The 52,160-nt window shown below is 73.5% G+C and carries 45 protein-coding genes and 2 riboswitches (1 of these 47 cut by a window edge); of the genes, 18 read left to right on the top strand and 27 right to left on the bottom strand.

What is annotated here, in order from left to right; translation table 11 throughout:
- Positions 1–113: 113 nt before the first annotated feature.
- Positions 114–476 (bottom strand): hypothetical protein, encoded by a 363-nt coding sequence (locus tag AB0J24_RS09060; RefSeq protein ID WP_358677795.1) that lies wholly within the window; start codon positions 474–476, stop codon positions 114–116.
- Positions 477–774: 298 nt separating this feature from the next.
- Positions 775–979: riboswitch (cobalamin riboswitch) on the top strand.
- 112 nt (positions 980–1,091) lie between these two features.
- Here AB0J24_RS09060 and AB0J24_RS09055 point away from each other — a divergent pair.
- From AB0J24_RS09055 to AB0J24_RS09045, 3 genes are all read left to right on the top strand, one after another.
- Positions 1,092–4,067, top strand: a complete 2,976-nt coding sequence (locus AB0J24_RS09055; RefSeq protein WP_358677792.1) for a ribonucleoside-diphosphate reductase subunit alpha — start codon at positions 1,092–1,094, stop codon at positions 4,065–4,067.
- Entirely contained in the window at positions 4,064–5,158 is a 1,095-nt protein-coding gene (locus AB0J24_RS09050) for a ribonucleotide-diphosphate reductase subunit beta (protein ID WP_358677790.1), read from the top strand. The genes AB0J24_RS09055 and AB0J24_RS09050 overlap by 4 nt, the downstream gene beginning before the upstream one ends.
- A 170-nt stretch (positions 5,159–5,328) precedes the next feature.
- Positions 5,329–6,303, top strand: a complete 975-nt coding sequence (locus tag AB0J24_RS09045) for an ABC transporter substrate-binding protein (RefSeq protein ID WP_358677787.1) — start codon at positions 5,329–5,331, stop codon at positions 6,301–6,303.
- Here the strand turns inward: AB0J24_RS09045 and AB0J24_RS09040 are convergent.
- From AB0J24_RS09040 to AB0J24_RS09005, 8 genes are all read right to left on the bottom strand, one after another.
- Entirely contained in the window at positions 6,293–6,814 is a 522-nt protein-coding gene (locus tag AB0J24_RS09040) for a hypothetical protein (RefSeq protein ID WP_358677784.1), read from the bottom strand. The genes AB0J24_RS09045 and AB0J24_RS09040 overlap by 11 nt on opposite strands.
- Before the next feature lie 490 nt (positions 6,815–7,304).
- Positions 7,305–8,087 carry an ABC transporter ATP-binding protein gene (locus AB0J24_RS09035; protein ID WP_358677781.1) on the bottom strand — a complete coding sequence of 261 codons (783 nt, stop codon included), beginning with the start codon at positions 8,085–8,087 and terminating at the stop codon, positions 7,305–7,307.
- Positions 8,084–9,181 (bottom strand): iron chelate uptake ABC transporter family permease subunit, encoded by a 1,098-nt coding sequence (locus tag AB0J24_RS09030; protein ID WP_358677778.1) that lies wholly within the window; start codon positions 9,179–9,181, stop codon positions 8,084–8,086. The genes AB0J24_RS09035 and AB0J24_RS09030 overlap by 4 nt, the downstream gene beginning before the upstream one ends.
- Positions 9,178–10,212 carry an iron ABC transporter permease gene (locus tag AB0J24_RS09025; RefSeq protein ID WP_358677775.1) on the bottom strand — a complete coding sequence of 345 codons (1,035 nt, stop codon included), beginning with the start codon at positions 10,210–10,212 and terminating at the stop codon, positions 9,178–9,180. The genes AB0J24_RS09030 and AB0J24_RS09025 overlap by 4 nt, the downstream gene beginning before the upstream one ends.
- On the bottom strand, positions 10,209–11,249 hold the full coding sequence (locus AB0J24_RS09020) for an ABC transporter substrate-binding protein (RefSeq protein ID WP_358677772.1): 1,041 nt from the start codon (positions 11,247–11,249) through the stop codon (positions 10,209–10,211). The genes AB0J24_RS09025 and AB0J24_RS09020 overlap by 4 nt, the downstream gene beginning before the upstream one ends.
- Positions 11,250–11,361: 112 nt before the next feature.
- Positions 11,362–12,222 carry a siderophore-interacting protein gene (locus tag AB0J24_RS09015; RefSeq protein ID WP_358677769.1) on the bottom strand — a complete coding sequence of 287 codons (861 nt, stop codon included), beginning with the start codon at positions 12,220–12,222 and terminating at the stop codon, positions 11,362–11,364.
- Positions 12,219–13,976, bottom strand: a complete 1,758-nt coding sequence (locus AB0J24_RS09010; RefSeq protein ID WP_358677767.1) for an ABC transporter ATP-binding protein — start codon at positions 13,974–13,976, stop codon at positions 12,219–12,221. The genes AB0J24_RS09015 and AB0J24_RS09010 overlap by 4 nt, the downstream gene beginning before the upstream one ends.
- Positions 13,973–15,781 (bottom strand): ABC transporter ATP-binding protein, encoded by a 1,809-nt coding sequence (locus AB0J24_RS09005; RefSeq protein WP_358677764.1) that lies wholly within the window; start codon positions 15,779–15,781, stop codon positions 13,973–13,975. The genes AB0J24_RS09010 and AB0J24_RS09005 overlap by 4 nt, the downstream gene beginning before the upstream one ends.
- Positions 15,782–15,969: 188 nt before the next feature.
- On the opposite strand from AB0J24_RS09005, the gene AB0J24_RS09000 reads away from it, so the two are divergent.
- Positions 15,970–16,644, top strand: a complete 675-nt coding sequence (locus AB0J24_RS09000; protein ID WP_358677762.1) for a TetR family transcriptional regulator — start codon at positions 15,970–15,972, stop codon at positions 16,642–16,644.
- On the opposite strand, the gene AB0J24_RS08995 is transcribed toward AB0J24_RS09000, so the two are convergent.
- Positions 16,637–17,629 carry a hypothetical protein gene (locus AB0J24_RS08995; protein WP_358677760.1) on the bottom strand — a complete coding sequence of 331 codons (993 nt, stop codon included), beginning with the start codon at positions 17,627–17,629 and terminating at the stop codon, positions 16,637–16,639. The genes AB0J24_RS09000 and AB0J24_RS08995 overlap by 8 nt on opposite strands.
- Before the next feature lie 181 nt (positions 17,630–17,810).
- Positions 17,811–20,102: a 5-methyltetrahydropteroyltriglutamate--homocysteine S-methyltransferase gene (gene metE, locus AB0J24_RS08990; RefSeq protein ID WP_358677758.1), complete on the bottom strand. Its 2,292-nt coding sequence runs from the start codon at positions 20,100–20,102 to the stop codon at positions 17,811–17,813.
- A gap of 172 nt (positions 20,103–20,274) precedes the next feature.
- Positions 20,275–20,483: riboswitch (cobalamin riboswitch) on the bottom strand.
- Positions 20,484–20,708: 225 nt separating this feature from the next.
- On the opposite strand from metE, the gene mdo reads away from it, so the two are divergent.
- The 4 genes from mdo (at position 20,709) to AB0J24_RS08970 (ending at position 25,665) form a co-directional block, all read left to right on the top strand.
- Positions 20,709–22,001: an NDMA-dependent methanol dehydrogenase gene (mdo, locus tag AB0J24_RS08985; RefSeq protein ID WP_358677756.1), complete on the top strand. Its 1,293-nt coding sequence runs from the start codon at positions 20,709–20,711 to the stop codon at positions 21,999–22,001.
- Positions 22,002–22,135: 134 nt separating this feature from the next.
- Positions 22,136–23,401: a MoxR family ATPase gene (locus AB0J24_RS08980; protein WP_358677754.1), complete on the top strand. Its 1,266-nt coding sequence runs from the start codon at positions 22,136–22,138 to the stop codon at positions 23,399–23,401.
- Positions 23,402–23,411: 10 nt separating this feature from the next.
- Positions 23,412–24,953, top strand: coding sequence for a VWA domain-containing protein (locus AB0J24_RS08975; protein ID WP_358677751.1), 1,542 nt, complete (start codon positions 23,412–23,414; stop codon positions 24,951–24,953).
- Between the two features lie 106 nt (positions 24,954–25,059).
- Entirely contained in the window at positions 25,060–25,665 is a 606-nt protein-coding gene (locus AB0J24_RS08970) for a hypothetical protein (protein WP_358677748.1), read from the top strand.
- A 245-nt stretch (positions 25,666–25,910) separates the two neighbouring features.
- Here the strand turns inward: AB0J24_RS08970 and AB0J24_RS08965 are convergent, their stop codons facing one another.
- Positions 25,911–26,231: an ABC transporter permease subunit gene (locus tag AB0J24_RS08965; RefSeq protein ID WP_358678046.1), complete on the bottom strand. Its 321-nt coding sequence runs from the start codon at positions 26,229–26,231 to the stop codon at positions 25,911–25,913.
- A gap of 24 nt (positions 26,232–26,255) precedes the next feature.
- On the opposite strand from AB0J24_RS08965, the gene AB0J24_RS08960 reads away from it, so the two are divergent.
- The gene (locus AB0J24_RS08960; RefSeq protein WP_358677745.1) at positions 26,256–26,711 is read left to right on the top strand and encodes a hypothetical protein; all 456 of its coding nucleotides are present in this window, start codon (positions 26,256–26,258) and stop codon (positions 26,709–26,711) included.
- Positions 26,712–26,812: 101 nt separating this feature from the next.
- Positions 26,813–27,568, top strand: a complete 756-nt coding sequence (gene mftM / locus AB0J24_RS08955; RefSeq protein WP_358677742.1) for a mycofactocin oligosaccharide methyltransferase MftM — start codon at positions 26,813–26,815, stop codon at positions 27,566–27,568.
- Here the strand turns inward: mftM and AB0J24_RS08950 are convergent.
- On the bottom strand, positions 27,510–28,649 hold the full coding sequence (locus tag AB0J24_RS08950; RefSeq protein WP_358677740.1) for a DUF418 domain-containing protein: 1,140 nt from the start codon (positions 28,647–28,649) through the stop codon (positions 27,510–27,512). The two genes, mftM and AB0J24_RS08950, sit on opposite strands and share 59 nt — an antisense overlap.
- Complete coding sequence (locus AB0J24_RS08945; protein ID WP_358677737.1) at positions 28,642–29,256, bottom strand: hypothetical protein; 615 nt, start codon at positions 29,254–29,256, stop codon at positions 28,642–28,644. The genes AB0J24_RS08950 and AB0J24_RS08945 overlap by 8 nt, the downstream gene beginning before the upstream one ends.
- Before the next feature lie 111 nt (positions 29,257–29,367).
- Between AB0J24_RS08945 and AB0J24_RS08940 the strand changes: the two genes are divergently transcribed.
- Positions 29,368–30,567 carry a histidine kinase gene (locus AB0J24_RS08940; RefSeq protein WP_358677735.1) on the top strand — a complete coding sequence of 400 codons (1,200 nt, stop codon included), beginning with the start codon at positions 29,368–29,370 and terminating at the stop codon, positions 30,565–30,567.
- Entirely contained in the window at positions 30,564–31,202 is a 639-nt protein-coding gene (locus AB0J24_RS08935; protein ID WP_358677733.1) for a response regulator transcription factor, read from the top strand. Before AB0J24_RS08940 ends, AB0J24_RS08935 begins: the two co-directional genes overlap by 4 nt.
- A gap of 124 nt (positions 31,203–31,326) precedes the next feature.
- Here AB0J24_RS08935 and AB0J24_RS08930 read toward each other — a convergent pair whose 3' ends face one another.
- The 4 genes from AB0J24_RS08930 to thiD all read right to left on the bottom strand — a co-directional run bounded on the left by AB0J24_RS08930 (position 31,327) and on the right by thiD (position 36,134).
- Positions 31,327–32,151: a xanthine dehydrogenase family protein subunit M gene (locus tag AB0J24_RS08930; RefSeq protein ID WP_358677730.1), complete on the bottom strand. Its 825-nt coding sequence runs from the start codon at positions 32,149–32,151 to the stop codon at positions 31,327–31,329.
- Positions 32,148–32,714: a (2Fe-2S)-binding protein gene (locus AB0J24_RS08925; RefSeq protein ID WP_358677727.1), complete on the bottom strand. Its 567-nt coding sequence runs from the start codon at positions 32,712–32,714 to the stop codon at positions 32,148–32,150. The genes AB0J24_RS08930 and AB0J24_RS08925 overlap by 4 nt, the downstream gene beginning before the upstream one ends.
- Positions 32,711–34,969, bottom strand: a complete 2,259-nt coding sequence (locus AB0J24_RS08920) for a xanthine dehydrogenase family protein molybdopterin-binding subunit (RefSeq protein ID WP_358677725.1) — start codon at positions 34,967–34,969, stop codon at positions 32,711–32,713. The genes AB0J24_RS08925 and AB0J24_RS08920 overlap by 4 nt, the downstream gene beginning before the upstream one ends.
- Positions 34,970–35,255: 286 nt before the next feature.
- On the bottom strand, positions 35,256–36,134 hold the full coding sequence (gene thiD, locus AB0J24_RS08915) for a bifunctional hydroxymethylpyrimidine kinase/phosphomethylpyrimidine kinase (protein ID WP_358677722.1): 879 nt from the start codon (positions 36,132–36,134) through the stop codon (positions 35,256–35,258).
- A 193-nt stretch (positions 36,135–36,327) separates the two neighbouring features.
- Between thiD and AB0J24_RS08910 the strand changes: the two genes are divergently transcribed.
- A complete protein-coding gene (locus AB0J24_RS08910; protein ID WP_358677719.1) occupies positions 36,328–36,966 on the top strand; it encodes a Uma2 family endonuclease in 639 nt (212 codons plus the stop codon).
- Positions 36,967–37,019: 53 nt separating this feature from the next.
- On the opposite strand, the gene thiC is transcribed toward AB0J24_RS08910, so the two are convergent.
- Positions 37,020–38,657 (bottom strand): phosphomethylpyrimidine synthase ThiC, encoded by a 1,638-nt coding sequence (gene thiC, locus AB0J24_RS08905; protein WP_358677717.1) that lies wholly within the window; start codon positions 38,655–38,657, stop codon positions 37,020–37,022.
- A 209-nt stretch (positions 38,658–38,866) separates the two neighbouring features.
- On the opposite strand from thiC, the gene AB0J24_RS08900 reads away from it, so the two are divergent.
- Complete coding sequence (locus AB0J24_RS08900) at positions 38,867–39,298, top strand: nitroreductase family deazaflavin-dependent oxidoreductase (protein WP_358677714.1); 432 nt, start codon at positions 38,867–38,869, stop codon at positions 39,296–39,298.
- 64 nt (positions 39,299–39,362) lie between these two features.
- Here AB0J24_RS08900 and AB0J24_RS08895 read toward each other — a convergent pair whose 3' ends face one another.
- On the bottom strand, positions 39,363–41,504 hold the full coding sequence (locus AB0J24_RS08895) for an FtsX-like permease family protein (protein ID WP_358677711.1): 2,142 nt from the start codon (positions 41,502–41,504) through the stop codon (positions 39,363–39,365).
- A complete protein-coding gene (locus AB0J24_RS08890) occupies positions 41,501–42,271 on the bottom strand; it encodes an ABC transporter ATP-binding protein (RefSeq protein WP_358677708.1) in 771 nt (256 codons plus the stop codon). The genes AB0J24_RS08895 and AB0J24_RS08890 overlap by 4 nt, the downstream gene beginning before the upstream one ends.
- Before the next feature lie 188 nt (positions 42,272–42,459).
- Between AB0J24_RS08890 and AB0J24_RS08885 the strand changes: the two genes are divergently transcribed.
- Together AB0J24_RS08885 and AB0J24_RS08880 are read left to right on the top strand one after the other, a co-directional pair.
- Positions 42,460–43,656 carry a histidine kinase gene (locus tag AB0J24_RS08885; protein WP_358677705.1) on the top strand — a complete coding sequence of 399 codons (1,197 nt, stop codon included), beginning with the start codon at positions 42,460–42,462 and terminating at the stop codon, positions 43,654–43,656.
- Positions 43,653–44,294 (top strand): response regulator transcription factor, encoded by a 642-nt coding sequence (locus tag AB0J24_RS08880; RefSeq protein WP_358677703.1) that lies wholly within the window; start codon positions 43,653–43,655, stop codon positions 44,292–44,294. Before AB0J24_RS08885 ends, AB0J24_RS08880 begins: the two co-directional genes overlap by 4 nt.
- A 16-nt stretch (positions 44,295–44,310) precedes the next feature.
- Here the strand turns inward: AB0J24_RS08880 and AB0J24_RS08875 are convergent, their stop codons facing one another.
- On the bottom strand, positions 44,311–44,571 hold the full coding sequence (locus AB0J24_RS08875) for a hypothetical protein (protein WP_358677700.1): 261 nt from the start codon (positions 44,569–44,571) through the stop codon (positions 44,311–44,313).
- A 101-nt stretch (positions 44,572–44,672) separates the two neighbouring features.
- A complete protein-coding gene (locus AB0J24_RS08870; protein ID WP_358677697.1) occupies positions 44,673–45,269 on the bottom strand; it encodes a peptide deformylase in 597 nt (198 codons plus the stop codon).
- A 215-nt stretch (positions 45,270–45,484) separates the two neighbouring features.
- Between AB0J24_RS08870 and AB0J24_RS08865 the strand changes: the two genes are divergently transcribed.
- Positions 45,485–45,799: a DUF3263 domain-containing protein gene (locus AB0J24_RS08865; protein WP_358677694.1), complete on the top strand. Its 315-nt coding sequence runs from the start codon at positions 45,485–45,487 to the stop codon at positions 45,797–45,799.
- Positions 45,800–45,857: 58 nt separating this feature from the next.
- A complete protein-coding gene (locus AB0J24_RS08860; RefSeq protein WP_358677691.1) occupies positions 45,858–46,583 on the top strand; it encodes a LytR C-terminal domain-containing protein in 726 nt (241 codons plus the stop codon).
- A gap of 87 nt (positions 46,584–46,670) precedes the next feature.
- Here AB0J24_RS08860 and AB0J24_RS08855 read toward each other — a convergent pair whose 3' ends face one another.
- The 4 genes from AB0J24_RS08855 to glp form a co-directional block, all read right to left on the bottom strand.
- Entirely contained in the window at positions 46,671–49,013 is a 2,343-nt protein-coding gene (locus AB0J24_RS08855; RefSeq protein WP_358677688.1) for an AAA family ATPase, read from the bottom strand.
- Between the two features lie 17 nt (positions 49,014–49,030).
- On the bottom strand, positions 49,031–50,041 hold the full coding sequence (gene pssA, locus AB0J24_RS08850; RefSeq protein ID WP_358677686.1) for a CDP-diacylglycerol--serine O-phosphatidyltransferase: 1,011 nt from the start codon (positions 50,039–50,041) through the stop codon (positions 49,031–49,033).
- A gap of 4 nt (positions 50,042–50,045) precedes the next feature.
- Positions 50,046–50,759: a phosphatidylserine decarboxylase gene (locus tag AB0J24_RS08845; protein ID WP_358677683.1), complete on the bottom strand. Its 714-nt coding sequence runs from the start codon at positions 50,757–50,759 to the stop codon at positions 50,046–50,048.
- 526 nt (positions 50,760–51,285) lie between these two features.
- A protein-coding gene (gene glp, locus AB0J24_RS08840) for a gephyrin-like molybdotransferase Glp (RefSeq protein ID WP_358677680.1) crosses the window boundary here: on the bottom strand, positions 51,286–52,160 show its 3' portion. The gene runs 385 nt beyond the window's last position; only the last 875 of its 1,260 coding nucleotides appear in the window; its start codon lies beyond the right edge, outside the window; its stop codon occupies positions 51,286–51,288.

The raw sequence follows: 52,160 nt of genomic DNA, 5'->3' as shown, positions 1-52,160 counted from the left end.
CCGCGGAACGCGCCGGGACCGGCGCCGGTGGGCGTTCCGCGGAACGCGCCGGCCACCCTGGACCGACCCGGTCCGCACCGGGTGGCCCCGGTGCTCACGGACCGGTCGCGTGCTCAGCCACCTGCCTGGGCCCGCAGCACCTCGGCGGCCTCCCTGGTGATCTCGGAGTGGCGCCGGCAGTGCTCGTGGTGGTCGGCGTGCGCGCCGCAGGCCGCCGAGCTGGCCTCGCAGGCGAGCATCGCGGCGTCCACCGCGGCCCGGACGACGGCCTCGTCCCCGTGCCGCCGTCCCAGCACCCGTGCGGCGGCCGAACACAGGTCCGCACAGTCCAGCGCGAGCAGGATCTCGCGTTCCATGCCACCGGCGGCGACCATCGCCGACGCGCACGCCGTGCTCGCCCGTTCGGCGTCGTGCAGTGTCTCGAGGACGGCAGGCGGGGTCGTGACGCCCGCTGCCTCCAGCACGTCATGGCTCATGTCCACTCCTTTCGACGGTGACCGTCACCACGGCCGAGCGTGGCAGACCCCGCACCATTGCGCCCGGCAACTCATCCGTACGGGGTGCCGGACCGGCGGATAGCCGTGCCGCGGCAGCCGGACAGCCTCCGTCGCGTCCGGTTCGTCCCGGCGCAAGTCGGGCCGTGCACCCGTCGGAGTGACGTGTGCGACGGGTTCGGCCACCGGCACGCCTGGGAACAGCGACGTTCACAGCGAGTCATGAAGAGGCCGCAATCCGGACCCCTAGGGGTATCGAATGGACTCCAACCCAAGATGTAGTGTCCGCAGCACTGGTGGTTCACCGGCCCGCTCGGGTCGGTGAGGCAAGAGGGAACCCGGTGCGATTCCGGGACTGCCCCGCAGCGGTGAACGGGAACGACCGCCGTCAACAAGCACTGGGAGCGATCCCGGGAAGCGACGGCCAGTAGGGACGAGCAGGACGCCCGTGAGTCCGAAGACCTGCCACCGGGGTGCACGCCGCCGGTGTGCACAGCTCCGGGGCCTCGCGGGAGGGCGCCAGGGCGCGGCGGGCCGGGTCCGTCGTCGCCTCCTCGCGCGGGCCACGGGCCGACGGCGACTCGCGAGGAGAGACCCGTGACCGCAAGCACCGCTCCCCCTGCATCGACGCACGACGCCGCTCCGCCCGGTCTGCGGGTGATCCGGCGTGACGGTACCGAGACGGAGTTCGACCCGAGCAAGATCTCGGTGGCGATGGCGAAGGCGTTCCTCGCCGTCGAGGGCCCGTCCACGGCCGCGTCGTCGCGGGTGCATCATCTCGTCGCCGAGCTGACCGAGCAGGTCGTCGGCGCGTTGCACCGGCACCCTGCCCCGGCCGTGCACGTCGAGCAGATCCAGGACCAGGTCGAGCTGGCTCTGATGCGCGGTGAGCACCACAAAATCGCCCGTGCGTACGTGCTCTACCGGGAACAGCAGGCGCAGGCCCGCAGCACCGGACCCGCCGCCCCACCGGCACCGACCGTGCATGTCGTCGGGCCGGACGGCAGCCGGGTCCCGCTCGACCGCGACCGCGTCGAGACCGTGCTCGCCGAGGCGTGCGACGGCATCGAGGACGTGTCGCAGGAGCCGGTACTCGCCGAGCTGGACCGCACCGTCTACGACGGCATCACCGCCGACGAGCTGTCCCAGGCGCTGGTGATGGCCGCCCGCACCCTCGTCGAGCAGGAGCCGAACTACTCGCTGGTGGCGTCGCGGCTGCTGCTCGACCGGCTGCGCGCCGAGGCCGTGTCGCACCTGTCCGGGACCCGGGAGACGCCCGACCAGGCCACGATGGCGCAGCGCTACGCCTCCTACACCAGGGACTACCTGCGCCGTGCGATCGACATCGGGCTCGTCGACCCGGAGCTCGCCACGTTCGACCTGGACCGGGTCACCGCGGCGATCCGGCCGGAGCGGGACACCGAGATCGGCTTCCTCGGCCTGCAGACCCTGTACGACCGCTACTTCCTGCACGAGCGCGGCGTCCGCTTCGAGCTGCCGCAGGCGTTCTTCCTGCGGGTCGCGATGGGCCTGGCGATCCGGGAGGTCGACCGTGAGGCGCGGGCCGTCGAGTTCTACGAGCTGCTGTCGAGCTTCGACTTCATGGCCTCCACGCCCACCCTGTTCAACTCGGGCACGACCAGGCCGCAGCTGTCGTCGTGCTTCCTGACCACCGTCGACGACGACCTGGACTCGATCTTCGGCGGTTACCGCAACAACGCGCTGCTCGCCAAGTACTCCGGTGGCCTGGGCAACGACTGGACGCCGGTGCGCGGGCTCGGCGCGCACATCCGCGGCACCAACGGTGTCTCGCAGGGTGTCGTGCCGTTCCTCAAGATCGCCGGTGACACCGCGGTCGCGGTCAACCAGGGCGGTAAGCGCAAGGGCGCCGCCTGCGCGTACCTGGAGACCTGGCACGTCGACGTCGAGGAGTTCCTCGACCTGCGCAAGAACACCGGTGACGACCGGCGGCGCACGCACGACATGAACACCGCGAACTGGGTGCCGGACGAGTTCCTGCGCCGGGTGCAGGCGGACGCGGAGTGGACCCTGTTCTCCCCGGACGAGGTCCCCGACCTGCACGACCTCTACGGCACCGCGTTCACGCAGCGGTACCGCGAGTACGAGGCGGCGGCCCGACGGGGTGAGATCCGGGTGTACCGGACCGTGCGCGCGGTCGACCTGTGGCGGCGGATGCTGACCATGCTGTTCGAGACCGGGCATCCGTGGATCACCTTCAAGGACCCGTGCAACCTGCGCAGCCCGCAGCAGCACTCAGGGGTGGTGCACTCGTCGAACCTGTGCACCGAGATCACGCTGAACACGAAGGCCGGCCCGGACGGTGAGGTCGCGGTCTGCAATCTCGGCTCGGTGAACCTGGCCGCGCACATCGTCGGGACGGGGAACGATGCCGCACTCGACACCGACAAGCTCCGCCGCACGGTGACCACGGCCGTCCGGATGCTGGACAACGTCGTGGACATCAACTTCTACACGATCCCGGAGGCCCGCCGGTCGAACCTGCGGCACCGCCCGATCGGCCTGGGGATGATGGGTTTCGCCGACGCGCTGTTCCTGCAGCGGATCGCGCCGGGCAGCGACGCCGCGGTCGAGTTCGCCGACCGCAGCGCGGAGGCGCTGAGCTATCACGCGATCTCGGCGTCGTCCGACCTGGTGACCGAGCGCGGGCGCTACGCCAGCTTCGAGGGCTCGCTGTGGAGCCGGGGCATCCTGCCGATCGACTCGCTGGAGCTGCTGGCCACGGCCCGCGAGGAGGGCGAGCTGGACGTCGACCGGTCGACCACCCTCGACTGGGACGGCCTGCGCTCGAAGGTCCGCAGCCAAGGCATGCGCAACTCCAACGTGCTGGCGATCGCCCCGACCGCGACGATCTCGAACATCTGCGGGGTCGCCCAGTCGATCGAGCCGATCCACCTGAACCTGTACGTGAAGTCCAACATGTCGGGCGAGTTCACCGTGGTGAACCCACACCTGGTCCGCGACCTCAAGGAGCGCGGCCTGTGGGACGAGGTGATGGTCGCCGACCTGAAGTACTTCGACGGGTCGCTGGCCGAGATCGACCGGGTGCCCGCCGATCTCAAGGAGCTGTACGCGACGGCGTTCGAGATCGAGCCGCGCTGGCTGATCGCGGCCGCGTCGCGCCGGCAGAAGTGGCTCGACCAGGCACAGTCGTTGAACCTCTATCTGGCCGGCCCCAGCGGCCGCAAGCTCGACGAGCTGTACCGGCTGGCCTGGCGCAGCGGTCTCAAGACCACCTACTACCTGCGGACCCGAGCCGCGACCGCGGTGGAGAAGTCCACCCTGAAGGGCACCGACGGACGGCTCACCGGCGTCCCGACCGGCACGGCCGACGGCCGGACTGCCACCGGACCGGCCGTCGGCGACCCGGTGCCCGGCAGCACACCCGCGGTCCCGCCGAACGGGACCGCGCCCGCCGTGCCGGTGAACGGCACGCCGCCGACCACCGACCCGGCCACCGACGGCATGGAGCTCGATCTCGACCCGGCCGTCGCCTGCTCGATCGACGACCCCGACTGCGAGGCCTGCCAGTGACTCCTTCGACCACCGCCGAGAACACCGTCCCGGCCCCCGACGCGACCGGACTCGGCGAGATCGAGCGCGGCGCCGCACCGGTCCACGCCGACGACAAGCGCATGATCAACGCCCGGACGGACGTCAACCAGCTGCTCCCGATGAAGTACCACTGGGCATGGGAGAAGTACCTGGCCGGCTGCGCCAACCACTGGATGCCGACCGAGGTCGCCATGCAGGCCGACATCGCACTGTGGCGCACGCCGGGCGGACTCACCGACGACGAGCGCCTGATGCTGACCCGCAACCTGGGCTTCTTCGCCACTGCGGAGTCGCTGGTCGCGAACAACATCGTGCTCGCCGTCTACCGACATCTCACCAACCCGGAGTGCCGCCAGTACCTGCTGCGCCAGTCGTTCGAGGAGGCCGTGCACACGCACACCTTCCAGTACGTCTGCGACTCGCTGGGCCTCGACGAGGGAGAGCTGTTCAACGCCTACCGCCAGGTCCCCTCGATCACCGACAAGGACACCTGGGCGCTGCACTACACCCAGGCGCTCTCCGACCCGAGCTTCCGGACCGGCACCCCGGAAGCCGACCGGGCCTTCCTGCGCGACCTGATCGCCTTCTACGTGGTGTTCGAGGGCATGTGGTTCTACACCGGGTTCGCCCAGATCCTGGCCCTCGGGCGGCGCAACAAGATGATCGGCATCGCCGAGCAGTACCAGTACATCCTGCGCGACGAGTCCATCCACCTGAACTTCGGCATCGACTGCATCAACCAGATCAAGATCGAGAACCCGCACCTGTGGACGCCGGAGTTCGTCGACGAGATCCGCGGCATGCTGCACGAGGCCTGCGAGCTGGAGGTCGCCTACGCCCGCGACACCATGCCGCGCGGGATGCTCGGCCTGACCGCCGAGTCCTGCGAGCAGTACCTGCGATTCATCACCGACCGCCGCGCCGAGCAGATCGGGATCGCGCCGCTGTTCGGGAAGGTCGAGAACCCGTTCCCGTGGATGAGTGAGGCGATGGACCTGCGGAAGGAGAAGAACTTCTTCGAGACCCGGGTGACCGAGTACCGCACCGGCGGCTCCCTGGAGTGGGACTGATCCTGCGCGGCCTGCAGCACCCACCGGTGCGCCGGCCCGACAGCAACCGGGCCGCGTGCAGCGCGACCGACCCGACGACGGCAGCCAGGGGCCCGCGTCGTCGCTCACCCGGCATAATTGAACATCTCGACAGTTGATCTAAGGTTCCCTCACAACTACGGAGGGTGTCCATGGCTCGGATCGGTTCGACCGTCGTTCTGCTTGTCACCGCACTGGCGGCGGTGTCCTGCGGCACGGCCGGGGACGCGACGACGGCACAGGAGTGTCGGACCGTCGCCCATGAGTTGGGTTCGGCGTGCGTGCCGCAGGACCCGCAGCGGATCGTCACTCTCGACTCGGTGACCGTGCTGCCCACGCTGTTGGAGCTCGAGGTCCCCGTGGCGGGTGCGCTGCGCGTGTACCCCTCCGGGGATCCCTTCCCGGACTACCTCGACGAGTCCGACACCGCCGGGATCGAACTGGTCGGCACCATGCAGGAGATCGACCTCGAGCAAGTGGCCGCGCTGCAACCGGACCTGATCATCGGGACGGCACCGATGCTCGAGCCGGTCCTGGCGCAGCTGGAGCAGATCGCGCCGACCGTGGGCGTCGGCTTCTCCTTCTACCATTCCGGGTGGGCCGATGACATCCGCCTGATCGGCGCCACCGTCGGTCGGGAATCCGAGGTGGAGGAGCAACTGGCCGGCCTCGCCGCAGAGGCGGACAAGACCAGAACGCAGGTGATGGCGGGCGGCGCGGAGCGCACCCTGAGCAGGGTCGACGTCTATCAGGGGGCGCCGCTCTACTATTCCTACGGTTGCACGTGGATCGGGGAGGTGCTGGCCTCGGCTGGTGTTCGGCAGCCCGACGGGCAGCGTTCGGAGTGCACGGACGGGGACATCCAGTCCGCACTCAACTCGATCTCCCTGGAGGAGGTCTCCGTGCTCGAGGCCGACGCGATCGTCGCTTACCAGCAGCAGGACTCCGACTCCGCGCTCGGGGCGAGCCCGCTCGCCGAGCTGGAGCGCTCGCCCCTGTGGCAGGACCTCGACGCCGTGCGCGGCGAGCGGGTGTTCGTGTTCGGCGACGCCTGGGGACTCGGGGCGTCGGTTCCTGCCGCCGAGCAGGTCCTCGCCGACCTGCGCACAGAGATCTTCACCGGCTGAGTTGCCGCGCCGAGCCCGGCACGCCACGAGCTGCAGAGTCTCTCCAGCGGGCTGTCCCGCTGGTAAGTGACGCCAGGACGCCGAAGAACTGTGCAGCCACGACAACCTCCGTATCGCGGCTCGCGGGGTGGCGGTGGTGCGGGATCGCCTGGCCGGACATCAGCAGCGGGGTCGGTCTGATGTCGAACGGGATCCCGCCGGTGGGGTGCCCGCCGGTCCGCTCGGACAGTGCACCGACCTCCACGAGCGGGGCGTCTGCAAGATCGGGATGGAGCAGGAGGGGCTCGACGGGGCCGTCGAGCAGGGTGAGCACGACGAGTTCGGTGGCGAAGGGGTCGTTGTGCAGCGGGCTCCCGTCCCCGTCGCGGTGGTAGTTGTAGACGACCCCGGTCGGTACGACCGTGGCCCCGGTCGTTTCGGTGATGTGGCGGGCCAGCGGCCCGGTCCAGTGCCAGGAGAGCAGGGCCGGTCCCGGGTCGGCGTAGCAGAAGCCCCCGAAACCGCTGGTCACAGAGCCACGTTCGATGGAGAAGCCGGGGGTGGTGGAGTGGCCGTCGACGGCGTCGGGCCGAAGGGAAAGAGCTTCTCGTCGCAGATCGGCGCGCGTCGGCTCGTCGATGACGTCGGTGAGTCTGGTGTGCACGTGCCCGAGCTCGGGGGCACTGTTGCGGGGCGAGGACGGAGGCGACGAGCCGGTCCCAGACGTTCCTGGCGATCGCACCGGCCGCGGCCGATCCTGCGACGTGCGGGTCCAGCACGTCCGCCGACGGCGACTGCCCGGCCAGCGCGACCCGCAACCGGCCACCGGTCCGGGGCGGGCCGGCGGCCGGTGACACCGGTTCCGTGGCGCTCGCGCACCCGCCCAGCGCGACCGCGCCGGCCAGACCGGCCGCACCGCGCAGCAGCGCCCGCCGCGTCAGCGTCGCCCGGCGGGCGGATCCGTCGATCTTCATGGAGACGATTGATACATGAACACCTGCTCAAGTATCCGGTGAAGCACGTCACCTGCGTGGCCTGGGCAACACCAGCGGGGTTCCGGTCAGCGGGTCGGACGTCACCAGCGCGTCCACCCCGAACACCGACGACACCAGCTCCTCGGTGACCACCTCGGACGGGGCGCCCTCGGCGACGATCCGACCGCCGGACATCGCGATCAGGTGGTGCGCGTAGCGGGCGGCCAGCTCCAGGTCGTGCAGCACCATCACCACGGTCCGGCCCTGTTCGTCGTTGACCGCGCGCAGCAGCTCCAGGACGTCGAGCTGGTGGGCGAGATCGAGGAACGTGGTCGGCTCGTCGAGCAGCATCGTCTCCGGGCCCTGGGCCAGCACCAGCGCGATCCACGCCCGCTGGCGCTGCCCGCCGGACAGCTCGGCCACCGGACGGTCCGCCAGATCGGTCAGCCCGGTCGCGGCCAGCGCGGCGGTGACGGCCTCCTCGTCGCCGGTGGACCACTGCCGGAACCAGCGCTGGTGCGGATGCCGCCCGCGCCCGACCAGATCGGCGACGGTGATGCCGTCCGGTGCGGTCGGCTGCTGCGGCAGCACGCCCACCCGGCGGGCGAGCTCGGTCGCCGGAAGCCGGGTCAGCTCGGTGCCGTCGAGCAGGACCCGGCCGGCCTGCGGGCGCATCAGGCCGGCGAGCCCACGCAGCAGGGTCGACTTGCCGCAGGCGTTCGGCCCGACGACCACGGTGATCGCCCCGTCCGGGATCTGCACGCTCTGCCCGTGGACCACCGGGTCCCCGGCCGTGTAGCCCAGGCTCAGGTCCTGGCAGGTCAGGGTCATCCGCTCGCTCCGATCCGGTTGCCGCGCACCAGCAGTGCGATGAGAACGGGTGCCCCGACGAGCGCCGTGAGCACCCCGACCGGGAGCTCGCGCGGCGCGAAGACGGTGCGGGCCAGGAGATCCGCGGTCACCACCGTCAGCGCACCGGTCCCGGCGCAGGCCAGCAGTCCGGGGCTGCGTTCGCGCAGCACCCGGCGGACGATCTGCGGCGCCACCAGCGCCACGAAACCGATCGGCCCGGCGGACGCGGTGGCCAGCGCGGACAGCCCGACCGCGCCGGTCAGCAGCACCCCCCGGGTCCGGTCCACCCGCGGGGACAGCGCCCGGGCCAGGTCGTCACCGAGCTCGAGGACCTGCAACCGCCGGGTCAACCCGAGCATCGGCGGCAGCAGCAGGCACATCCCGAGCGCAACCGGTACGACGTCCGGCCACGAGCGGCCGGAGAGGCTGCCGACCAGCCAGACCGCGGCCTGGTAGGCGGCGTTGACGTCGGCCCGGCTGAGCAGGAACGTCGCCGCCGCGCTGAGGATCGCCGCGACCCCGATGCCCACGAGCACCAGCCGGTAGCCGGAGAACCCGTTCCGGTAGGCGACCGCGTAGACCGTGACGGCGGCCACCGCGGCCCCGGCCAGCGCGCCGCCGGTCACCCAGGCCGCCGACGCGCCGAATCCGATGATCATCAGCACCGCACCGGCGGACGCGCCCGCGTTGATGCCGATGACGTCCGGGCTGACCAGCGGGTTGTGCGCAATGCGCTGCAGCACCCCACCCGCGACCCCGAACGCGGCGCCGACCAGCACCCCGGTCAGTGCGCGTGGGATGCGCCCGTTCACCACGACGTCGTAAGTGATCAGGGTGCCGTTCCCGGCGATCGTGTCGAGCACCGTCGTGAGCGGCATCGCGTACTCGCCCACCGTCGTCGCGCACAGCGCCACCAGGAGCGCGCCCAGCCAGGTGAGCGTGCCGAGCACCAGCCCGCGCATCCCGAACCGGACCGAGAGCGGACCGCGGCGGACGACAACGAACCCTGCCCCGCCCACCAGACCGTCGCGGCTTCCGGTCCGGTCGCGAGTCACGGTCCGGTCACGAGTCACAGCGTCGCCACCTTCCGTGTCCGAACCAGGTGGAGGAAGACCGGGCCGCCCAGCAACGCCGCCGTCACCCCGATCTGGACCTCCTCCGGCGCGATCACCACCCGGCCCGCGACGTCGGCGAACAGCACCACCGCCGCACACAGCAGCGCCGAGGTCGGCAGCACCCACCGGTGCGCCGTCCCGACCAGCAACCGGGCGGCGTGCGGTGCGACCAGACCGACGAAGGCGACCGGGCCCGCGACCGCCGTCGCCGTCCCGGCCAGGACGACGACGGCGACCAGGCCGGCCACCCGGGTCGCTCCCGGGCGGGCGCCCAGGCTGCGGGCGGTGTCGTCGCCGAGCGCGACCGCGTCGAGCCTGCGCACCAGCACCACCGCGAGCAGCACCCCGACCAGCGCGAACGGCACCGCCTGGCCGACCGTGAGGAGATCGGCCCGGGCGAGCGACCCGATGACCCAGTAGCGGTAGCGGGCGAACAGATCGCGGTCGAGCAGGACGAACGCCGAGGTCATCGCCATCACCAGGGCGGAGACGGCGGCCCCGGCGAGAGCGAGCTTCACCGGCGTCACCCCGTCCCGGCCGGTGCCACCGATCAGGTAGACCGCGGCGGCGGCCAGCGCGCCGCCGAGAAAGCCGAACCAGACGTAGCCGGTCAACGACCCCACCCCGGTGAGCGCGATGACGGCGATCATCGCGGCGGCGGCACCGGCGTTCACCCCCAGCGTGCCCGGCCCGGCCAGCGGATTGCGGGTGACCCCCTGGGCGAGGGCGCCGGCCAGCCCGAGGCAGACCCCGGCCAGCAGCCCGGCCGCCGTGCGCGGCAGCCGGACGTGCCGCACGACGATGTCGGACTGCGTCCCGCCGAAGTGCAGCAGGCCGTCGTACAGCTGCGTCCAGGCCAGCGGCCGGGCGCCCACCTTCATCGACACCATCGCGGCCGCCATGACGAGCAGCACCGCGGCCGGCAGCACCCACGGCGCGGCCGGCCGGGCCCGCGGGCCGGCCGGCCGGGTGGTCGCGGCCGTGCTCACTCCGGGTGGACCAGGTCCGCGACCCGCTCCGCGGCGTAGGGGGCGCGCAGGCTGGCCGCCCGGTCGGCGAAGAGGAAGGCGTGCACGGCACCGTCCCGGACGGCGGTACTGCCCGAGAGCGCCGGGTCGTTCATGATCTGGTCCACGTCGGCCTGCCCGTCCGCGACGACGGTCGCCGGGTCACAGCAGGTCGAGGTGAGGATGACGTCCGGGTCCCTGGCGATCAGCTCCTCGGTGGACACGGCCACGTGCCGGCGCTCGGTGAGATCGCCGAACACGTTCTCGGCGCCCGCCATCTCCAGGACGCGGCTCCCGAAGTCGATCCCGGAGGCGACCCGGTAGCTGCCGTCGTCGTCGTTGAGCAGGATCGCGACCCGCGGCGCCGGCAGCCCCTCGACCCGCTCCCGGACCGCGGCCACCCGCGCCTGTAGGTCGGCGACCAGCTCCTCGGCCCGGTCCGGCACGTCGAGCACCCGGCCGAGCGAACGGAGGTCGTCGTAGATCGTGTCCATCGACACCTGGGCGGGGTCGATGGCCTCGTCGGACAGCCCGTCCTCGGACGGGCAGAGCGGGGCGTTGATCCACGTCCGGACCCCCAGCTCGCCCAGCTCGGCGCGGGTGCTGACGGTCTCGCTGCCGGAGGAGGCGAAGGCGTTGTTGTAGCCGGAGAGGACGAAGTCGGGGTTCGTCTGCAGCAGCGCCTCCCGGCTCGGGAGGTCCGGGATGTAGGGGAGGTCCTCCTGGGCCTGCGCGAACTCGTCGAGGACCGGCGCGTCGAGGTACGCGGTGCCCACCAACCGGTCGCTCACGCCGAGGGCGTGCAGGGTCTCGATCGCCGGCTGGTAGAGGGCGTAGATCCGCTGCGGCGGCGCCGCGACCGTGACCTCGATCCCGCAGTTCACCTCCGTCACGACACCCGCGCCGCCGACGTCACCGTCCTGGGCGGCGGGCGGACCTCCGCAGGCCGCCAGCACCAGCGCGCCGACAGCGAGCAGGGTGACCGGCAGCATCCGGCGGGGAACGGACCGGACGGACATCGTGGCTCCACATCGTCGGGGTCATAGGAAACCTGACGACATGTTCATATGTCACATCGGTCGGGAGATCCACCGCACGACGGGATTCTGTCCGGAACGTCACCCCCGCCCGTCAGGACGGGAGCTCGGCCATCAGCTCGGTGGCGTCGGCGACGTCCTGCTCGGTCGGGGCGTCGTCCTGGGTCAGGTCCCGGCGCCAGTAACCGGTGAACGCGACGACCCGCTTGTCCAGGCCCCGCTCACCGACCAGGTGCCGGCGCACCGCCCGGACCGCGGAGGCCTCCCCCGCCACCCAGGCGAACACCTCGCCCTCGGGCAGGCTCACCGAGCGCACCGCCTCGAGCAGCGACGCCGGCCGGTGCACCCAGTGCACGGTCAGTTCGGCGGGGGAGGTGAGCGCCTGCTCCTCGGCGGCGTCCGCGACCTCGATCACCGCGACGGCCTGGACGTCGGCGGGCAGCTGCTCCAGGGTGGCGCCGATCGCCGGCAGCGCCGTCTCGTCGCCGACCAGCAACCGGACCGGCTGACCGGACGGTGTCCGGTACCCGGCGAGGGCCGGACCGAGCACTCCGACGACGTCGCCGATCGCGGCGGAGGCGGCCCACCGGCTCGCCGGGCCGGTCTCGCCGTGGTCGGCGCCGTCCGGCCCGTGCAGCACGAAGTCGATGACCATCCGGCCACGTTCACCGTCCAGCACGCGCGGCGTGTAGGTCCGCATCCACGGTCGCCGCTCCTCCGGGACGGCGAGGTAGCGGGAGTACCACCCGGCGACCCCGCTGCCGTCCTCCGGGGCGCCCGGGATCTCCGGGGTTCCGCCGTCGCGCGCGATGAACAGCTTCACCTGCTGGTCCGGCGCCAGCGATGCGGCGCCCTGCCAGTCGTCGGACTCCAGGGTGATCCGCCGCATCCGCGGGGTCAGGGGCTCCACCCCGGCCACCCGGCCGAGGACGTAAGGGGGCAACGGCTGTGTCATGAACTCTCCTCGGTACCGGGGGTGGTGGAGACCAGCCGCCAGCCGCGGGCACGGCGGCGGGACTCCCAGAAGTCGGCGTAGCGACCGCCGAGCTCCAGCAGTTCGGAGTGGGTGCCCTGCTCGGCGATGCCGCCGTCGCCGAGCACGACGATCCGGTCCGCGCCGACGACGGTCGGCAGCCGGTGCGCGATGACCAGCACGGTGGCGCGCCGGGTGAGCGCCCGCATCGACTCGGTGAAGAACCGCTCGTTCTCCGGGTCCAGGGCGGCGGTCGCCTCGTCGAGCAGGACGATGTCGGCATCCTTGAGCAGCGCCCTGGCGATCGACACCCGCTGCCGCTCCCCGCCGGACAGCGAGGTGCCGCCCTCGCCGACGCGGGTGGCCCAGCCCTCGGGCAGCCGCTGCACGATCTCGGTGACACCGGCCAGCCGTGCGGCCTCGGCCAGCTCGGCCGGGCTCGCCTCCGGACGGCCCAGGCGGACGTTGTCCTCCAGCGTCCCGTCGAACAGGTAGACGTCCTGGAAGACCAGCGCCAGCTGCGCCATCAGGTCCTCGGTGGTCTGGTCGCGCACGTCGGCGCCACCGACCCGCACGGTCCCGGCGTCGACGTCGGCGAAGCGGGCGATCAGCCGGGTGACGGTGGTCTTCCCGGACCCGGAGGCGCCGACCAGCGCGACCGTCGTGCGCGGCTCGACCCGCAGCGACACCTCGCGCAGCACCGGCGAGCCCGGTTCGTAGGCGAAGGTGACCCGGTCCAGCTCGATCGCACCGGGCTCGGGCCGCGCGACCGACCGGGCGGGCTCGGGCAGCGGCTCCTCGGACAGCACGGCGACCAGGCGGCGCAGGTCGTTGCGGGCGATCCGGACGACGCCCGCGTAGTCACCGGCCTCGGCCAGCGGTCCGGTGAACCGGGCCCCGAGCGCGACCAGGGCGATCATCCGGACCGGGTCGAGGGTGCCGCCGAGCGCCAGGTAGGTGCCGGTCAGGATGAGCACGCTGAACGTCACCTGCACGGCGAACGACCCCGCGACGATCCCGGCCGTGGCCAGCCACAGCGACCGGCGACCGGCGCGGCGCTGCCCCTCGATGGCGTCCTCCAGCGGGGCGTAGCCCCCGGCGGCGCGGCCGAACGCGCGCAGCACCCGCTGTGCCCTGGCGAACTCGACGACCCGGTCCCCGGCGACGACCGCGGCCGCGTCGTCCAGCTCGTCGCCGCGGCCCACCCAGCGCGCCGCGAAGCGGAACGCCGCCCACAGCAGCGGCACACAGAGCAGCGTCGCCACGGCGAGCCGCCAGTCGAACAGCAGCATCGCCAGCGCGATCGTCGCCGGGGTGGCGATGGCGACGATCAGCGGGGTCAGCAGGTGCGCGAACAGTCCGGCGACCATCATGGTCCCGCCGGTGACCAGCCGGGACAGCCGCCCGACCCGCTCGGTGGAGAACCAGCCCAGCGGCAGCGACGCGACGTGGTCGCCCAGCCGCTCGTGCATCGTCTCCAGCACCACCAGCGCGACGCCGAAGCCGCGCATGGCCTGCACGTGATAGGCGACGCAGGCCGCGGCCACGGCGACCAGCAGCACCCCCGTCCAGGTCCACGCCGCGGCGGTGTCGCCGACCAGCAGCGCCTCCAGGAAGGGCACCAGCAGCACCATCGCGACGCCCTGCAGCACGCCGAAGCCGGCCACCCAGGCGAGGTAGGTGACCATCCGGCGGCGGTGCTGCGGGCCGAGGATCAACAGCAGATCGGAGATCATCGGGCGTCCTCCCCGGTCCGGTGGGCGGCCCACATCGCGGCGTAGCGGCCGCCTGCGGCGACCAGCTCGTCGTGCCGTCCGGACTCGACGATCCGTCCACCGTCGACGACTGCGATCCGGTCGGCGCCGGTGATCGTCGAGAGCCGGTGCGCGATGACGATCACGGTGCGGCCGCGGGCGAGCTCGGACAGCGCGTCCTGGATCTCGGCCTCGGACTCCGGGTCGGTGAACGCGGTGGCCTCGTCGAGCACCAGGACCGGTGTGTCGGCGAGCAGCGCGCGGGCGATGGACACCCGCTGTGCCTCGCCGCCGGAGAGCAGCGCGTCCTCACCGACGACCGAGTCGTAACCGCGCGGCAGCGCGAGTATCCGTTCGTGGATCCGGGCGGCCCGGCAGGCGGCGTGCAGGTCCTCGTCGGAGGCGTCCGCGCGGCCGAGCCGGATGTTGTCGGCGACCGTGCCGTGCAGCAGCTGCACGTCCTGCAGGACGAACCCGACGTGCCGGTAGAGCACGGCCGGGTCGATCTCGCGGACGTCCACCCCGCCGATCCGGACCTGCCCGCCGGTCACGTCGTGGAACCGGGCGACCAGCGTCGCGAGGGTGCTCTTGCCGGATCCGGACGGGCCGACCAGCGCGGTGACCGTCCCCTCCGGACAGTCGAGGTCGATCCCGTGCAGCACCTCGGCCCCGTCGGAGTAGGCGAACCGGACGCCGTCCAGCTCGACCCGGTGCCCCCGCAGTTCGCGCGGGGTGTCCGGCACCGGGAGGGCCGGTGTCTGCAGCAGCTCGTGGATGCGCAGGGCGGCGGCCGCGGCGGTGCGCCGGTTCTGCGCGCCGAAGCCGAGCGCCATGATGGTCGTCGGGACGACCATCGAGATCAGGATCCCGGTCATCGCCTCGACCGGGGTGATCCAGCCTGCCTCGACGAACCAGACCGTGCCCGCGCAGGACAGCAGCAGCACGAACGGCGCCGAGATCGCCATCGTGGCGAACACCTCGATCCGCAGCATCGGCCGGACCCACTCGGAGTAGAACCGGCTGAAGTCGCGGGCCGCGTCGAGGTAGCCGCGATGCGCGCGCCGGGCCTGGCCGAAGGTCTTGACCACCGCGATGCCGGTCACGAACTCGACGACCGCCGAGCTGATCCGGGCGTTGCCGGCGTCCATCTGCTGGGCCTTCTCGACGTGACCGCGCATCATCCAGGCGTAGGCGGCCACGTAGAACGGGATCGGTGCCAGGGCGAGCAGCGCGAGCCGCCAGTCCAGCCAGGCCAGGTAGCCGAGCCCGGCGACCGGCAGCACCCAGGCCCCGACCCACTCGACCGGGTGGTGGGCGACGATCTGGTGCAGCTCGTGCACGTCGTCCTGGGCGGACTTGCGGACCACACCCGACGAGCGCTCGGAGAACCAGCCCAGCGGCACCCGGCCCAGGTGGGCGACCATCCGGCGGCGCAGGATCGCCTGCAGCCGCACGTCGGCGAAGTGGGTCAGGGCCAGCGCCACACCGGTGAGCAGCCCCCGGGCCCCGAGCCCGCCGACGATCAGCCAGACCGCGCCGAGCACGGCGCCGGAGTCGGGCGGGCCGGGCTCCAGGAGCGTGCCGGCCAGCCAGGCCAGCGCCACGAACGGCACCAGCCCGGCCGCCGCACCGACGGCGGACAGCACCTGGGCGAACCGGATCGTGCCGCGCACGGGGCGGAGCAGCTCGGCCAGCGCGGCCGCCTCGGCGCGGGCACGGACGCGTGGGTCCGGCGGTGCCTCGGCCGCCGGGACGGCCTGGGTCCGCTCGTCGGTGGTCGTGGTCACGGGGTCTCCAGGATCGGGCGCAGGGTCTCGAGCAGCGCCGGCACCGACGCCGGGTTGGGGGTGAGCAGCGCGAACGCGCCCACCGTGATCGCCCACCGTCGCAGCCGCACGGGCCCACCCCCTTAAATTAGGTGAACCTAGCTATCAGTGAATAGCGTTCGCAATCCCTCCTGACGTACGGTCCCCGGGTGTCGATCACACCGCGGCCCCGCCCCGGGAACCGGCCGGGCCCCAAGCCCCGTCTGACCCGGGAGGAGATCGTGGAGGCGGCCGTCGAGGTCGGCGTCGACCGGCTGTCGGTCGCGGCCGTCGCGGACCGGCTCGGTGTCGCGCCCGGGACCCTCTACCGCTACGTCGAGAGCCTCGACGAGATCGCCGCGTCGGCGGTCGAGCTGGTGTTCGCCCGCACCCCGCTGCCCTCGGCGGACCGGGGCTGGCGGCCGTTCCTGGAGGACGAGGCGGCACTCGCGTTCGACCTGTTGACGCGCTACTCGGGGCTGATCCAGGATCTCGGCGCCGACCTCGCGACGGTGTCCGGTGACCGGCTGCGGCAGATCGTCACGATCCTGTGCGAGGCGGGGTTCAGCCCGGCGACCGCGGTCCGGGTCGCCGACGCGGTGCTCGACACGGTCGCCGACGGCGCCACCCAGACCCGGTTCGTGCGGGGACCCGACCGCGGGCCCGGTGACCTGTCCGAGGCCGCGCTCGCCTACCTGGCGACCCTCGACGAACCGGTCCGCGGCGAGGTGCTCGCGATCATGCGGGACCCCCGCGGGCACGTCCTGGACAAGGTCGCCCTGGTGCTCGACGGCGTCGAGCACCGCCGGGCCGCCGGACGGGACGGTTACGCCGGCATCAGCTGAGCGGCCCTGCGGCGTTGCGGTCGCCGTCCGGGTCGAGCAGATCCGGCTCGGGTGCCGCTCGGCCCCGCCAGGCCTCCAGCACCGCCGGGTCGGCACCGGTGTGCGCGAGCACCCGCAGCGCCACGGCCTGCGCGGCGCGACCGGGCGGGTCCGCCGGACGCCCCCCGGGTGCCCGGCCGGCGGCGACCGCCCGGACCACCTGCGCGGTGATCTCGCGCTGGGCCGGATCCCCGAACCGGGCCAGCAGCCGATCGAAGGCGGCGAGCCGCCCCGGGTCGAACGGCCGGCGGCCACCGGTCAGGTCGGTCAGCGGGTGCGCCGGGTAGAGGTGCGCGCACGGCAGGTACCCGACCGGCACCGGGACGGTCGCGGCGTGCGTCCGCCCGGCCCGCAGGACGGCCGGCAGGAGATGGGTGTGCGGGCCGTCCGGCGACCGCCCGTCCGGGGGCGGGATCGCCGCGTACACCTCGACCCGGCCGACGGCGGTGACGAACACCCGGTGCGGCCCGGCCGCCACCAGCGCCGCGGTCAGGTCACCGTCCAGCGGCCGCCCCTCGGCGGCCCGCAGGACCTCCAGCAACCCCGGGTCACGGGTGCGCACGCAGGCGTCCACCGTGGGGGTGCCGAGGCCCAGGTCGACCAGCACCGCGTCCCGGTCCTCGGCGCGCAGTGCGCCGGCGTCCGGGCCGAGGACGGTGATCGTCGCCCGGCCGGACCGCCGGGCCGCGGCGACGGGCAGGCACAGCGCGACGGCGTGGTTCCAGTGGTCGTCCGGGCCGACCGGGGTGCGGTAGGCCAGCGGCCGGAGGCCGGGCAGCGGATCGACCCGGATCCCGCCACGGCCGGTGACGACGGCACCGGGCCCGGTCGTGACCGGCTCCCCCGGGAGCCGGACGAACTCCGCGATCGCACCCGGCGCGCCCATGCTCCAGCCCGCGTCCGGATCGTCCAGGTACCCGGTCAGCAACTCCCGGACGGCGTCCATGCCCCGACCTCCCGTCATCGGTGTGCCACCGCGCGCCGCCCGACCCGGCGCGGCCGGGAATCACGGCCGGCACGCGCGTCACCGGATCGACCCCGACCGTCCGACAGTGCCACACCGGGGGACCCCCGCGGCGCGCACCGCGACAGCCGGTCCGGTGCGACGCCGCGGGAGCGCACCGGCCTCAGCCGGTGATCTGCGCCCGGACCCGGCGGGCCGCCGCGACCAGGTTGGTCAGTGCCGCGACGGTCTCCGGCTCACCGCGGGTCTTCAGCCCGCAGTCCGGGTTCGCCCAGAGCCGGTCCGGGCCGATGTAGCGCAGCGCGGTGGTCAGCTGGGCGGCGAACTCGTCGGCGTCCGGCACCTCGGGCGAGTGCACGTCGTACACACCGGGACCCAGGCCGCGCGGGATGCCCGGACCCAGGTCGGCGAGCACCTCCATCCGGGACCGGGCCGCCTCGACGGTGGTGACGTCGGCGTCCAGGCCGTCGATCGCCCCGACCACCTCACCGAACTCCGAGTAGCACAGGTGGGTGTGGATCTGCGTGCTGTCCGCGACCCCGCCGACCGACATCCGGAACGCGTCGATCGCCCACTCCAGGTAACCGGCGCGGTCCCGCTCGCGCAGCGGCAGCAGCTCGCGCAGCGCCGGCTCGTCCACCTGGATGATCCGGATCCCGGCGGCCTCCAGGTCGAGCACCTCGTCCCGCAGCGCCAGCCCGACCTGCCGGGCAGTCTCCCCGAGCGGCTGGTCGTCCCGCACGAACGACCAGGCGAGGATCGTCACCGGTCCGGTCAGCATGCCCTTGACCGGTCTGTCCGAGAGCGACTGCGCGTAGGTGGCCCACTCGACGGTGATCGGGGCGGGCCGCGACACGTCCGAGTGCAGGATCGGCGGCCGCACGCACCGCGAGCCGTAGGACTGCACCCACCCGAACTCGGTGGTCGCGAACCCGTCCAGGTTCTCGGCGAAGTACTGGACCATGTCGTTGCGCTCGGGTTCGCCGTGCACGAGCACGTCCAGCCCGATGTCCTCCTGGAGCCGGACCACCCGGGCGACCTCCCGGCGCATCCGCCCGGTGTACTCGGCCTCGTCGATCCGCCCGGCCCGGTGGGCGGCGCGGTCCCGGCGGATCTCGGCGGTCTGCGGGAACGAGCCGATCGTGGTGGCCGGCACGTCCGGCAGACCCAGCGCCTCGCGCTGCACCTTCGCCCGCACGTCACCCGGGCCGCGCCGGTAGTGGTCGGAGCCCAGTGCCTCCAGTCGGGCCCGGACGCTCCCGTCGCGGCGGGCGGCCGCCGCGACCCGCTCCCGGGTCGCCTTCGCGGCGTCGAACTCCGCGGCCACGGCCGACCGGCCCTCGCGCAGCGCGCGGCCGAGCAGCACCACCTCGTCGACCTTCTGCCGGGCAAACGCCAGCTTGTCGACGACGTCGGCGGGCAGCGCCGTCTCCACCGACAGGTCGTAGGGCACGTGCAGCAGCGAGCAGGAGGTCGAGATCTCCACCCGGCCCGCGACGCCGGCCAGCCGCGCCGCGGTCACCAGTGCGGCGTCCAGGTCGGTGCGCCACACGTTGCGGCCGTCGACGACACCGGCCAGCACCAGCTTCCCGCCGATCCCCCCGACATCGTCGATCCCGTCCAGGTCGGACGCGCCGGCGACCAGGTCGAGGGCCAGTCCCTCGACCGCCGTGGAGGCGAGCACCGGCAGCGCCGGGCCGAGCTCACCGAAGTAGGAAGCGACCAGGATCTTCGGCCGCCGTGGCGCGGCCGCGAGCCGGTCGTAGGCCTTGCGCAGCGCCGCGACCTCCTCCGCGGTGCGGTCGGCGGCGAAGGCCGGCTCGTCGAGCTGGACCCACTCGGCACCCGCGTCGGCCAGCTCGGCCAGCAGGTCCCGGTAGACCTCCACCAGCGGGCCGAGCAGGTCCAGCGGCCGGAACCCCCCGGGTGCACCCTCGGCGGGCTTGGACAGCAGCAGGAACGTCACCGGGCCGACCAGCACCGGACGGGTGACGACACCGGAGCGCAGTGCCTCCCGGAACTCCTCCGACGCCTTGCGCGATCCCGGCGCGAGCCGGGTTCCCGGGCCGACCTCCGGGACGAGGTAGTGGTAGTTCGTGTCGAACCACTTGGTCATCTCGCACGCCGGAGCACCGGAGCGGCCGCGAGCCATCGCGAACATCCGCTCCAGCGGGTCGGCGACGCCGGCGAAACGCTCCGGGACGGCGCCGACGGCCAGCGCGGTGTCCAGGACGTGGTCGTAGAACGAGAACGTGTTGCCGGGGACCCGGCCCAGTCCCGCGTCGCGCAGCGTGGTCCAGGTGTCGCGGCGCAGCCCGGCCGCCACCTCGTGCAGCGCCGAGGCGTCGGACCGGCCGGCCCAGAACGCCTCGGTCGCGCGCTTCAGCTCCCGGTCCGGCCCGATCCTGGGGTAGCCCAGGACGGTACTGCCGGTACTGGACACGGACCTCGTCATCTCACAGCCCTCTCTCCTCGCGAGTGCGGTGGAGGACCCGTCACCGCCGGGGAGGGCACGACGGCACGTTCCGGGGCATGTCCACACCGGACGCCCGGTGGCGCCGGCGGGCACGGTGCGCACCCGGTCGTCCGCTGGGCCCTCCCGCGAGGCCACGGATCCGCGCACGCCGGTCGGCGCACGCACCGGCGGCAGGTATTCGGACTCGTGGGCGTCGCGCTCTCCCCTACCGGCCGTCGCTTCCCGGGATCGCTCCCAGTGCTCGTGACGGCTTTCGTTCCCACTCACCGCTGCGGGGCAGTCCCGGACTCGCACCGGGTTCCCTGTTGACCCGTGACGCTCCCGCTGGAGGCGTCACGAACCGTCGGCGGACCGACCATAACCCACCGGGAACGGTTCCCGGACTATTGCCTTTTACTCACAGTTGCCATAGTTTGGCGACACGCTCGCCCTGCTCGGGCCTTGAGCGTCCTAGCCCTGCCCCCTCCGTTCAGAGGGGTTTCCTGCCTGGTCTGCCGACCGGTAATCCCGGTCATCCCTGTGCGCGCGCCCACAGCGCTCCTAACGTGCGGCTCGACCCACCCGCCTGCCTCAGAAAGGGCTGACATGCAGGTAGACGAGCTGCTCAAGCCGTTCCCCATCAAGGAGTTCCACCCGTTCCCCCGAGCGCTGATGGGTCCCGGCTCGCACGAGCTGATCGGTCCGGAGGCCCTGAAGATGGGCTTCAAGAAGACCCTGGTCATGACGTCCGGCCTGCGCGGGACCGACATCGTCCACAAGATCGTCGAGTCGATGAAGTACCACGGGCTCGAGGTCGTCGTGTACGACCAGGTCGAGTCGAACCCCAAGGACTACAACGTCATGGACGCGGTGGGCCTCTACCAGCAGAACAAGTGCGACTCGTTCGTCTCCATCGGTGGCGGCTCCTCGCACGACGCCTGCAAGGGCGCACGGGTCTCGGTCGCCCACGACGGCCGCAACGTCAACGAGTTCGAAGGCTTCAACAAGTCCGAGAACCCGGCGAACCCGCCGCACATCGCGGTCTCCACGACGGCCGGCACCGGCTCCGAGACGTCCTGGGCCTACGTGATCACCGACACCACCACGGACCCGGACAACCCGCACAAGTACGTGGCGTTCGACGACGCCTCGGTCACCTCGCTGGCCATCGACGACCCGGTCCTCTACTACGACTGCCCGATCGACTACACCGCCCAGTGCGGTTTCGACGTGCTCGCCCACGCCTCCGAGCCCTACGTGTCGCGGCTGAACTTCCAGCCCTCGCTGGGCAACGCGCTGCACGCGGTCAAGCTGACCGCGCAGAACCTGCGCGCCGCCGTGTGGAACGGCCAGGACCTCGCCGGCCGTGAGGGCATGATGTACGCGCAGTACATCGCCGCCCAGGCGTTCAACTCCGGCGGGCTCGGGATCATCCACTCCATCTCGCACGCGGTGTCGGCGTTCTACGACACCCACCACGGCCTGAACAACGCCATCGCGCTGCCCCGGGTGTGGGCGTTCAACATGCCGGTCGCCTACGAGCGGTTCGCCGACATCGCGGAGGCGATGGGCGTCGACACGCGCGGCATGACCAAGCCGCAGGCCGCCGACGCCGCGCTCGCCGCGGCCATCCGGCTGCTGCGCGACGTGGGCATCCCGGAGCGCTTCGCCGACGTCAAGCAGGACACCTACTCCAAGAACCGCCTCGGTGTCGGCCCGACGAAGTTCTACGAGAACGCGCCGACCATCATCGGTGACGCCGCGGACGTCGACCGCATCACCAACCACGTCCTGGGTGACGCCTGCACCCCGGGCAACCCGAAAGAGTGCACCTTCGAGACGGTCCGCCCGGTCGTCGAGCACTCCGTGAACGGCGACCTGGACGACCTGCTCACCTGATCGTCCGTTCCGCCCGTCCCGTTCGCGCCAGCGGGCCCACTCCGTGCGAGGTCGTACTCGCCACGGGTGGGCCCGTCGGCTGCGCGGCCCGCCGCACCCGGCACCGGTGCGGCCCCTCGAAGGAGAGCCCCAGCGTGACCCCCGTTCCCGGCTCCGCCGGCGTTGAGAGCCCCACGCCGACCACGGCACCGTTCGAGTCCGTCGACCACGTCGTGGAGACCCTGCGCGAGCAGGGTTACATCGCCGACACCCGGCTCGCGACCACGGTCTTCCTGCTCACCCGGCTGGACAAGCCGCTGTTGCTGGAGGGCCCCGCCGGCGTCGGCAAGACCGAGCTGGCGAAGATGCTCGCGCTCGCCACCGGACGACGCCTGCTGCGCCTGCAGTGCTACGAGGGCCAGGACGAGACCAAGGCCCTCTACGAGTGGGACTACGGCAAGCAGCTCATGTACACCCAGATCCTGCGCGAGAAGATCGGGCAGGTCGTCGAGGACGCCCCGGATCTCGCCTCGGCCGTCGACCGGATCGGGTCGCAGGAGAGCGTCTTCTTCTCCGAGCGGTTCCTGGCGCCGCGCCCGCTGCTCGAGGCCATCCGCTCGGAACAGCCCTGCGTGCTGCTGATCGACGAGGTCGACCGAGCCGACGAGGCCCTCGAGGCGGTGCTGCTGGAGACCCTGGGCGAGTACCAGATCTCGGTGCCCGAGGTCGGGACGTTCGTCGCCAAGCACCGTCCCTACGTCCTGCTGACCTCGAACAACACCCGGGACCTCGCGGCCGCGCTGAAGCGCCGCTGCCTGCACCTGTTCCTCGACTACCCCTCGGCGCAGCGGGAGCTGGAGATCGTGCGGTCGAAGAAGACCGGGCTCGCCGACCAGCTGGCCGAGGAGCTCGTGGGGGTGGTGCGCGGGCTGCGCGAGCTGGAGCTGCGCAAGGCTCCCTCGATCTCGGAGACGATCGACTGGGCGCGCACCCTCGCCGTCCTGGGGGTCGAGGAGCTCAGCCCGCAGGTCCTGTCGGACACCGTCTCGGTCGTCGTGAAGTACGACAAGGACGTCCGCAAGGCGCTCGACGCGATCCCGCACCTGGTCGACCCGAACACCGTGGTCGAGGAGCACGGGCACGGGCACGGTCATGGGCACGGGCACGGGCACGGCCACGGACACGGGCACGAGGCGGACCACTCGCACGACACCGACCGGCCGCGCGGCACCGGTGGCCCCGGCGGACCGGACGACGGCGACGTCGACGGTCGTGCGCTCCGCGCCGCCAAGGACCGGCCCGGCAGGCACGCCGACGGTTACGGCAACAAGGCCGCTGCCGGGCGGGCCGCACCGCCGCTGCGGAGCGTGACCCCCGGCCAGGGGGCCCGGTCGTTCGGCGCCCGCAAGCGTCCGCTCTGAGGGCCGCGACGTGGAAGCGAGCATCCACCGCTTCGTCCGGCTCCTGCGGATCCGGGCGGTGCGCATCTCGGTGTCCGAGGCCCTGGACGCGATGGCCTGCGCCGCCCAGCCCGGGGTGCTGTCCGACCGGACCGTGCTGAAGGAGGCGCTGCGGGTCGCGCTGGTCAAGGACCGCCGCGACGAGGCCACCTTCGACGAGGTCTTCGACCTGTTCTTCTCCCTGGTCAAGGTGGGTGAGCAGGACACCGGTCACGGGCACGGCCATGGCCACGGCGACATGACCGACGACGCACCGCTGGACAGCTTCACGCTCTCCGAGGAGCCGTCGGAGACCCCGCAGGAGGGCCACGACCACGGCGCCCCGGCCGACATCCGGGACTACTTCGACCCGGAGGACCTGGCCGAGCAGTACAACCTGCACCAGGAGGCCAACAAGATCGACATGGCGTCGATGACCGACGAGATCGTGCTGTCCAAGGAGCAGGCCGGCGACATCACCGACGGGCAGCGGGTGCAGATCGAGACCGACCGGTTCTCCGGCGGTGGCCTGCCGGGCGACATCTCGCAGGCCCAGGGGACCAAGGTCGACGCCGATCTCTCGGTCGCCCAGCAGGACGCGCTGCTGGGCTGGCTGAGCTCCGAGGAGGATCGGCTCTCCGCGGAGGAGGCCGGCACGGAGGACGATGCCGCGGCGCTGCGGCGCAGGCTCGCCGGGGTGCTGGAGAACCTGCCCGAGCTGCTCAAGGCGCACCTGGAGAAGCTGCTGGAGATCGAGCAGCGGATCGTCGAGGGGCACGACGACACCGAACGCGCCGCCGAGGTCGACCGGGCCTCCGAGCGCGAGCGCATGCAGCTGGAGGACTCGCTGCGCCGGCTCGCCAAGTCCCTGCACGGCGCGCTCACCCACCGGCGCCGGGTGTCGCCGCGCGGCCGGATCGACTCGGCCAGGACGATGCGCCGCAACATGCGCTACGACGGGGTGCCGTTCGCCCCGGTCACGGTGGCCCGGCAGGAGGACAAACCGCGACTGGTGGTGCTGGCCGACGTCTCGCTGTCGGTCCGGGCCACCGCACGGTTCACCCTGCACCTGGTGCACGGCCTGCAGGACCTGTTCGGTCAGGTGCGCTCGTTCGCGTTCGTGGCCGACCTGGTCGAGGTCACCGACCTGTTCGCCGACCACCCGGTCGAGCACGCCCTCGGGTTGATCTTCGGCGGTGACCAGCTCGACGTCGACGCGAACTCGGACTACGGGCTCGCCTTCGGGCAGTTCCTGGAGGACCACGGGTCGGCAGTCACCCGGCGGACCACGGTGCTGGTGCTCGGCGACGGGCGGGGCAACGGCAACGACCCGAACACCGAGGCGTTCGTCGAGATCACCCGCCGCGCCCGGGAGACGATCTGGCTCACCCCCGAGCCGCGCTACTCGTGGGGGCTGGGCCGGTGCGACCTGCCTGTCTACGCCGAGTTCTGCGACCGGGTCCGGGTGGTCCGGGACCTGGCCGGGCTGGAGACGACGACCAACGAGATGGCCGGTGAGCTCATCGGTCGCTGAGCACGTCCCCACCGGGCCGAGGCTAGGCCGTTCGACCGAATCGTCATCACGTTCCGTTCCCGCGGAGGTACAGTCGGTCGCATCCCTCGTGAAGGAGAGTCCGGCGATGCGTGACCGTGGGCTCGTGGTCCGCCTGCTCGCGCGGATGTGCACCGCGATGTGGGGTTACATGCCGGGGGTGATCCCGGCGATGGTGGCCACCATGGGCGACGGGCCCGCGCTGCGCTGGTTCGCGCTCAACTTCCCACGTTTCCTCGTGACGCTGCGGGTGCTCGGGCCGGTCCGGACCCATCTGGCCGGGCTCACCATCTCCCTCGCCAACGGTTGCGTCTACTGCGCCTACGGCCGGGCGCACGCCCTCGAACTGATCTGGCTGCGCGACCACGGACGGCTGTTCCCGCTGGACGCGCGCACTCTGGAGAGCTGGAACGGCCTGACCCGGCACGAGATCGCCGTCCGGCTCCGCGCGGTGCTGGAGGAGGCGGGGCTGCACGCCGAGGTGATCTGGGTCGACCGCACCCTCGCCCTGGTCGAGGGTCTCCCGCCGATCGACGCGACCGAACGCCGGATCGCGCACCTGTGCCGGATGGTCGGCACCATGAACGCGATCGCGGTCACCGCGGGCACCGTTCCCGACGGCGCGCACGACCCGGTCAACAAGGACACCGCGCTGAAGGCCCGGCTCGTCGCCGCCCAGGGCGCCGGGGCCTGAGCCCGCTCGCCCCGGCGGTCGGCGCGGTCGCGCCCGCGGTCCGGGAGGTGCTCGCGCACGCGATACCGCTCACCTCGTGAGCGGATTCCGGATACCGGAGGTCGCCCGCACCCGACCCGCCCGGCACTGGACACCACTGCTCTCCGAGATCGCTCACCGGATGAGCGGTTCAGTCCGGGAGACGGTGCCCGGCCCGGACCTGCCGCGGCTCGCGGCCGGACCGGATGCGGCGGTGGATGCCGCGCTCAGCCGGTCGCGGGGGCGCCGAGCAGCCTGCGGGCGGCGGTGTCCAGGGCGTAACCGAGCGCCCCGATCACCAGGATCACCGCCATCACCTTGTCGTAGGCCAGCTGGTCGCGAGAGTTGAGGATCTCGTAACCCAGCCCCGAGGTGACGCCGAGCATCTCCGCGGGCACCAGCACCACCCAGCCGATCCCCAGGGCAAGCCGGACACCGGTGAGCAGGTGCGGGCGCACGGTCGGCAGCACGATCGTCGACAGCGTCTCCCACCGGCTCGCGCCGAGCGATCGGGCGACCAGGGTCAGCTTCGGGTCCACGGCCCGCACCCCGGCGACCGCTGGCAGCACGCGGTGCGCGGGCTCGCCGACGACCCGCTCGGCCGGATCCGCACCGCGTTCGAGCTCGCCGCGTCCGCGGCGCGCCGGCGCGGGTACCGCGGCTGTCCCCACCTGAACGCGGCGACCGAGTTCCCCGGCCCGGAGTCCCCGGTCGCCGCGGTCGTCGCGGAGCACCGGGCCCGGCAGCGCGCCGCGTTCCGCGACGCGCTGGTGCAGCTGGGGCACCCCGACCCGGACGAGACCGCCGCCCGGATCCAGCTCGTCTACGACGGCGGGCTCGCCGGGTCGAAGGCCGAACGCAGCGCCGAACCGATCACCCGGGCCGCCGCACTCGCCGTGGCCCTGGCGGTGCCGTCGGGCACCTCACCGGAGCAGGCACCGGCCCGCCCGCCGGCCCGCCCACCGGCACTGCCGCCGGACGTGTCCCGGGCGCCACAGCCGCCCCCGGACCGAGCCGGCCGGTCCTGAACCGCCCGGCCGTCCGGAGGGGGAGGGCCCGTGTGGTCGGACGTGGTGCACCGCGCACCGGCGACCTAGCGTCGGTGCTCCGTACCGCCGAGGGAGCATCGATGATCGACACCGACCGGCTCAGCAACGACCTCGCGGGCTGGCTGGAACGCACGCTCGTCCGGCCGGGGCTGCTTCCCGCCGACCGGTTCGAGGAGGCGTTCGTGGCCTGTGTCGCGAGCGCCGCGAAGGACCCCGATTCCCCGGACGACGCCTGGCTCGCCTTCTACCGCAACACCCTGGACGCGCTGGCCGGCGAGCCGGAGCCGGGCGGGACGAACGCCGAGATGGCCCCGGTGCACGCCCGCGCCCGCTCGCTCGTCCTCGGCGGCGACGTCCTGGAGCTGGGCTGCTGTTTCGGCTTCCTGTCCCTGCAGCTGGCCCGCGACGGGCACCGGGTCACCGCGACCGACCTGACCGGCGGGGCGGTCGACCTGCTCACGAGGATGGCACCGCAGCTGGGTGCGGACGTCGAGACGCACGTCGCCGACGCGCGCGCCGTCGCCCTGCCGGACGGCTGCGCCGACACGGTGTTCGCGGTGCACCTCATCGAGCACCTGCCCGAGGCCGAGGGCGACGAGGTGGTCGCCGAGATGCTGCGCCTGGCCCGGCGGCGGGTCGTCGTCGCCGTCCCGTTCGAGGACGCGCCGAACCCGACATGGGGACACGTGCGGACGTTCGACCCGGCCGTCCTGCACCGGATCGGCGCGAGCACCGGTCTCCCGTTCGAGGTGTCGGAGCACCACGGCGGCTGGCTGGTCATCGACCACCGACCGGCTCCGGGCGGGGACGGCCCCGGTCGACCAGCGCGTGCGTGAGCAGCTCCAGCGGGCCACGGTCGTAGCGGCGCAACCACCGGCCCATCGCCGCGACCGACAGCACGACCACCCCGGCCCAGATCCCGACGACGCCCGCCGTGCGTAGCGGGGGCGGCACCGTCGCCAGAGCCGCGGCCAGCCCGAGGCCCCAGGGGTGGAAGAGCACCGACGCGACGACGTTCTGGCCGACGTAGCAGCTCATCGCGGTCCGACCGACCGTGGTGAGCCCGCGCCGCACCCGACCCGCCGGGCCGCGCATCCCCAGCAGCACCGCCGGGACCAGGCCGAGCAGGCCCGCCGCCACCAGCGGTGCCGCCAGGTACCGCTCGACACCGATCCAGGCCGGCCCGGCCAGCACCGCCGCGACGTCGGCGACGACGCCCACCGCACCGACCGCCATCAACCGGGTCCGGACCCGGGCCCCACCCCGGTGCGCCTCGAACACCCCGGCCCGCAGGAGGGCCGATCCGACGAGGAACAGCACGATCGCCGACGGCACGACCAGCACCAGCTCGACCCGGTAGAGCAGCGGCTCGGTCAGCCGCAACCACACCTGCCCGGTCCAGGTCGACGGGTACGCCGGCGCCGGGACGGAACCGCCGTCGTCGGAGCTCAGCGCCACGGTCAGCGCACCCACGACGAGCAGCACGAACCCGCCCGCCAGCAGCCCGGCCGTCACCCGTACCGCCGATGACCGCCCGACCAGCCAGGCCACCAGCACCGACGCGATCGCGTACCCCATGAGCACGTCGAACTCGAACACCAGCAGGTAGTGCAGCAGACCCTCGACGAACAGGATCCCGGCGCGCAGCAGGTACCGGCCGGGCCAGCGGATGCCGCGTCGTACCGCGGAGCGGTACTGCAGCTCCATCCCGATCCCGAACAGCAGGGTGAGCAGTGCGAGGAACTTGCCGTTGACGACGGCGAGCAACACCCGGTCCAGCCACCAGCCGACGTCGAACCCGCCCAGGACGGCGGCAGGTCCTGCCGGGTCGGCGAACACCCACACATTGACGGCGAACGTCCCGGCGATCGCGAGGCCACGCAGCACGTCCGGCGCGGCCAGCCTGCCCTCAGACACGCTCGGGCCTCCGCTCATCCGAACCCGGCAGCTCGTCCGAACCCGGGAGCACCGTGGCCCACAGCGGGCCCGCCACGAACCAGATGCCGGCGACCACCGAGATCCGGGCCAGCCACGCCCACATCGGGTCGTCGTTCCACTGCGCGGGCGCGGGCAACGACCCGCCGCCGACGAGAGTCAGCAGGCACAGCACCGCGGCGGCGATCCCCCAGGCCAGCACGACCTTGCCGAACTCGCCCCACTCGTGGCGCATCCGGGCGGTGCCGCCGCGCGGTGGCCGCGGCGGCCGGGGCCCGTCCGCGAACCGGTACGCGAACCGGGCGTCGGCCCAGCGCACCAGCGAGTGTCCGAAGGCGACGGTGACACCGAGATAGACCGCGGCCAGGCCGTGCACCGGGGACGGCTCCCCGCCCGCGGCGATGTCCGCCACCGACGCGACGATCAGGACGACGTCCATCAGCGGCACCCCGAGCAGCAGCGCCGCGCCGAGTCGCGGTGCCCGCAGCAGGTACCGGACGGCCAGGCCGGCCACCAGGAACGCCCAGAACGCGATCTCGGCGGCGCCGATCAGCCACAACAGCGGGTCGGCGAGCAATGATTCCCCCATGCCGGACGACGGTGCCCGTCCGCGGCCGCCCCGTCGTCCGCCTGACGACCGATCCGGACCTACCACCTTCGACGGACGGCCACGCGCCCGCGGACGTGCTGGGATGGCGGGGTGCCCCGCAGCTCCGAGCTCCCGTTGCCGGTCCGGGACGCCGGTGTCGCCGCAGGCTGGTTCACCTTCGGGGTGCTGCTCATGTGGCTGTTGCCGGAGATGCGCATCGCCTTCTCCGGCGGTGAACCCGGCCCGGCCCCGTCCGCGGTGCTGGTGCTCGCCGTCGCCTGCACCGGCTCCGTGCTCCGCCGGACCCGGGCCCCGGTCGGGCTCGCGATCGCCACCGTGGCGCTGGTCGGTGGCGCCCTGTGGGAGGGACGTACCGAGATCGGGGTCCTGCTGGTGTTCAGCGACCTGCTCTACTGCGCGGTCCGGCACCCGCCGCGGCGGACCGCGCGGGCCGTCGCGATCACCGCCGGTGTCGTGGTCGTGTTGCTGGCCGCCGTCACCCTGGTGTTCCAGGGCGGCCGGCTCGCCGTCCTCCACCTGTTCAACCTGGTGCTGCTCGTGGGCGTCCCGACGGTGTGGGGCCTGGAGGTCCGCCGGCACGAGGACCTCGCCGCCGCCGAGCGGGCCCGCGCCGAGGAGGCCGCCCGCGCGGTCGCCAGGGAACGCGACGCGGCGGTCGCCGCGGAACGGGCGCGGATGGCCCGCGACCTGCACGACGTCGTCGCCGGGCGGTTGTCGGCGATCGCGCTGCACTCCGAGGCCGCGCTGCAGCCCGGTGCGGACCCGGAGCTGGTGCGGCGGGCCCTCGCCACGGTGCGTGAGTCCGGGGTGGCCGCGCTCGGGGAGATGCGCACGATGATCGGGCTGCTCCGGGACACCGGGCCGCACGACCCGCCGACGGCACCGGCCCGGCTGACGGAGCTGGCCGGGCTCCTGGCGGAGGCGCGGGCCGGCGGGCTGTCCGTCCGGTGCGACGACGAGCGCCCGCCCGGCACCGAGCTCGGGGCACCGGTGGAGCTGGCCGGTTTCCGGATCGTGCAGGAGTCGCTGACCAACGCGGCGAAGCACGCACCCGGCGCCCCGGTGGCGGTGCGGCTGGGGATCGACGACGACGCGCTGGCCATCGAGATCCGCAACGGGCGGGGCGGGAGCCCCACGCCCGCGGGCCCAGCCCTGCACGGCGGCACCGGGCTGGCGGGTCTGGACGAACGCGCCCGTGCGGTCGGTGGCACGCTGAGCGCGGGCCCGGACGGCGAGGGATGGCTGGTCCGGGCCACGCTGCCGATCGACCCCCCGGGAGGTCCCCGATGAGCATCCGGGTGGTGGTCGCCGACGACCAGGAGGCGATCCGCACCGGCCTGTGCATGATCCTGGGATCGGCCTCCGACATCGAGGTCGTCGCCGAGGCCGCCGACGGGCTCACCGCGGTCCGCACCGCGCAGGAGCACCGGCCCGACGTCGTGCTGATGGACATCCGGATGCCCGGGATCGACGGCATCGAGGCGACCCGCCGGATCCTCGCGGCCGGCTCGTCCCAGGTGCTGGTGCTGACCACGTTCGACCTGGACGAGCTGGTGGACGGTGCGCTCGCCGCGGGTGCGGCCGGGTTCCTGCTGAAGTCGGTCGACGCGGCGGGGCTGATCAACGGGGTGCGCGCGGTCGCCAGGGGCGACGGCGTGCTCGCACCGGAGGTGACCCGCCGGGTGATCGGTCGCTATGCGGGTGCCCCCCGGCCCGCCGCGGTGCCCGGGCTGGAACTGCTCACCCGCCGGGAGACCGACGTCCTCGCCGGGCTCGGCCGCGGGCTGTCCAACGCGGAGCTGGCCGAGGAGCTGGTCATCTCGGAGGGGACGACGAAGACCCACGTCTCCCGGGTGCTGGCGAAGCTGGGCCTGCGCTCGCGCACCCAGGCGGCGATCGCCGCCCAGGAGGCGGGGCTGGTCTGAGTGCGGCCGGGCCGCGTTCCGCGGAACGCGGCGGCGCCCCGCCCGCCGGTCAGGTCGCGTTCCGCGGAACCGTTCGCCGGGTCGGGGCGCGTTCCGCGGAACGCGCCCCGGCCCCGGCCGTGGGTCAGCGTTGCCCGTGTGCGGTCTCCAGCGCCCGCCGGGTGAGCACCTGCACCAGGTGCGTCCGGTAGGCCGGCGTGCCGTGCGTGTCGGTGGGCGGCTCGGTCCCCTCGGCGGCCAGCGCGGCCGCCTCGGCGATCGACGCACCACCGGCGAGGGCCTGCTCGGTCGCGGTGGCCCGCAGCGGCGTCGACCCCATGTTGACCAGGCCGATCCGGTCGTCGGACACGGCGACGGCGACGATCGCCCAGTCGTTGCTGCGCCGGGTGAACTTCTCGTAGGCCCAGCCGGAGTCGCCGCAGCGCGGGAACCGGACCTCGACGATCAGCTCGTCCGGCTCGCGGACGGTCGAGAACACCCCGGTGTAGAACTCGCCGATCGGCACGTTCCGTTTCCCGCGCGGCCCCCGCAGGACGACCGTGGCGTCCAGCGCGAGCGCCGCCGCCGGCAGATCGGCCGCCGGGTCGGCGTGCGCGAGGGTCCCGCCGAGGGTGCCGCGGGCCCGGATCTGCGGGTCCCCGACGGTGCGGGCGACCGCGGGCAGCAGTGGGACCTCCGCGGCGAGCAGCTCGGAGTCCACCACCTCCCGGTGCTTGGTCCCGGCACCGACGGCGACCTCACCGGCGGCCTCGTCCAGCGTGATGTAGGACAGCTCGGACAGCCTGCCGATGTCGATCAGGAACTCGGGCGCACCGAGGCGCACCTTCATCACCGGGATCAGCGAGTGCCCACCGGCCAGCACGCTGGCGTCCTCCCCCTTCTCGGCGAGCAGCGCGATGGCGTCGTCGAGGGTGTCGGGGCGGGCGTAGTCGAACGCGAGCGGGATCATGCGCCTGCCTCCGGGTGGGTCGGGGAGGAACCTCGGGAGAAGCCCGGCGCGGTGCGCAGCGCGTCGGACTCGGCCTCGGCCCGCTGCTCGGCGTCCGGGTCCTTACCGGCCGCGACCAGCACCGCACGGACGATGTTGTGGTACCCGGTGCAGCGGCAGAGGTTGCCCTCCAGGCCCTCCCGGACCTTCCGCTCGTCGAGGTCATCGTCGTGGCTGATCAGCGAGACCGCGGACATGACCATGCCCGGCGTGCAGAACCCGCACTGCAGGCCGTGCTCGGCGTGGAACGCCTTGGTGACGGGGTGCTCCGGGCGACCGTCGGCGGCGCCGTCGAGACCCTCCATCGTGGTGACGGACTGCTGGTCGGCCTGCACCGACAGCACGGTGCACGACTTCACGGCCTCGCCGTCGAGCAGCACCGTGCAGGCGCCGCAGGAGGTGGTGTCGCAACCGATGTTGGTGGCCTTCAACCCGACGGTGTCGCGCACGTAGTGCGCGAGCAGCTGCCGGGGCTCGACGTCGGCGCTGGTGCGCTCGCCGTTGACGGTGATCTCGACCTTCACTTGGAGGCCTCCTGAATGGCTTCCCAGACCCGCAGCGGGGTCAGGGGCATGTCGATGTGCGTGATGCCCAGGTGCGACAGGGCGTCGATGACGGCGCTCTGCGTCGCCGGGGTGGACCCGATCGTCCCGGCCTCGCCGATCCCCTTGTACCCCATCGGGTTCACCGGGGTCGGGGTGGTCATCTCGACCAGATCGAAGCTCGGCAGCTCGGCCGCCGAGGGGATGCCGTAGTCGGCGAAGGTGCCGGTCAGCGGCTGGCCCTCCTCGTCGTAGAGCACCTCCTCCAGCAGTGCCTGCGCGATGCCCTGGGCGATGCCGCCGTGCCGCTGCCCGTCGCAGAGCAGCGGGTTGAGGATCGGGCCGGCGTCGTCGACGGCGACGATCCGCTCGACGGTGACCTTCCCGGACTCGGTGTCCACCTCGACCACGCAGACGTGCGCGCCGAACGGGAAGGTCGGCTTCTGCCCGTCCCAGGTGGTGTCGACCTTCAGTTCCTCGCGAGCGGCCAGCTCGGCCAGCGTCACCGACTTCCCCGGCACGCCGGCGACGGTGATCGCGGCGTTCACCGGGTCCAGCTCCAGGTCGTCCACACTGGCCTCGAGCAGGTCCGCGGCGCGCTGCTTGGCGAGATCGACCAGCTGGCCGGACGCCTGGTGCACCGCGACGCCACCGGTCTGCAGCGAGCGCGAGCCCATCGTGCCGCCGCCGCGCGGCACCAGGTCGGTGTCGCCGTGCTTGACGGTGATCTTGTCCATGCCGATGCCGAGCTGCTCGGAGGCGAGCATCGCCCACGCCGTCGCGTGCCCCTGGCCGTGCGGGGAGGTACCGGTGAGCACGGTGACGGTGCCGTCGGGGTGCACCTGCACCGACGCGTCCTCGGCGAAGGCGCCGCCACCGGTGATCTCCACGTAGGTGGAGACACCGATACCCAGCTGCCGCACGTCGCCGCGCTCCCGGCGGGCCTTCTGCTCGGCGCGCAGCCGCTCGTAGCCGGCCTCGGTCAGCGCGAGATCGAGGGCCTTGGCGTACTCGCCGGAGTCGTACTCGACGCCACCCTTGGTCTGGAACGGGAACTTCTCCGGGGCGACGACGTTGAGCCGGCGCACCTCGGCGGGGTCCTTGCCGATCTCGGCGGCGAACAGGTCCATCGCGCGCTCGATCGCGGCGGTGGCCTCCGGACGGCCGGCGCCGCGGTAAGCGGCGATCGAGGTGGTGTTGGTGACGACGGCGCGGGCGCGCGAGTCGACGTTGGCGATGTCGTAGGTGCCCGGCGCCATCATCCGGGTGAACATCGGCAGGAACGTCCCCAGCCGCGGGTAGGCGCCGAGATCCTGCACGACGTCGAGCCGGTAGTGGGTCACCTTCCCCTCGCGGGTGCCGCCGATCGTGACGGTCTGGCGCTGGGCGCGGCCCTGCACCATCCCGGTCATGTTCTCCGAGCGGGACTCGTTCCACCGGACGGGGCGGCCCTGCGCCCTGGCGAGCCAGGCGACCAGCGCGAACTCCGGGTCGGAGCCGATCTTCGCGCCGAACCCGCCGCCGACGTCGGGCAGGATCACCCGGATCTTGTCCTTGTCCAGGCCCAGCCAGCCGGCGACCTCGTCCCGGCCGCCCTGGGCGTTCTGGTTGGACATGTACAGGGTGAGGTGGTCACCCTCCCAGAACGCGCTCGCGGCCCGCGTCTCCAGCGGTGCGGCGGCCAGGCGCTGGTTCACCAGGTCCCGGGTGACGACGACCTCGCAGCCGTCGAAGAAGTTCGCGTCGGGCTCGGAGTCGTACCCGTAGGCGGCGGCGGTGTTGGTGCCGGCCTCGGGGAACAGCAGGGTCTCGTCGGCCGCGGCGGCGAGCGGGTCGATCACCACCGGCAGCGGCTCGTACTCGACATCGACCAGCTCGGCGGCGTCCTCGCCCTGGTAGAACTCCTCGGTCAGCACGGCGGCGACCGGCTCGCCGACGAACCGGACCCGGTCGGTCGCCAGGAACGGGCGCGTCATCGCCTTGTTGGCGCCGGGGAACAGCAACGCCGGGGCGATGTCGAGGTCGGCACCGGTGACCACCGCGACGACGCCGGGCGAGTCGAGGGCGGCCGAGGTGTCGATCGAGGAGATCGTGGCGTGGGCCAGCGGTGAGCGGACGAGCGTCAGGTGCAACGCCCCGGTCAGCCGTTCGTCGGTCAGATCGTCGGTGTAGGTCGCGCCGCGTGTGAGGAAGACCGGATCCTCGGTGCGGACGACGCGGGTGCCCAAGATGCTCATCGGACGCGAGCGTATAGCCGACAACGGCCTCGCGCGACGCACGCTTTTCGTCGATTCTGCAGGTCAGGGCACCCTTACCAACGTCGCGCCCGCGGTCGTCTCCGCATCTGCGGAGCCTCTCCGGAGCGCAGGCCCGATCATCAGGTTCGCCGCCGCATGCCCGGTTGGTCACGAGCGGTGATCCTGGCGTCACCGAACACGGCCGGGCTCGCTGCCGCCTCCTCCAGGAACTCCGTCAGCGGCCCGCGGTCGAACGGCGCCGGGCCCCCGAGCACCGACTGCTCGTCTACCTCGCGGCCGGACCCGGCTCGTCCCACCACGGCCGGACCGCCCACAGCGGCGAGACCGGCCCGTGGCCGGCGCCCAGCGGATAGGAGTGCCGCACCGCCTCGACGATGTAGCGCTTCCCGAACCGCACGGCCTCCTCCAGGTCCAGCCCGCGGGCCAGACCAGACGCGATCGAGGCGGCGAGCGAGTCGCCGCCACCGTGGGTGTTCCCGGTGTCAAACCGCGGCCCCGGCAGCTCCACGAACGTCTCACCGTCGAACAGCAGGTCCAGGCAGCCGTCGGTGTCCTCGGCCAGGTGACCGCCCTTCACCAGTACGGCACCCGGGCCGAGCGCGTGCAGCGCCTTGGCGGCCGCGTACTGGGCGGCGCGGTCGTGCACGTCGTGCTCGACGAGCAGCCGGATCTCGTCCAGGTTCGGGGTCACCAGGGTGGCCCGGGGGAAGAGGGTGTGCCGGTAGGCGTCCAGCGCCTCGGTGGCCAGCAGCGGGTCGCCGTGCATGGAGGCCGCCACCGGATCCACGACGAGCGGGGCCGCCCGGTCCGTGCCGGCTCCACGGCCGATCCCGTTGTCGTCGCAGGCGGCCGCGACCGCCTCGATGATCTCCGCGTTCGCCAGCATCCCGGTCTTCGCGGCCTGCAGCCCGATGTCCCCGGCGACGGTCGCGATCTGCCCGGCGATCGTCTCCACCGGGATCGTGTGCACCCCGGTGACCCCGACCGTGTTCTGCACGGTGACCGCGCAGACCGCGACGCAGCCGTGCACCCCGCACGCGGCGAACGTGCGCAGGTCCGCCGGGATCCCGGCACCGCCGCCGGAGTCGGTGCCGGCGATCGTGAGCACCCGTGGCGGGGTCGTCCCGACAGTGGGTTCGGCCATGATCGACATCCTTCCCTGGCCGGCATTACCCGGCCGGTTCCGCGGTCGGCGGCACCCCGCCCTCTCAGCCCGCTCCACCGGCGAGCTCCCGCACCTGCTCCGCACGACGGTAACCCGGGCGGTCGGGGCCGGTGCGCGGCGGCCGGGGAATGTCGGTCCCGCGTGGAACACTGCGCGGCGAGGAGGTCGCCCCATGAGCGCACAGTCCGACGAGCCGTTCGCGACCGGCGCCCGGATGACCGGGCAGCTGGTGGCACCGCTGCATCCGCTGTCGATCAGTGAGTACCTGGCGATCGGCGAGGTCGAGCCGGGCTACACCGAGCTCGTCGAGGGGAGCATCGTGATGTCACCGAGCCCGGTACCGCGCCACAACAGGGCCCAGAAGCGACTGCTGCGCCAGCTCGACGACCAGATCCCGGCCGGGTTGGAGGCGATCCCGGAGCTCGACGTCGACCTGGCGCTGTCGGGCCCCGACGGCCCGGGCTGGAGCCGTCGCCCGGACATCGTGGTCGCCCACCGCAGCGCCTACGACCGGGTCGACCGCGACGGCGGGGTCCTCGCCGCCGCCGAGGTGGTCCTCGCGGTCGAGATCCTCTCGCCCGGTTCCCGACGCACCGACCACGTCACCAAGCGCGGTGAGTACGCCGACGCCGGCATCGGCCACTACTGGGTGGTGGATCTGGGCGACAGGGCTGCGCAGCGCGAGCCGGTGTCCCTGCTCGCCTGTCATCTGGCCGGCGAGTTCGGTTACGCCGACGGCGGTGTCGTCACCGGGCGCTTCGTCGCCACCGAGCCGTTCGCGGTGGAGCTGGATCTCGACGCCCTGGGGTGAGCGCGGTGCGGAACGGCCCCCGACGAGCCGTCCCGCACCGCGCCCGGCCGGCGTCAGTCCCCGGCGGAGGCGATCGGCAGGTGGACCCGGCCGCCCCCGTCCCGGAACTGCTCGGACTTCTCGTCCATACCGGCCTCGATCGCCTCGACGCTGGTCAGACCCTGCGCCTCGGCGTAGTCGCGGACATCCTGGGTGATCTTCATCGAGCAGAACTTCGGCCCGCACATCGAGCAGAAGTGTGCGTTCTTCGCGGGCTCCGCCGGCAGCGTCTCGTCGTGGTAGGACTGCGCGGTGTCCGGGTCCAGGGCCAGCGCGAACTGGTCCCGCCAGCGGAACTCGAAGCGGGCCTGGGAGAGCGCGTCGTCACGCGCCTGGGCGTGCGGGTGCCCCTTGGCCAGGTCGGCCGCGTGCGCGGCGATCTTGTAGCTGATCACGCCGACCTTCACGTCGTCCCGGTTCGGCAGCCCGAGGTGCTCCTTCGGGGTGACGTAGCAGAGCATCGCGGTGCCGGCCTCGGCGATCCGGGCGGCGCCGATCGCCGAGGTGATGTGGTCGTAGCCGGGCGCGATGTCGGTCGTCAGCGGGCCGAGGGTGTAGAACGGCGCCTCGTCGCACCACTCCTCCTCCAGCCGCACGTTCTCGACGATCTTGTCCATCGGGACGTGGCCGGGGCCCTCGATCATCACCTGCACGTCGTGCTCACGGGCGATGCGGGTCAGCTCGCCGAGGGTCTTCAGCTCGGCGAGCTGTGCGTCGTCGTTGGCGTCGGCGATCGATCCGGGGCGCAACCCGTCGCCGAGGGAGAAGGTGACGTCGTAGCGGCGCAGGATCTCGCACAGCTCGGCGAACCGGGTGTACAGGAACGACTCGCGGTGGTGCGCCAGACACCAGGCGGCCATGATCGACCCACCGCGCGAGACGATGCCGGTGACCCGCTTCGCGGTCAGCGGGACGTAGCGCAGCAGCACCCCGGCGTGCACCGTCATGTAGTCGACGCCCTGCTCGCACTGCTCGACCACGGTGTCCCGGTACACCTCCCAGCTCAGCTTCGTCGGGTCGCCCTTGACCTTCTCCAGCGCCTGGTAGATCGGCACCGTGCCGATCGGGACCGGTGAGTTGCGCAGCAGCCACTCGCGGGTCTCGTGGATGTCGGCGCCGGTGGACAGATCCATGATGGTGTCGGCGCCCCACCGGGTGGCCCACACCATCTTCTCCACCTCCTCCTCGATCGAGGAGGAGACCGCCGAGTTGCCGATGTTCGCGTTGATCTTGGTGAGGAACCGGTTGCCGATGATCATCGGCTCGGATTCAGGATGGTTGATGTTCGCCGGGATCACTGCCCGACCCCGGACCACCTCGGACCGCACCAGCTCGACGTCGCACCGCTCGCGGATCGCGACGAACCGCATCTCGGGCGTCACGATCCCGGCCCGTGCGTAGGACAGCTGGGTCCCCGGCTCCCGCGAACCCACCCAGGGAGCGCGCAGCGCGGGCAGGCCCGCGCGGACGTCGATCTCCGCGGTCGCGTCGGTGTAGGGGCCGGAGGTGTCGTAGACGTCGTGATGCTCACCGTTCGAGAGCCCGATCCGCCGGACCGGGACCATGATCCCGTCCGGACCGTCCAGATAGGCCTTCCCGGATCCGGTGATCGGACCGGTGGTGACCCGTGGGCGCACGTGTGCAGCCGTCATGACGACAGTCCTCCCTGGCCGGCATTACCCGGCCGGTTCTGCGGTCGGCGGCCGATCGGCCCGCCCTCTCAGCCCCGCGCGACGGAGCTCCCGCGTGTTCAGATGTGTGCGGCGACCGTATGCGCCGCACACCGCAGCGCGCCAGCCCTTCGGCGCTTCTCACCCGGATGTCGGGAATGATCACCGCGAGCCCGGGGTTCCCCCGTGACATGACACGCGACGCCGAGCTGAGCCCGACCGACTGGGTCCGCGAGCAGACCGAGAAGATCCTCCAGACCGGCACCACCGACGGCGTGACCGTGCTGGACCGACCGGTCGTCCTGTTCACCACGACCGGAGCGAAGTCGGGGAAGAAGCGGTACGTACCGCTCATGCGGGTCGAGCACGACGGGGCCTACGCGATGATCGCCTCCAAGGGCGGCGATCCCGAGCACCCCGCCTGGTACCACAACGTGAGGGCGAACCCCGAGATCGAGGTGCAGGACGGCACCACCACCGGCACCTATGTGGCCCGTGAGGTCACCGGCGACGAGCGTGCGCAGTGGTGGGACCGCGCGGTCGAGGCGTACCCGCCCTACGCCGACTACCAGGAGAAGACCTCCCGGCTGATCCCGGTGTTCGTGGCCGAACCGAAGAGCTGAGCACCGACGAGCTGAGCACCGCCGGCCGCGCGCCCGCCCCCTGGCGTGGGCGCGCGGCCGCGGCTCATGCGGTGACGCCCTGTGCGGGTTCGACCCGCCCGGCCCGCCGCATCGGGGCGAACGAGGCGAGCACCGCGACGACGGCGACCCCGGCCACCAGGGCCAGCAGCTGACCCCACGGTGCGCCGCCGGCGTCGTCCATCTCCATCGCACCCAGCGCCAGCCATCCGTAGCCGGCGCCGAGCAGCGCCCCCAGGACGGCCCCCACCGTCCCGGCGAGGCCGGCCTCGGCCGCGACCGACCGGCGGGCCCCCGACCGGGTCAGGCCGAACGTCCGCAGCAGTGCGATCTCCCGGATCCGCTCGCCGACCGAGAGCGCCAGGGTCACCCCGACCCCGACGACGGCGACCACCAGCGTCGCCCCGACCAACGCCCCGCCGACCAACCGGGCGATCGACAGCATCGACTCGGTCTCCGCCCGGACGTCGGCCGTCCAGACCACTGCGACCGCCCCACCGGAGAGGTTCCCGACCGCCGTCCGGGCGGCGTCCGGGTCGGCCCCCGGGGCGGCGTCGACGTGTACCTCGGTCCCGACCACCCGCGCCTGCAGCAGCGGGTCGGCATCGAACCGGGCCGCGAGCCGCTGTGCGGCGGCGGCCCGCTCGGCCGGGTCCTGCGCCTCGGAGGCGACGATCACGACGTCCGACGGGTAGGACCGGTCGATCGACTCGCGCGCGCTCGCCCCGGCCCCCGCGACACCGGTCAGCAGGGCCGCCGTCAGCCCGACGCCCAGGGCCAGCACGGTGGTCATCGCGGCGGTCCGCCGGGACAGCCGGCCGGCGTTCGCGACGGCCAGCCGCATCGTCGCCGATCGGGCGGCCGGGCGCCGCAGCAGCGCCGCGGCCCCGGCGATCACGAACGGGCCGGCCGTGACCAGCGCCGCGAACAGCACCATTCCGCTCAGCGCCAGCAGCCCCAGTGCGCCGAGCGGTTCGGTGCCGGTCGCGCCGAGCGCCGCGGTGAGCACCGCGAGCACGACCAGCGCCGCCGCGACGGGGAGCCGCAACCGGGCCCGCGGGGGATGCGCCTCGGTCGCCTCCGCCGCGCCGAGCGCCACCACCGGCGGCACCCGGGCGGCGGTACGAGCCGGTGCCAGCGCGGCCGCCACCGTCGCCGCCACCGCCAGCAGCACGCAGCCGACCAGCCACATCGGCGGGACGACCAGGGCCGGCGCGTCCACGCCGGACATCCGCGCGACGGCGAGGCCTGCGTAGGCCGCCCCGACCGCGACGCCCACCCCCAGCGTCCCGGCGACCGCTCCGGTCACCGCGGCCTCGGTGAGCACCGACCGGACGACCTGGCCGCGGCTCGCCCCCACGCACCGGAGCAGGGCGAGATCGCGGCTGCGCCGGGCGAGCACGATCCGGAACGTCGACCCGACCACCACCACGGCCGCGACGAGCGCGACACCGACGAACACCGAGAGCGCCGCCAGCACCGCGCCCACCCCGGCGGAGAGCTCGGCGACCTCCGCCGCACGCTGCTCGTCCGCCGTCCGCACCTGCGCGCCGTCCGCGGCGGCGCGCACCGCCGCGGTCTCGGCATCACCGGCGACCTCGATCCGGGCCGGGCGCAGCACGGAGCCGAGCGACGCGGCGTCCGGCGGGGTCAGCACCAGCGAGTCCAGCGGCTCCTGGGGCAGGTCGACGATGCCGGCGACGGTGAACCGCCGGCCGCCCAGGGTCAGCGTGTCCCCGACGGCCAGCCCGGTGCGCCCCGCCGTGCCGCTGCCCAGCAGCACCTGCCCCGGGCCGGCCGGCGCACCCGAGGACGGCGCGGGCAGCGTCGTGAGCGGTCCGGCCATCGGATCGGAGGACACCAGCCACTGCCCACCCGTCCCGCTGCCCACGACCGGGGTGACGCCGCGGTACCCGACCGCCACGTCGGTCACCCCCGGCACCTCGCGCAGCTGCGGTTCGAGCGCGCCCACGTCCGCAGAGGACGCGACGACGACCACGTGCGACGCCCCGTCGGGGGTGCGGACACCGGCGTCGACGAGGTCGGCCCGCAGGGTCTCGGTGAGCAGCACCGAACCGGCGGTGAACACCGTCGCCACCAGCACCGCGAGCCCGGTGAGCAGTACCTGGCGCGGACGCCGCCGGATGCCGGCGACGGCCGCGCGGGTCGCCGGGTTCCCGATCCTCATGCCCGCACCACCGTCGTGCGCGGGGCCGGCCGGTCGGCGGTGAGCGCGCCGAGCGCGGCGAGCACCGCGTCCGGGGCGGGCCGATCCAGCCTGCCCGCCGCGAGGCCGTCGCGCAGCAGCAGGACCTGGTCCGACACCGACGCGGCGAGCGGATCGTGGGTGACCATGACGACCGTCTGGCCGTAGTCGTCGACGCAGGCCCGCAGCAACCCGAGCAGCTCACGTCCGGACGTCGTGTCCAGCGCGCCCGTCGGCTCGTCGGCGAACACGATCTCCGGGCGGCCGAGCAGTGCCCTGGCCACCGCCACCCGCTGGCGCTGCCCGCCGGACAGCTCGGAGGGCAGGTGCCGCAACCGGTTCCCGATCCCCAGCCGCTCGACCAGCTCGTTGCGCCACGCCCGGTCCGGGCGACGCCCGGCGAGCGTGACCGCGAGGTCGATGTTCTCCCCCGCCGACAGGTGCGGGAGCAGGTTCCCGTCCTGGAAGACGAAGCCCATCCGGTCCCGCCGCACCCGGGTGAGCGCGGCGTCGTCGAGCTCGCCGAGCCGGGTGTCACCGAGCAGCACCTGCCCGGACGTCGGCCGGTCCAGCCCGGCGAGGCAGTGCAGCAGGGTCGACTTCCCGGACCCGGACGGCCCCATGACGGCCGTGAACCGTCCGCTCGGGATGTACAGCGAGATCCCGGCCAGCGCCCGGACCGCACCGGGCCCCGACCCGTAGGAGCGGACCAGCTCGACGGCCGCGGCCGCCACCACCGGCGGGGTCACCGCCGCTCTCCACCGTTCTCGACCACCGGCGGCAGCGCCACGGACAACAGCATCAGGACCTCGATCATGGTGATCATCGTGTCCGGGCTGCGCCCGTGCCACCTCGGACCACGGGACGGTCTTCACCGACGGGTGCTCGTACTTCCGGTCGAGGCCGGGCGATCCGTCTCCGACCTACCGTGGGCACCATGACGCCCCCGACGGCCGTCCTCCCACCCGAGCCCGCACCCGGCGGGCCCGTGCGGCGGACGCCCACCTTCCTGGTCACGCTGGAGGTCCTGGCCTACCTGTTCTGGCTCGGCGTCGACGTGCTCGCCGCCGCGACCCTGCCCGCCGCCCGGGACGTCTGGTACTCCGGGCTCCTCGCCGGGGCGGGCGTCGCAGGCGTCGTGCTGCTGCGCCACCGGTCGACGACGGCCGGGATCGCCAGGGTGGCCGTCACCGCGCTGGCGCTGTCCGCTGCGCTCTCCCTGCTGGCCTGGCCGTTCGGTCTGCCCATGATCTCGTTCACCGAGCTGTTCGCGCTCGCCGTGGTGACGGTCGCGGTGATCCGCCGGTCGAACGGCGCCGCCGCGGTCGCGTACGGGATCGCGTCGTTCGGGGTGCTCATCGCCGTGCCCGCACTCCGCTTCGACGACGTCGACCGGCCGATGGCGCTCGCCCTGGTGGGTCTGGGCTGGGCGGGCACCGTGGCGGTCGCGGCCGTCCTGCGGGAGATGTGGGTGCGCCGGGAGGCCGGGCTCGCCGAGGCGCGCAACACCGAGCGGATGGAGCTGGCACGGGAGCTGCACGACGTCGTCGCCCACCACGTGACCGGCATCGTCGTCGCCGCCCAGGCCGCCGTCACCGTCGCCAGGACCCATCCCGAACAGGCCGGCCCGGCGCTGGAGTCGATCGAGCGGGCCGGCGCCGAGGCGCTCGCCGGGATGCGCCGGATGGTCGGCGTGCTGCGCGGCGGCGAGGAGGCGGCCCGCGCGGTGGCGCACGGCCCGGCCGACATCACCGAGCTGGTGAGTCGGTTCGACCCGTACGGGCACCGTACGGTCTTCCAGCAGGACCCCGCTCTCGACCCGGCACGACTCGCGCCCGGTGTCGGTGCGACCGCCTACCGGGTGGTGCAGGAGGCGCTGACCAACGTGCACCGGCACGCTCCGGACGCCACCGCGGTGCACGTCGGGTTGTGGCTGCGGGACGGACGACTGGAAGTCGTGGTGCGCAACGAGGGAGGCCAGGCCGACCGCAGGCGTCAGGCCGGCGACCGGGGCGGTTTCGGCCTGGCCGGGATGGCGGAGCGGGTCGGCGCGCTCGGGGGCACGCTGCGGGTCGGGCCGGACGGTCCCGGCGCATGGCTCGTGCTGGCCGAACTGCCGGCGGTGGGCCGGTGAGCATCACGGTCGTGCTCGCCGACGACCAGGAGATGGTCCGGACCGGTTTCCGGCTGATCCTGTCCGCGGAGGACGACATCGAGGTGCTGGGCGAGGCCGGCACCGGTGACGCCGCGGTGCGCCTCGCCCGGGAGCTGCGCCCGGACGTGGTGCTGATGGACATCCGGATGCCCGGGATGGACGGCATCGAGGCGACGAAGGCGCTGAGTGCCGATCCCGCGCCGCCACGGATCGTGGTGGTGACGACGTTCGACCTCGACGAGTACGTCTACGGCGCGCTGCGGTCGGGGGCCTGCGGCTTCCTGCTCAAGGACGCCGGGCCACGGCTGCTGGTGGAGGCGGTGCGGGCCGCGGCCGCCGGGGACGCGCTGGTGTCGCCGTCGGTGACGGTGCGGCTGCTGGAGCGGCTCACCGAGCCGGCGCCGCCGCGCCCGGCGACGTTGTCGGCGCTGTCCGCGCGCGAGCTGGACGTGGTGCGGGCGGTCGCGCGCGGGCGGACCAACCACGAGATCGCGGGTGACCTGTTCGTGTCGCTGTCCACGGTGAAGACCCATCTCACCAACATCGGGACCAAGCTGGGCGCCCGGAACCGGGTCGAGATCGCGGCCTGGGCGTGGGAGAACAGGCTCGTCGAGTGAGCGACCGGGCCGGTCCTCAGCGGACGGGGTGCAGCGACCGGGCCGGTCGCCGGGGGTGCGGGACGGACAGCACCGCGCTGACGTCGCCGAGAGCCTCCGGGAACACCGCCGGCACCGTCGGTCCCGGGATCTCCGGTGCCCACCGGACGCGGCCGGTGGGCACCGCGGCGTCGTCCCGCTCGGACGCGCGGTCGTCCCACAGTTCGAGCAGCGGCTGCAGGGCCATGACCAGCAGTACGGCGAGGACCGGGAGGACGGCGAGGATCGTGAGCACCATGGCGACCACGATGCCCGCCGGCGCCGGGGCGCCACATCGGTCGCGCGGACGGTTCCTGCAGGTCAACCCCTAGTACCGGGGTACGACTCCCCCGGGCGGTCTCAGGGTCGGCCCCGGGCGACGTCCTCCGCCTCGACCGCCGAGGGGTCCCACGAGTCGTCCGGGTTGCCCCAGCCGTTGCGCCGCAGCATCTTCTTCGCGGCCCGCTGGTTGCGCCCCATCAACCGGTCCAGGTAGAGGAACCCGTCGAGGTGGTCGACCTCGTGCTGCAGGCAGCGGGCGAAGAAGCCCTTGCCCTCCACGTCCACCGGATTGCCGTCCACATCGGTGCCGGTGACCCGGGCCCACTCGGCCCGCCCGGTCGCGAAGCTCTCACCCGGGACCGACAGGCAACCTTCCTGGTCGTCGTCGGGGTCCGGCATGATCTCGGGGATCTCGCTGGTCTCCAGCACCGGGTCGAGCACGTGCCCTCGGCGCATCGTGCGGGTCTCGGGGTCCGGGCAGTCGAAGACGAACAACCGCAGGTCGATCCCGACCTGGTTGGCCGCGAGCCCGACCCCGTTGGCCGCGGCCATCGTCTCGAACATGTCGTCCACGAGCGTGCGCAGCTCGTCCTTCCCGATGTCCGCCGACCCGACCGGGCGGGTGGGTCGGTGCAACACGGGATCGCCGACCATGCGGATGCGCAGAACCGTCACCGTCGCAGGGTACGGTCGCGCCGTGCGCTGCCCGCTCGGGGTGAGCGGTGCCGCACCCGCCCGGTGGGTTTCGGGCGTGGCGGGGCGCGTCGCGGCGGCTCGCCGTCGGTCCCGTGTGGTTCAATCCGACCTCGAATGACAGCTGTGTCATTCGAATCGGCGGCGGCTGCCGGAAGAGCCGTCACCGTGAGATCGTCGGCCGCTCGAGGAGCGTGATGGAGTCCGCTGGGTCCCTCTCGGAACGCCGCGGAGCGCACCAGCGCTCCGCCACCCCCTCCCGCGAGCTCGACCGCCGGGAGCGCGAGATCCTCGCGTTCGAGGCCCAGTGGTGGAAGTACGCGGGGGCCAAGGAGCAGGCGATCCGCGAGCTCTTCGACATGTCCGCGACCCGCTACTACCAGGTGTTGAACGCGCTGGTCGACAAGCCCGAGGCGATGGCCGTCGATCCGCTGCTCGTCAAGCGCCTGCGCCGGCTGCGCTCCAGCCGCCAGCGCACCCGCGCCGCGCGGCGCCTGGGCCTCGAGCCCTGAGACCGGGAAGGCCGGGCACAGCCGTGAGCCGCAGTTCGATCCCCAATCGGAGGTCACGATGACCGCACCCGCGTCCGGCGGAATGTCGCCGCTGAAGATCGCCGGGATCGCACTGATCGGCGTCGGTGTGGTGGCCGGGGTCGTCGGGCTCACCGGTCTCGGCGGCGGTGGTGACGAGAGCCCGCAGGCAGCGCCGCCACCGGCGTCGGCCGAACCCGCCCCCGGTGGGAACGGCGCACCGCCCGCCCCCGGCGAGGACGGCGGCCCCGATGGCCCAGGTGGCGCCGACGGGGCGACGCCCGGCCCGGGCGGCGAGGGCACCGACGGTGCCGCGCCCGGCGCACCCGGCACCTCCCCCTTCACCCCCGGCGCCCCGGGCACGCCCGGCTCACCCGGTTACGACGGCGCCGGTGCGGCGGGCGCGCCCCCGCCCCCCGCCGCGCCCGCTCCCGCCCCCGCCCCGGGTGGTGCGGCGAGCGAGGGCACCACGGCGACCGTCCGGCCCGCGGTCCGGATCTACAACAACTCGACGGTCCGCGGCCTCGCCGAGCAGGCCGCGGGAAAGTTCCGCAGCAACGGCTGGACCGTGTCGCAGGTGCAGAACTACTCGGAGGGGGTGATCCCCACGACCACCGTGTACTACCGCACCGGCACCGCGGAGAAGGCCGCGGCGGAGGAGATCGCCCGGGAGTTCGGCATCCGCTCCGAACCCCGCTTCGACGGCATCCAGGACGCCACCCCCGGCGTGATCGTGATCGTCACCCGGGACTTCTCGGCGGCCTGACACCGACCTGCTCCCCAGCACGCCGGCGACCCCGGACGGAACGTCCCGTCCGGGGTCGTGGTCCGTCCGGGGTGGAGCACAGCGAGGTCAGTCGCTGCGCCGCCGGGCGTAGGCCTCCAGCTCGGCGACCTGTTCCGGGTCCAGGGAGGGGCGGACCGCCCGCCGGGCCGTCGCGACGTGCGCCGCGCTCACCTCACCGGCCTCCAGCGACTCCCGCATCGCCGTCAGCGCCGCCTCCCGCAGCAGCGCGGCGCAGTCCGCGGCCGAGTAGCCGTCGAGGTCGTCCGCGAGCTCGTCGAGATCGACGTCGTCGCCGAGCGGGACGTCGCGTCCCGCGGCCCGCAGGATGTCGGCCCGGGCGGCCGCGTCCGGCGGCGGGACGAAGACGAGGCGCTCCAGCCGACCCGGGCGCAACAGTGCCGGATCGATCAGGTCCGGCCGGTTCGTCGCCCCCACCACGACGACCTCGCGCAGCGGCGTCGCACCGTCCAGCTCGGTGAGCAGCGCCGCCACCACCCGGTCGGCGACACCGGCGTCGGTCGATCCGCCCCGGCGCGGCGCGAGCGCGTCGACCTCGTCCAGGAAGATCAGCGCCGGAGCGGCCTCCGCGGCCCGGCGGAACAGCTCCCGGACCGCACGCTCGGACTCCCCCACGTACTTGTCCAGCAGCTCGGCGCCCTTGACCGCGAACACGTTGAGATCGCCGGATCCGGCCAGCGCGCGCAGCAGGAAGGTCTTGCCGCCACCGGGCGGGCCGTAGAGCAGCACCCCGCGCGGCGCGTCCACGCCGAGCCGGGCGAACGAGTCGGGATGGCGCAGCGGCCACAGCACCGCCTCGGTCAGCGACTGCTTGACCTCGGCCATGTCGCCGACGTCGTCGAGGGTCAGGCCGCCGTGGCTCAGCGCCCCACCACCGGACAGCGAGATCGGCCGGATGGATCCGACCGCACCCAGCAGGTCCTGCTGGCGGATCTCCTCGGCCTGCTCGGTTCCCGCACCCGCGCCGCGCAGGGCCGCGGCGATCGCCGCCTCGCGGCGCACCGCGGCGAGATCGGCGACGACGAACCCGGGGGTCCGGGCGGCGATCACGGCGAGATCGACGTCCCGGCCACGCGGGACGTCGGAGAGCAGCCGCTCCAGCAGCGCCCGGCGGGTCGCGGTGTCCGGCAGCGGCACGGTCAGCTCGCGGTCCACCAGGTCCGGCGCGCGCAACCGCGGGTCCAGCGACTCCGGTTCGGCGCTGGTGACGACGAGGGCTGGCCCGCCGGGCGCGGTGGCCGCGCGCAGCTCGTCGAGCACCATGGTGGCCAGCGGCGGTGGGTTCGACGCCGGGAGCAGGGCGTGGGCGTCGTGCACGAGCAGCACGGCGGGCTCCCCGGTCGCCGGGCGCGCGTCGGCGATCGCGGCCCGGACCCGCTCGGCGGCGGCCGCCGGTTCCAGCGCGGCGACCGCGGGCGCGACGAGCTCGACGCAGCGGGCCCCGGCGGCGGCGCTCGCGCTGCGCACCAGCGTCGCCTTGCCGACCCCCTCCGGCCCGCTGACGAGCACCCCGAGCCGTGCCTCGCCGCCGAGCCGGGTGAGCAGCTCGGGGCGGCGGAACATCAGCTCCAGCCAGTCCAGCAGCCGCCGGGCGACCTGCTCGTTCGCCGCGAGGTCGTCGATCGACGGCGGCGGCGGCCCGGCCTCGCCCGCCGCGAGATCCCCGGGGACGGTGTCCCCGGTGGCCGCGCCACGGGCTCCCGGGCCCGCGGCGGACGGGTCACCGGTCACCGCCCCCGGAACCGCCTCGCCACCCCGCACGGCGCCCTGCGGGCCGGCCGCGGCCACCCGGCCCGCCCGCACCGCGACCGACCCGGTGGACGCGCCGCCCTGCCAACCGACCACCGTGGACGGTGTCACCACCACCGGCCCCCCGTCCGGCTCCGCGACGGCCACGGTCAGCAGCTCCGAGGTCCACGCGCCGCCGACCGCCGCGGCCAGTGCCCGGCGCACCGAGTGCACGTCGGCGCCGGGCGGCGGTGCGATGTCCTGCGGCAGCAGCGAGACGGCGTCCCCGCGGACGAGCACCTTGCCCATCAGCGCCAACCGCAGGGTGTCCGGGCCGACCGTCGCGGTCGTGAGCCGGGACCCGATCAGCCGGACCGCGCGGGCCGCGGTGACCTCGGCCGGTGCGACGACCACCGTGGCGCCGTCGGTCAGGCCCGCGTTGGACAGCGTCACGTCGTCGAGCCGGGCCTGGCCGTGCGGGACGGCGGCATCACCGGCGACGGCGAGCGCGGCGGTCCGGCGGGAACCGGTGAGCGTCACCGCGTCCCAGGACCGCAGGCCGAGCCCGGCGAGCACCTCGGGATGCAACCGGATCACCCCGCGACGGGCGTCGGTGGCCGCCGGGGCCAGGCGCGCGACCAGGGTCAGCGAGGGATCTCCCACGCTCGTCACGCTAGTCGTCAGCGGCGGCGCAACCCGAGGCGGCGCCCGGACCCGCGGGGGGCCGGGGCGACCCCGGGACCGTGCACCGCCCGGCCATTGGCGGACCGGCTGCTCTCCCGGCGGGCGGCGCCGTCGGGGTCCAGCCTGCGGCGGACGCCCCGCGCCATCGCACCGGCCCGGCCGGCCACCCGACGGCGCAGCGGCGGCCGCAGGCCGAGCCGGCGGGCCGAGCGGGCTGCCCGCGCGACGGCACGGCGCTGGCGGGTCGGCACGTCCCACGCCTCCGGGTGCCGGGCCAGCCACCGGTAGCGGTACGCGGTGTAGGGCAACAGCAGCAGGTATCCGGTCGCGGCGATCGTGACGCCGAGGAAGGGCACCGTGAACAGCGCCGCGGCGATCGCGCCCACCCCGACGAGCAGCGGGGCGATCGCCCGCTGCGGGACCCGGACCGCCTTGAGCGACACGGTCGGGATCCGGCTGACCATGAGTCCGGCGGTGAACAGCGCCCAGACCGCGACCACCGGCCCGGTCGACCACCAGCCGGGTCCGAGGTGCAGCCACAGGTAGAGCGGGATTCCTGCGGTCATGGCGGCGGCCGGGGCCGGGACGCCGACGAAGAACTCGCGGGCGAACGGCGGCGCCTGGTCGTCGTCGAGCAGGGTGTTGAACCGGGCGAGCCGCAACGCCATGCAGACCGCGAAGACCAGCGCGACGATCCAGCCCGCCCGGACGTCCTCGAACGCCCAGATGTAGATCACCAGTGCCGGTGCGACACCGAAGGACACCAGGTCGGCGAGCGAGTCCAGCTCGGCACCGATCCGGCTGGAGGCGTCGAGCAGCCGGGCGAGGCCACCGTCGAGCGCATCGCAGAGCGCCGCGGCCAGCACCGCGCCGATGGCCAGGTCGAACCGGTCCTGCAGGGCGAAGTAGACGGCGGACAGTCCCGCGCACAGGTTGAGAACGGTGACCGCATTGGGCAGCAGTCGCACACCGGCCGGGTACCCCTTCGCCGGAGGCCCGATCGTCATCCGCTCAGCCTTCCACCGGGGTGACGACGCCGAGCACGGTCTCGGCACCGACGGTCCGCTGCCCCGGCCGGACCAGCGCCGACGTCCCCGGCGGGAGGTAGGTGTCGACCCGGGAGCCGAACCGGATGAGACCGAACCGCTCGCCGGCCGCGACCTCGTCACCCGTCGACAGCTCGCAGACGATCCGGCGGGCCAGCAACCCGGCGATCTGCACGACGCCGACCCGGTACCCGTCCGGGCCCGCGGCGACGAAGGTGATCGCGTTGCGCTCGTTGTCCTCGCTGGCCTTGTCCAGGTCGGCGGAGAGGAACTTCCCCGGCTCGTAGCGGACGGCCAGCACGCGGCCGTGCAGGGGCACCCACTGCACGTGCACGTCCAGCACCGTCAGGAAGATCGACACCCTCGGGTGCGGGACCCGCGGCAGGTCCAGTTCGGCGGGCGGGACGACCTCGGTGACGGTCGCGACGGTGCCGTCGGCCGGGGCGAGCACCGCGCCCGGCCGCTGGGTCGGGGTCCGGACCGGATCCCGGAAGAACAGCGCGGTGGCGCCGGTCGCGAGCAACCCGGGCAGCGCACCCCGCCCGCTGAGTGCGCGTACCCCGGCCGCGGCCAGCGCGACGGCGGCGACGATCGGGCGACCACCGGGGTGCATGGGCGGAATCGCGTCGCGGACCAGACGCACGATGTGGCTCGGTGAGGTGCCGGTTCCTTCGGCCATGGCGGGTCGTCGGCTCCTGATGCTCCGGTAGGGGAACCGCCACGCTACGCGGGAGCCGGTGACGCATCTCCGGCGGGACGGCCGGACCCCCGTGCGCTACGGCCGGGGGACACCTGGCACCATCGCCCGCTCCGGACGAAAAGGGCCGGGGCCGCCGTCCCCCGAGACGACGACCCCGGCCTTGGAACCGCTCGTCCGCTCCCCAGCGACGGGCGGTGGGTCCTGTGCTGCGAAGGGGTTACCCCTTCGCGAGCAAAAGTATTCCTCCCCGGCGACCGGCAGTCCAGATCACGATGGATGTCCACCGTGATCTACCTCTTTCGGCCGAACGCCTACAGGGACAGACGTCGCTCGCGGTGAGATCGTTGCCCCGTATGCCTATGAGGTGGGTCACACTTTTGGCCCAGCTCTGGCGCCGGGCGAGTGAGGCCCTGTCGCACAGCGCATCAGCGCCGGCCGGCCGGGCCGGCCCGGGAGCGACCTCCGGGCGGATCATCGACCACGCCCGGCGCCGGACGCCGGTGTCCTACGGTTCGATCAGCCAGGTCGCGACCGGTGATCCGTCGGCCACACGCGTCACGTCCGCGGGCACGTCGATCAGGCAGTCGGCCCGGGCCAGCGCGGCGATCAGGTGCGATCCGGTGGAGCCGATCTCGGCCACCGTCGCGGAGGTCGCGTCCAGCACGCCGCGGCGGAACTGCCGCTTGCCGGCCGGGGAGGAGAGCTCGCCGGCCAGCCGGGCGGTCACCACCGGCCGGTGCGGGGCCGGGTGCCCCATCGCGGCCCGCAGCGCCGGCCGCACGAAGACCTCGAACGAGACCAGCGAACTGACCGGGTTCCCGGGCAGCGTGACGACCGCGACGTCCACCCCGCCCAGATCGAGCCGGCCGCAGCCCTGCGGGCCGCCGGGCTGCATCGCGACCTTCCCGAACTGCACGCCGTGGCCGGTCATCGCGTCCTTCACGACCTCGTAGGCCCCCGCACTCACCCCGCCCGAGGTGAGGACGAGGTCCGGACGCGCGGGTGCGTCCCCGGTGATCCGATCGGCCAGCACCGCGCGGAAGCGTTCGACGTCGTCGGGCACGAACGAGAGCAGCTCCGCGGTCGCGCCCGCCTCCCGGACGGCGACGGCGAGCATCGTCCCGTTGGACTCGTAGATCTGTCCCGGCGCGAGCGGCTCACCGGGGGCGACCAGCTCCGAACCGGTCGACAGCACCAGCACGTGCGGACGCCGGCGGACCGCCAGGTCCGGGCGCCCGACGGCCGCGGCGAGCCCGATCTGCGGCGCCGCGAGCACCGTGCCCGCCCGCAGCAGCACCGCCCCGGCCGCCGCGTCCTCACCCGCCCGGCGGACGTAGGCCCCCGGCTCGGGTGCCGCGCCGATCCGGACCTGCCCGGTGC

Source organism: Pseudonocardia sp. NPDC049635 (genome assembly GCF_040659795.1).
GTDB lineage: Bacteria > Actinomycetota > Actinomycetes > Mycobacteriales > Pseudonocardiaceae > Pseudonocardia.
Note: the sequence above shows the minus strand (reverse complement) of the source record. Positions and strands in the feature narration are given on the sequence as shown.

Bases quoted from the DNA above. Each gene is read 5' to 3' on its own strand.
- AB0J24_RS09060 (WP_358677795.1), bottom strand. From the start codon at position 476: ATGAGCCATGACGTGCTGGAGGCAGCGGGCGTCACGACCCCGCCTGCC.
- AB0J24_RS09045 (WP_358677787.1), top strand. From the start codon at position 5,329: ATGGCTCGGATCGGTTCGACCGTCGTTCTGCTTGTCACCGCACTGGCG.
- AB0J24_RS09035 (WP_358677781.1), bottom strand. From the start codon at position 8,087: ATGACCCTGACCTGCCAGGACCTGAGCCTGGGCTACACGGCCGGGGAC.
- AB0J24_RS09020 (WP_358677772.1), bottom strand. From the start codon at position 11,249: ATGTCCGTCCGGTCCGTTCCCCGCCGGATGCTGCCGGTCACCCTGCTC.
- AB0J24_RS09015 (WP_358677769.1), bottom strand. From the start codon at position 12,222: ATGACACAGCCGTTGCCCCCTTACGTCCTCGGCCGGGTGGCCGGGGTG.
- AB0J24_RS09010 (WP_358677767.1), bottom strand. From the start codon at position 13,976: ATGATCTCCGATCTGCTGTTGATCCTCGGCCCGCAGCACCGCCGCCGG.
- AB0J24_RS08995 (WP_358677760.1), bottom strand. From the start codon at position 17,629: ATGGACGCCGTCCGGGAGTTGCTGACCGGGTACCTGGACGATCCGGAC.
- metE (WP_358677758.1), bottom strand. From the start codon at position 20,102: ATGACGAGGTCCGTGTCCAGTACCGGCAGTACCGTCCTGGGCTACCCC.
- mdo (WP_358677756.1), top strand. From the start codon at position 20,709: ATGCAGGTAGACGAGCTGCTCAAGCCGTTCCCCATCAAGGAGTTCCAC.
- AB0J24_RS08970 (WP_358677748.1), top strand. From the start codon at position 25,060: ATGCGTGACCGTGGGCTCGTGGTCCGCCTGCTCGCGCGGATGTGCACC.
- mftM (WP_358677742.1), top strand. From the start codon at position 26,813: ATGATCGACACCGACCGGCTCAGCAACGACCTCGCGGGCTGGCTGGAA.
- AB0J24_RS08945 (WP_358677737.1), bottom strand. From the start codon at position 29,256: ATGGGGGAATCATTGCTCGCCGACCCGCTGTTGTGGCTGATCGGCGCC.
- AB0J24_RS08935 (WP_358677733.1), top strand. From the start codon at position 30,564: ATGAGCATCCGGGTGGTGGTCGCCGACGACCAGGAGGCGATCCGCACC.
- AB0J24_RS08930 (WP_358677730.1), bottom strand. From the start codon at position 32,151: ATGATCCCGCTCGCGTTCGACTACGCCCGCCCCGACACCCTCGACGAC.
- AB0J24_RS08920 (WP_358677725.1), bottom strand. From the start codon at position 34,969: ATGAGCATCTTGGGCACCCGCGTCGTCCGCACCGAGGATCCGGTCTTC.
- thiD (WP_358677722.1), bottom strand. From the start codon at position 36,134: ATGGCCGAACCCACTGTCGGGACGACCCCGCCACGGGTGCTCACGATC.
- AB0J24_RS08910 (WP_358677719.1), top strand. From the start codon at position 36,328: ATGAGCGCACAGTCCGACGAGCCGTTCGCGACCGGCGCCCGGATGACC.
- thiC (WP_358677717.1), bottom strand. From the start codon at position 38,657: ATGACGGCTGCACACGTGCGCCCACGGGTCACCACCGGTCCGATCACC.
- AB0J24_RS08900 (WP_358677714.1), top strand. From the start codon at position 38,867: ATGACACGCGACGCCGAGCTGAGCCCGACCGACTGGGTCCGCGAGCAG.
- AB0J24_RS08895 (WP_358677711.1), bottom strand. From the start codon at position 41,504: ATGAGGATCGGGAACCCGGCGACCCGCGCGGCCGTCGCCGGCATCCGG.
- AB0J24_RS08885 (WP_358677705.1), top strand. From the start codon at position 42,460: ATGACGCCCCCGACGGCCGTCCTCCCACCCGAGCCCGCACCCGGCGGG.
- AB0J24_RS08875 (WP_358677700.1), bottom strand. From the start codon at position 44,571: ATGGTGCTCACGATCCTCGCCGTCCTCCCGGTCCTCGCCGTACTGCTG.
- AB0J24_RS08865 (WP_358677694.1), top strand. From the start codon at position 45,485: ATGGAGTCCGCTGGGTCCCTCTCGGAACGCCGCGGAGCGCACCAGCGC.
- AB0J24_RS08860 (WP_358677691.1), top strand. From the start codon at position 45,858: ATGACCGCACCCGCGTCCGGCGGAATGTCGCCGCTGAAGATCGCCGGG.
- pssA (WP_358677686.1), bottom strand. From the start codon at position 50,041: ATGACGATCGGGCCTCCGGCGAAGGGGTACCCGGCCGGTGTGCGACTG.
- AB0J24_RS08845 (WP_358677683.1), bottom strand. From the start codon at position 50,759: ATGGCCGAAGGAACCGGCACCTCACCGAGCCACATCGTGCGTCTGGTC.